50 protein-coding genes, 5 tRNA genes and 1 other RNA gene (2 of these 56 only partly in view) are annotated in these 55936 nt (G+C 72.7%); 27 read left to right on the forward strand and 29 right to left on the reverse strand.

All coding sequences use genetic code 11. The features are described 5' to 3' along the window. The 3 genes from ABZT12_RS03295 to ABZT12_RS03305 form a co-directional block, all read left to right on the forward strand. On the forward strand, window positions 1–264 hold the final stretch of the coding sequence (locus tag ABZT12_RS03295) for a lipid-transfer protein (protein WP_356376385.1). 903 nt of this gene lie to the left of the window's left edge; only the last 264 of its 1167 coding nucleotides appear in the window; the start codon falls outside the window, past its left edge; the stop codon is at window positions 262–264. Between the two features lie 147 nt (window positions 265–411). Next, window positions 412–990 (forward strand): SigE family RNA polymerase sigma factor, encoded by a 579-nt coding sequence (locus ABZT12_RS03300; RefSeq protein ID WP_356376388.1) that lies wholly within the window; start codon window positions 412–414, stop codon window positions 988–990. Between the two features lie 110 nt (window positions 991–1100). Beyond that, window positions 1101–2756 (forward strand): long-chain fatty acid--CoA ligase, encoded by a 1656-nt coding sequence (locus tag ABZT12_RS03305; protein ID WP_356376391.1) that lies wholly within the window; start codon window positions 1101–1103, stop codon window positions 2754–2756. Between the two features lie 83 nt (window positions 2757–2839). Here the strand turns inward: ABZT12_RS03305 and ABZT12_RS03310 are convergent, their stop codons facing one another. Continuing rightward, entirely contained in the window at window positions 2840–4045 is a 1206-nt protein-coding gene (locus ABZT12_RS03310) for an MFS transporter (protein ID WP_356376394.1), read from the reverse strand. Between the two features lie 252 nt (window positions 4046–4297). Between ABZT12_RS03310 and ABZT12_RS03315 the strand changes: the two genes are divergently transcribed. After that, window positions 4298–4876 carry a TetR family transcriptional regulator gene (locus ABZT12_RS03315; protein WP_356376397.1) on the forward strand — a complete coding sequence of 193 codons (579 nt, stop codon included), beginning with the start codon at window positions 4298–4300 and terminating at the stop codon, window positions 4874–4876. A 13-nt stretch (window positions 4877–4889) separates the two neighbouring features. Here ABZT12_RS03315 and ABZT12_RS03320 read toward each other — a convergent pair whose 3' ends face one another. Beyond that, the gene (locus ABZT12_RS03320; RefSeq protein ID WP_356376400.1) at window positions 4890–9491 is read right to left on the reverse strand and encodes a PAS domain-containing protein; all 4602 of its coding nucleotides are present in this window, start codon (window positions 9489–9491) and stop codon (window positions 4890–4892) included. A gap of 440 nt (window positions 9492–9931) precedes the next feature. Here ABZT12_RS03320 and ABZT12_RS03325 point away from each other — a divergent pair. Both ABZT12_RS03325 and ABZT12_RS03330 read left to right on the forward strand, forming a co-directional pair. Continuing rightward, window positions 9932–10022, forward strand: a tRNA-Ser gene (locus ABZT12_RS03325). Between the two features lie 184 nt (window positions 10023–10206). Next, window positions 10207–10279, forward strand: a tRNA-Arg gene (locus ABZT12_RS03330). Between the two features lie 99 nt (window positions 10280–10378). Here the strand turns inward: ABZT12_RS03330 and ABZT12_RS03335 are convergent. Continuing rightward, a complete protein-coding gene (locus tag ABZT12_RS03335; RefSeq protein ID WP_356376404.1) occupies window positions 10379–10573 on the reverse strand; it encodes a DUF1918 domain-containing protein in 195 nt (64 codons plus the stop codon). Between the two features lie 209 nt (window positions 10574–10782). On the opposite strand from ABZT12_RS03335, the gene ABZT12_RS03340 reads away from it, so the two are divergent. Then, the gene (locus tag ABZT12_RS03340; protein ID WP_356376407.1) at window positions 10783–11058 is read left to right on the forward strand and encodes a hypothetical protein; all 276 of its coding nucleotides are present in this window, start codon (window positions 10783–10785) and stop codon (window positions 11056–11058) included. Between the two features lie 47 nt (window positions 11059–11105). Here ABZT12_RS03340 and ABZT12_RS03345 read toward each other — a convergent pair whose 3' ends face one another. Continuing rightward, window positions 11106–11630 (reverse strand): hypothetical protein, encoded by a 525-nt coding sequence (locus ABZT12_RS03345; protein WP_356376410.1) that lies wholly within the window; start codon window positions 11628–11630, stop codon window positions 11106–11108. A 214-nt stretch (window positions 11631–11844) separates the two neighbouring features. Between ABZT12_RS03345 and ABZT12_RS03350 the strand changes: the two genes are divergently transcribed. From ABZT12_RS03350 to ABZT12_RS03375, 6 genes are all read left to right on the forward strand, one after another. Beyond that, window positions 11845–12747, forward strand: a complete 903-nt coding sequence (locus ABZT12_RS03350) for a DUF2797 domain-containing protein (protein WP_356376413.1) — start codon at window positions 11845–11847, stop codon at window positions 12745–12747. Window positions 12748–12831: 84 nt separating this feature from the next. Then, on the forward strand, window positions 12832–13743 hold the full coding sequence (locus ABZT12_RS03355) for an amidohydrolase family protein (RefSeq protein WP_356376416.1): 912 nt from the start codon (window positions 12832–12834) through the stop codon (window positions 13741–13743). 211 nt (window positions 13744–13954) lie between these two features. Continuing rightward, window positions 13955–14695, forward strand: a complete 741-nt coding sequence (locus ABZT12_RS03360) for a response regulator transcription factor (RefSeq protein WP_356376419.1) — start codon at window positions 13955–13957, stop codon at window positions 14693–14695. Next, window positions 14692–16335 (forward strand): HAMP domain-containing sensor histidine kinase, encoded by a 1644-nt coding sequence (locus ABZT12_RS03365; protein ID WP_356376422.1) that lies wholly within the window; start codon window positions 14692–14694, stop codon window positions 16333–16335. The genes ABZT12_RS03360 and ABZT12_RS03365 overlap by 4 nt, the downstream gene beginning before the upstream one ends. A gap of 14 nt (window positions 16336–16349) precedes the next feature. After that, complete coding sequence (locus tag ABZT12_RS03370; RefSeq protein WP_356376425.1) at window positions 16350–17879, forward strand: bifunctional glycosyltransferase family 2/GtrA family protein; 1530 nt, start codon at window positions 16350–16352, stop codon at window positions 17877–17879. Then, window positions 17876–20092, forward strand: coding sequence for a glycosyltransferase family 39 protein (locus tag ABZT12_RS03375; protein WP_356376428.1), 2217 nt, complete (start codon window positions 17876–17878; stop codon window positions 20090–20092). Before ABZT12_RS03370 ends, ABZT12_RS03375 begins: the two co-directional genes overlap by 4 nt. Window positions 20093–20214: 122 nt before the next feature. Here the strand turns inward: ABZT12_RS03375 and ABZT12_RS03380 are convergent, their stop codons facing one another. From ABZT12_RS03380 to ABZT12_RS03395, 4 genes are all read right to left on the reverse strand, one after another. Continuing rightward, window positions 20215–20685 carry a PPOX class F420-dependent oxidoreductase gene (locus tag ABZT12_RS03380; RefSeq protein ID WP_356376431.1) on the reverse strand — a complete coding sequence of 157 codons (471 nt, stop codon included), beginning with the start codon at window positions 20683–20685 and terminating at the stop codon, window positions 20215–20217. 82 nt (window positions 20686–20767) lie between these two features. Beyond that, complete coding sequence (locus tag ABZT12_RS03385) at window positions 20768–21589, reverse strand: YceI family protein (RefSeq protein WP_356376434.1); 822 nt, start codon at window positions 21587–21589, stop codon at window positions 20768–20770. A gap of 116 nt (window positions 21590–21705) precedes the next feature. Beyond that, a complete protein-coding gene (locus tag ABZT12_RS03390; protein WP_356376437.1) occupies window positions 21706–24228 on the reverse strand; it encodes an MFS transporter in 2523 nt (840 codons plus the stop codon). Between the two features lie 21 nt (window positions 24229–24249). Next, the gene (locus ABZT12_RS03395) at window positions 24250–24747 is read right to left on the reverse strand and encodes a MarR family transcriptional regulator (RefSeq protein WP_356376440.1); all 498 of its coding nucleotides are present in this window, start codon (window positions 24745–24747) and stop codon (window positions 24250–24252) included. 189 nt (window positions 24748–24936) lie between these two features. Here ABZT12_RS03395 and ABZT12_RS03400 point away from each other — a divergent pair, with 189 nt between their 5' ends. Next, window positions 24937–25134 carry a hypothetical protein gene (locus ABZT12_RS03400; protein WP_356376443.1) on the forward strand — a complete coding sequence of 66 codons (198 nt, stop codon included), beginning with the start codon at window positions 24937–24939 and terminating at the stop codon, window positions 25132–25134. Window positions 25135–25191: 57 nt separating this feature from the next. Here ABZT12_RS03400 and ABZT12_RS03405 read toward each other — a convergent pair whose 3' ends face one another. The 10 genes from ABZT12_RS03405 to ABZT12_RS03450 all read right to left on the reverse strand — a co-directional run bounded on the left by ABZT12_RS03405 (window position 25192) and on the right by ABZT12_RS03450 (window position 30992). Then, window positions 25192–25653: a GNAT family N-acetyltransferase gene (locus tag ABZT12_RS03405; RefSeq protein WP_356376446.1), complete on the reverse strand. Its 462-nt coding sequence runs from the start codon at window positions 25651–25653 to the stop codon at window positions 25192–25194. A gap of 48 nt (window positions 25654–25701) precedes the next feature. Further along, complete coding sequence (locus ABZT12_RS03410; protein ID WP_356376449.1) at window positions 25702–26469, reverse strand: hypothetical protein; 768 nt, start codon at window positions 26467–26469, stop codon at window positions 25702–25704. Between the two features lie 50 nt (window positions 26470–26519). After that, entirely contained in the window at window positions 26520–27401 is an 882-nt protein-coding gene (locus ABZT12_RS03415) for an RNA polymerase sigma factor SigF (RefSeq protein ID WP_356376452.1), read from the reverse strand. A gap of 290 nt (window positions 27402–27691) precedes the next feature. Then, on the reverse strand, window positions 27692–28540 hold the full coding sequence (locus ABZT12_RS03420) for an RNA polymerase sigma factor SigF (RefSeq protein WP_356376455.1): 849 nt from the start codon (window positions 28538–28540) through the stop codon (window positions 27692–27694). Between the two features lie 192 nt (window positions 28541–28732). Beyond that, a complete protein-coding gene (locus ABZT12_RS03425) occupies window positions 28733–29026 on the reverse strand; it encodes a Dabb family protein (RefSeq protein ID WP_356376458.1) in 294 nt (97 codons plus the stop codon). Between the two features lie 15 nt (window positions 29027–29041). Beyond that, a complete protein-coding gene (locus ABZT12_RS03430) occupies window positions 29042–29218 on the reverse strand; it encodes a hypothetical protein (RefSeq protein WP_356376461.1) in 177 nt (58 codons plus the stop codon). Between the two features lie 170 nt (window positions 29219–29388). After that, window positions 29389–29473 (reverse strand) — tRNA-Ser (locus ABZT12_RS03435). A 45-nt stretch (window positions 29474–29518) separates the two neighbouring features. After that, entirely contained in the window at window positions 29519–29950 is a 432-nt protein-coding gene (gene tadA / locus ABZT12_RS03440) for a tRNA adenosine(34) deaminase TadA (RefSeq protein WP_356376464.1), read from the reverse strand. A gap of 53 nt (window positions 29951–30003) precedes the next feature. Continuing rightward, on the reverse strand, window positions 30004–30564 hold the full coding sequence (locus ABZT12_RS03445; protein ID WP_356376725.1) for a hypothetical protein: 561 nt from the start codon (window positions 30562–30564) through the stop codon (window positions 30004–30006). Between the two features lie 242 nt (window positions 30565–30806). Beyond that, window positions 30807–30992, reverse strand: a complete 186-nt coding sequence (locus ABZT12_RS03450) for a hypothetical protein (protein WP_356376467.1) — start codon at window positions 30990–30992, stop codon at window positions 30807–30809. A gap of 103 nt (window positions 30993–31095) precedes the next feature. On the opposite strand from ABZT12_RS03450, the gene upp reads away from it, so the two are divergent. Beyond that, window positions 31096–31731, forward strand: a complete 636-nt coding sequence (upp, locus tag ABZT12_RS03455; RefSeq protein WP_356376470.1) for a uracil phosphoribosyltransferase — start codon at window positions 31096–31098, stop codon at window positions 31729–31731. Between the two features lie 51 nt (window positions 31732–31782). Here upp and ABZT12_RS03460 read toward each other — a convergent pair whose 3' ends face one another. The 4 genes from ABZT12_RS03460 to ABZT12_RS03475 form a co-directional block, all read right to left on the reverse strand. Continuing rightward, entirely contained in the window at window positions 31783–32409 is a 627-nt protein-coding gene (locus ABZT12_RS03460; protein WP_356376728.1) for a LytR C-terminal domain-containing protein, read from the reverse strand. Between the two features lie 160 nt (window positions 32410–32569). Then, window positions 32570–32866 (reverse strand): type II toxin-antitoxin system VapB family antitoxin, encoded by a 297-nt coding sequence (locus ABZT12_RS03465; protein ID WP_003955420.1) that lies wholly within the window; start codon window positions 32864–32866, stop codon window positions 32570–32572. 320 nt (window positions 32867–33186) lie between these two features. Next, window positions 33187–33846: an HdeD family acid-resistance protein gene (locus ABZT12_RS03470; protein ID WP_356376472.1), complete on the reverse strand. Its 660-nt coding sequence runs from the start codon at window positions 33844–33846 to the stop codon at window positions 33187–33189. Between the two features lie 61 nt (window positions 33847–33907). Continuing rightward, the gene (locus tag ABZT12_RS03475; protein WP_356376475.1) at window positions 33908–34537 is read right to left on the reverse strand and encodes an HhH-GPD-type base excision DNA repair protein; all 630 of its coding nucleotides are present in this window, start codon (window positions 34535–34537) and stop codon (window positions 33908–33910) included. A 240-nt stretch (window positions 34538–34777) separates the two neighbouring features. On the opposite strand from ABZT12_RS03475, the gene ABZT12_RS03480 reads away from it, so the two are divergent. The 3 genes from ABZT12_RS03480 (at window position 34778) to ABZT12_RS03490 (ending at window position 39744) form a co-directional block, all read left to right on the forward strand. Next, window positions 34778–36943 (forward strand): penicillin acylase family protein, encoded by a 2166-nt coding sequence (locus ABZT12_RS03480; protein WP_356376478.1) that lies wholly within the window; start codon window positions 34778–34780, stop codon window positions 36941–36943. Next, window positions 36936–37553, forward strand: coding sequence for a GNAT family N-acetyltransferase (locus ABZT12_RS03485; RefSeq protein WP_356376481.1), 618 nt, complete (start codon window positions 36936–36938; stop codon window positions 37551–37553). Before ABZT12_RS03480 ends, ABZT12_RS03485 begins: the two co-directional genes overlap by 8 nt. A gap of 289 nt (window positions 37554–37842) precedes the next feature. Beyond that, a complete protein-coding gene (locus tag ABZT12_RS03490; protein ID WP_356376731.1) occupies window positions 37843–39744 on the forward strand; it encodes a copper resistance CopC family protein in 1902 nt (633 codons plus the stop codon). A gap of 55 nt (window positions 39745–39799) precedes the next feature. Here the strand turns inward: ABZT12_RS03490 and ABZT12_RS03495 are convergent, their stop codons facing one another. Then, window positions 39800–40525: an SDR family oxidoreductase gene (locus ABZT12_RS03495; protein WP_356376483.1), complete on the reverse strand. Its 726-nt coding sequence runs from the start codon at window positions 40523–40525 to the stop codon at window positions 39800–39802. A 104-nt stretch (window positions 40526–40629) separates the two neighbouring features. Between ABZT12_RS03495 and ABZT12_RS03500 the strand changes: the two genes are divergently transcribed. Then, window positions 40630–41469, forward strand: a complete 840-nt coding sequence (locus ABZT12_RS03500) for a LysR family transcriptional regulator (protein WP_356376486.1) — start codon at window positions 40630–40632, stop codon at window positions 41467–41469. Window positions 41470–42108: 639 nt separating this feature from the next. On the opposite strand, the gene ABZT12_RS03505 is transcribed toward ABZT12_RS03500, so the two are convergent. Continuing rightward, the gene (locus ABZT12_RS03505) at window positions 42109–42330 is read right to left on the reverse strand and encodes a hypothetical protein (RefSeq protein ID WP_356376490.1); all 222 of its coding nucleotides are present in this window, start codon (window positions 42328–42330) and stop codon (window positions 42109–42111) included. Window positions 42331–42867: 537 nt separating this feature from the next. Here ABZT12_RS03505 and ABZT12_RS03510 point away from each other — a divergent pair. Then, window positions 42868–43149 (forward strand): type II toxin-antitoxin system Phd/YefM family antitoxin, encoded by a 282-nt coding sequence (locus tag ABZT12_RS03510; RefSeq protein ID WP_356376493.1) that lies wholly within the window; start codon window positions 42868–42870, stop codon window positions 43147–43149. Between the two features lie 4 nt (window positions 43150–43153). Continuing rightward, window positions 43154–43435, forward strand: a complete 282-nt coding sequence (locus ABZT12_RS03515) for a type II toxin-antitoxin system RelE/ParE family toxin (protein WP_356376734.1) — start codon at window positions 43154–43156, stop codon at window positions 43433–43435. 178 nt (window positions 43436–43613) lie between these two features. On the opposite strand, the gene ABZT12_RS03520 is transcribed toward ABZT12_RS03515, so the two are convergent. Then, window positions 43614–43701 (reverse strand) — tRNA-Ser (locus ABZT12_RS03520). A gap of 72 nt (window positions 43702–43773) precedes the next feature. Here ABZT12_RS03520 and ffs point away from each other — a divergent pair. From ffs to ABZT12_RS03550, 6 genes are all read left to right on the forward strand, one after another. Continuing rightward, an RNA gene (gene ffs / locus ABZT12_RS03525) (signal recognition particle sRNA small type) lies at window positions 43774–43868 on the forward strand. Window positions 43869–43916: 48 nt separating this feature from the next. Further along, window positions 43917–46175 (forward strand): DNA polymerase III subunit gamma and tau, encoded by a 2259-nt coding sequence (locus ABZT12_RS03530; protein WP_356376496.1) that lies wholly within the window; start codon window positions 43917–43919, stop codon window positions 46173–46175. A 263-nt stretch (window positions 46176–46438) separates the two neighbouring features. Next, window positions 46439–47692 (forward strand): phosphoribosylamine--glycine ligase, encoded by a 1254-nt coding sequence (purD, locus tag ABZT12_RS03535; protein ID WP_356376499.1) that lies wholly within the window; start codon window positions 46439–46441, stop codon window positions 47690–47692. Window positions 47693–48052: 360 nt separating this feature from the next. Further along, window positions 48053–50044 (forward strand): hypothetical protein, encoded by a 1992-nt coding sequence (locus ABZT12_RS03540; protein ID WP_356376737.1) that lies wholly within the window; start codon window positions 48053–48055, stop codon window positions 50042–50044. Window positions 50045–50708: 664 nt separating this feature from the next. Beyond that, entirely contained in the window at window positions 50709–52250 is a 1542-nt protein-coding gene (locus ABZT12_RS03545; protein WP_356376502.1) for a N,N-dimethylformamidase beta subunit family domain-containing protein, read from the forward strand. 131 nt (window positions 52251–52381) lie between these two features. Continuing rightward, complete coding sequence (locus ABZT12_RS03550; protein ID WP_356376505.1) at window positions 52382–53281, forward strand: phosphoribosylaminoimidazolesuccinocarboxamide synthase; 900 nt, start codon at window positions 52382–52384, stop codon at window positions 53279–53281. Window positions 53282–53386: 105 nt separating this feature from the next. Here ABZT12_RS03550 and ABZT12_RS03555 read toward each other — a convergent pair. The 4 genes from ABZT12_RS03555 to ABZT12_RS03570 all read right to left on the reverse strand — a co-directional run. Continuing rightward, a tRNA-Gly gene (locus tag ABZT12_RS03555) sits at window positions 53387–53459 on the reverse strand. Between the two features lie 22 nt (window positions 53460–53481). Then, the gene (locus tag ABZT12_RS03560; protein WP_356376508.1) at window positions 53482–54099 is read right to left on the reverse strand and encodes a response regulator transcription factor; all 618 of its coding nucleotides are present in this window, start codon (window positions 54097–54099) and stop codon (window positions 53482–53484) included. Beyond that, window positions 54096–55322: a histidine kinase gene (locus ABZT12_RS03565; protein ID WP_356376511.1), complete on the reverse strand. Its 1227-nt coding sequence runs from the start codon at window positions 55320–55322 to the stop codon at window positions 54096–54098. The genes ABZT12_RS03560 and ABZT12_RS03565 overlap by 4 nt, the downstream gene beginning before the upstream one ends. A 20-nt stretch (window positions 55323–55342) precedes the next feature. After that, window positions 55343–55936: the 3' portion of an ABC transporter permease gene (locus ABZT12_RS03570; RefSeq protein ID WP_356376514.1), read on the reverse strand. It continues 195 nt past the right edge of the window; the window shows 594 of its 789 coding nt (coding positions 196–789); the start codon falls outside the window, past its right edge; its stop codon occupies window positions 55343–55345.

The following is a 55936-nucleotide window of genomic DNA, read 5'->3' on the forward strand; positions in this document are numbered from 1 at the left end:
CCGTTCGTGCTGATGCAGCTGGAGGAGTTCGGTTTCTGCGGGCGGGGGGAGGCGGCCGACTGGGTCGCCGCGGGGCGGCTGCCGCTGAACACGCACGGCGGGCAGCTGGGGGAGGCGTATCTGCACGGCATGAACGGGATCGCGGAGGGGGTGCGGCAGGTGCGCGGCACCGCCGTGAACCAGCGACCGGGGGCCGGGCGGGTCCTGGTGACCGCGGGCACCGGGGTGCCGACGTCCGGGCTGGTCCTCGCCGCGGCCGGCTGACCCCCAGGGGCGAACCCGTAGTACGTTCCCCCGGTCTCCTCCACCTTCAGGAGGTGGCGGAGACCCCACCCCTACAACCTGAGACGGACCCGGCTTCGGGACCTGCGGCCGATCCGCGCGAGCGGGGGTCACTCATAGCGTGGAGCCATGACCACAGCCGTCTGCACCAGCGCTTCGGACGCCGCCGCGCGGCCAGCCGCACGGACCGCCACCCGGGTACCGCGGCCGCTCGCGTACCCGTCGTTCTCGTCGTACGTCAGGGCCCGGCAGCCGCTGCTGCTGCGCGCCGCGCGGTCGCTGACCGCGAACCCGTGCGACGCGGAGGACCTGCTGCAGACCGCCCTCGCCAAGACGTACGTCGCCTGGGAGCGGATCGAGGACCACCGCGCGCTGGACGGTTATGTGCGCCGGGCGCTGCTGAACACGCGCACCTCGCAGTGGCGCAAGCGCAAGGTCGACGAGTTCGCCTGCGAGGAGCTGCCGGAGCCGGAGCCGGGCGGCGCGGCCGACCCGGCGGAGCAGCAGGTGCTGCACGACGCGATGTGGCGGGCGATCCTGAAACTGCCCGCGCGGCAGCGGGCGATGGTCGTCCTGCGGTACTACGAGGACCTCAGCGAGGCGCAGACGGCCGAGGTGCTCGGGGTGTCGGTGGGCACGGTGAAGTCGGCGGTCTCGCGCGCGCTGGGCAAACTCCGTGAGGACCCGGAGCTCGACCTGGTCCGCTGACATCCGGGCGCCGTGATCGATCACCCGGTCCTAGTGACATACCGAGTGGTATGTGCGCAGAATCGTCCCACTCGTCGCGATGTGGCGACGGCGCCCCCGGGAGGACCGCTGTGTACGGCACCATGCAAGATGTACCGCTTCTGATCAGCCGGATTCTGGAGCACGGACGCGCGGTCCACGGATCGTCGCACGTGATCACCTGGACCGGCGAGGCGGAACCCCAGCGCCGTACCTTCGCCGAGACCGGTGACCGCGCCGCCCAGCTCGCGAGCGCCCTCCGCGACGACCTCGGAGTGACCGAGAGCAGCGTCGTGGCCACCCTGATGTGGAACAACGCCGAGCATGTCGAGGCGTACTTCGCGGTGCCCGCGATGGGCGCGGTGCTGCACACCCTCAACCTCCGGCTGCCGGCCGAGCAGTTGGTGTGGATCGTCAACCACGCGGCCGACCGGGTCGTCGTCGTCAACGGTTCGCTGCTCCCGCTGCTCGCCCCGCTGCTGCCCCAACTGCCCACGGTGGAGCACGTCGTGGTGTCCGGGCCCGGCGACCGTTCGCTGCTCGACGGTGCCCACGCGCGCGTGCACGAGTACGAGGAGCTGCTCGCCGGCCGTCCGACCGCGTACGACTGGCCGGAGTTCGACGAGCGCCGGGCCGCCGCCATGTGTTACACCTCCGGCACGACGGGCGACCCCAAGGGCGTGGTCTACAGCCACCGTTCGATCTACCTGCACTCCATGCAGGTCAACATGGCCCAGTCGATGGGGCTGACCGACCAGGACGTGTCCCTGGTGGTGGTCCCGCAGTTCCACGTCAACGCGTGGGGGCTGCCGCACGCCACGTTCATGACCGGCGTGAACATGCTGATGCCGGACCGTTTCCTCCAGCCCGCCCCGCTCGCCGAGATGATCGAGCGGGAGAAGCCGACGCACGCCGCCGCCGTCCCCACCATCTGGCAGGGCCTCCTCGCCGAACTGCACGCCCGCCCCCGCGACGTCTCCTCCCTCACCCAGGTCACCATCGGCGGCTCGGCCTGTCCCCCGTCCCTCATGGAGGCCTTCGACCGGCTGGGCATGCGGGTCTGCCACGCCTGGGGCATGACGGAGACCTCCCCGCTCGGCACGATCGCCCGTCCGCCGGCCCACGCGGTCGGCACCGAACGGGAGTGGGAGTACCGGCTGACCCAGGGCCGTTTCCCGGCCTCCGTCCAGGCCCGCCTCACCGGCCCCGGCGGCGAGCGCCTGCCCTGGGACGGCGAGTCGGCGGGCGAACTGGAGGTGCGCGGCCCGTGGATCGCGGGCGCCTACTACAACGGCCGGGACGCCGAACCCCTGCGCCCCGCCGACAAGTTCAGCGAGGACGGCTGGCTGAAGACGGGCGACGTCGGCACCATCTCCCCCGACGGCTACCTCACCCTCACCGACCGGGCCAAGGACGTCATCAAGTCCGGCGGCGAGTGGATCTCCTCGGTGGACCTGGAGAACGCCCTGATGTCCCACCCGGACGTCACCGAGGCCGCCGTGGTCGCCGTACCGGACGAGAAGTGGGGCGAGCGTCCGCTGGCCACCGTCGTCCTGCGGGAGGGTTCCACCGCCGACTTCGAGTCCCTGCGGACCTTCCTCGCCGACGAGGTGCGGATCGCCAGGTGGCAGCTCCCGGAGCGCTGGACGATCATCGAGTCGGTGCCGAAGACCAGCGTCGGCAAGTTCGACAAGAAGGTCCTACGACGCCGGTACGCCGACGGCGACCTGGACGTCACCCGCCTCTGACCCAGCGGCGCCGTCGTCGCCGTAGGACGGCCGTCGTCTCTTTCGGGCGGCGGCCGCCGGGACCCTCGTGGCGTCGGCTCACGTCACCGTCGCGCGGCGGTCGTGGACCACCCGAGCACCAGCCACACACCCGCCACCGCGCACACCCCGCTCCAGCCCCAGTGGGTGTACGCCGTGCCGGCGAGGGCCGAGGCGAGGGCGCCGCCGGCGAAACCGGCCACCACGTAGGCGGTGTTGGCGGTCGCCGGGGCGGAGGTGGTGGTCAGGGCGAGGGTCTGGTTGGCGACGTGCGAGGCGACCAGCGCCGCGTGGATCGCGACCGCCGCCACGCACAGCGCCCAGAGCACCTGTCCGCCCAGCCAGAAGAGGGGCACGGAGACGGCGGCGAGCAGATACGCGGACCCTACGACCCGGCCCGCGCCGAACCGGTCGACCAGACCGCCCGCGAGCGGGGCCACCGCGCTGGCCGTCAGCCCGAAGAGCCCGAACAGGCCTGCCGTCGCGGTGGAGAAACCGTACGTCGAGCCGGTCGTGCCGGTCAGGAGCAGGGCGAGCGAGGTCCACAGGGCGCTCCACGCGCCGAACATCCCGGCCTGCCGCAGGCACGCGCGCCATAGGTCGGGCGAGGAGCGGACGAGGCCGGGCAGGGCGGTGAGGCCGGCGAAGAGCGGGCCGGTGCGGCGGCGGGTCTCGGCCGGCAGGGCGAGCGCGGTGGCCAGACCGAGGAGCAGGGTCAGCCCGGCCGAGCCGGCGAACACCGCGCGCCAGCCGAAGGCCTGTCCGACCAGGCCGCCCAGCACCCGCGCGGCCACTATCCCGGTGAAGAGCCCGGCGATGACGGCCGCGACATGGCGGGCGCGGTGGTGGGCGGGGGCGCGTTCGGCGACGAGCGGAACGAGGAGCTGGGGGACGACGGTCGCGGCGGCGGCGACGAAGACCGCGCCCGCGAGCGCGGCGGTGCCGGGCGCGGCGGCGGCGCCGATGAGCGCGACCGCGGTCGCCACGGAGAGGGCGGCGACCAGGCGGCGCCGGTCGACCCGGTCGCCGAGCGGGGCGAAGAAGAGCAGCCCGGTCGCGTAGCCGAACTGCGCCACCGAGGCGATCCAGGCCACGGCCGAGGGGGTCGAGCCGAAGTCGTGGGCGATGAGGGGGAGCAGCGGGGCCGCGAGGTAGATGTTGGCGGCCGTCACGGCGGTGCAGACGGCGATGAGGACCAGGAAGAGCTTGCCGGCGGCCGTGGGGCCGGCCGCTCCGCGGGCCGATGTCTGGGCGATGGTTGCCGAGGACATGATCGGTGGGACTCCTTCGGTCCTGCGTGACTGCGGGACTGCGAACTTTCGGGCGGGCGGCGGGCGGCGGGCTGCGGGCGTGGCTCCGGGTGGGTGCGCCTCGGGGCCGGAGTGGCGTCGGACCGGCTCGCCCCCCTCAACTAACCGGTTGGTTGGAAGTGAGAACAGTCTGCCCCGCCGCCGAATTCCCTGTCAACCAAACAGTTGGTTACTTAGCCGCTACCCTGGTCCCAAGCGAGCGAAGGAGCCGTCATGGCAGTCAGGGACCCCGAGGCCACCAGGGCCCGGATCTTCGAGGCGGCGGTCGCCGAGTTCGCCCGTCACGGCATCGCGGGCGCCCGCATCGACCGTATCGCCACCGAGGCCAAGGCCAACAAACAGCTCATCTACGCCTACTTCGGCAACAAGGCGGAGCTGTTCTCCCAGGTCCTCGGCGCCTGCATGCTCAACCTCGCCGTCGCCCTGCCCGTCGACCCGGACGACATCGAGGGCTGGATCGACCGGCTCATGGACTACCACGCGACCCACCCCGAACTGCTGCGCCTCCTCTTCTGGGAGGGCATGGAGTACGGCAGCACCGAACTGCCCGACGAGACCGAGCGCCAGCAGCACTACGCCCTCAAGGTCGCCGCCCTCCAGGACGGCCAGGACCGGGGTGTCGTCAGCGACGCGATCCCGGCCCGCGATCTGCTCTTCCTGCTCGTCGCGATGGCCAACTGGGGCGTCGTCGTACCCCAGATGCGCCGCGTCCTGGTCGGCGCCGATGACACCGACCACGACCGGCTGCGCGAGTCGATCAAGGAGGCGGCGCGCCGGCTGATCGCCAAGTAGCCGTGTCCGACGGTCAGTTGGTGCCGATCCGGGCCAGCAGATCGACGATCCGCGACTGCACCTCGTCACTGGTCGACCGCTCCGCGAGGAACAGCACCGTCTCGCCCGACGCCAGCCTCGGCAGGTCCGCGTCGTCGACGGCGGCCGTGTAGACGACGAGCGGGGTGCGGTTGAGCTGTCCGTTGGTCCGCAGCCAGTCGACGATCCCGGCCTGGCGCGGATGCACCTGCATCAGATCCATCACGACCAGGTTGGGCCGCAGCTGCCCGGCCAGCGTCACCGCGTCGGCGTCGCTCGCGGCCCGCGCCACCTGCATCCCGCGCCGCTCCAGCGTCGCGGTCAGCGCCAGCGCGATCTCCGCGTGCTCCTCGATCAGCAGCACCCGCGGCGGATGCTGCTCACTGTCCCGGGGCGCGAGCGCCTTCAGCAGGACGGCGGGATCGGCGCCGTAGGCCGCCTCGCGCGTCGCCTGTCCGAGCCCGGCCGTGACGAGCACCGGCACCTCGGCGGCCACGGCGGCCTGCCGCAGCGACTGCAACGCCGTCCGCGTGATCGGTCCGGTCAGCGGGTCCACGAACAGGGCGGCCGGGAACGCGGCGATCTGCGCGTCGACCTCCTCGCGCGAGTGCACGATGACCGGCCGGTACCCGCGGTCGCTCAGCGCCTGTGTCGTCGTCACGTCCGGCGCGGGCCAGACGAGCAGCCGCCGCGGGTTGTCGAGCGGCTCGGGAGGCAGTTCGTCGTCCCGCTGCTGCGGCCGGGGCGTGTTCGCGATCTCCACGGCCCCGCCCGGACCGTCGAGCGGCTCGGGCCCCTCGGCCGCGTTCTCGTCCGGCGCCCCTATGGCGTACGACCGCCCGGCACCGTCGGTCGCCTGCGCGAGCCGGGACTGACCGGCGAGCGAGGGCTGGGCCGGCAGGTCGGCCTGCGGCTGCGGACGGCGCCCCTGCTCGGGTGCGGACGCGGCCGGGTCGGTCCGGGTCCCCAGCTTCCGCCGGCGCCCCGAGCCGCCCGGCTGATGCGGGGGAGGCGTCGCCGTCGGCTGCTGCACCTGCGCGGCCTGCCGAGTGAACGGCACCCCCTGCCCCAACGTCCGCACGCTGATCGCCCGCCCCTGCGTCGAGTTGGGGTCCACGGCCCCGCCCGCCTCGGGGGGCAACGGCTGGGCGGCCCGGGGCTGCGGTGCCCCGTGCTCGGCGGGAAGGGGGGCGCCCGAAGCCGCCGGGGCGACGGATCCGGTGGCCGGAACGGGGCTCGGAGACGGGGCGGCCTGCGCGGGGAGCTGCCCGGGGGCACCCTGACCCGGAGCGCCCTGCGGCGCGATCGGCCGCCCCGGACCACCTTGGACGGGAAGACCCTGCGCGGGCACCGGCCGCCCGGGGACAGGCTGCTCGGGGGCACCCTGACCCGGAACGCCCTGCGGCGCGATCGGCTGCCCCGGGGCGCCCTGTGCGGGGAGACCTTGAGCGGGGAGACCTTGAGCGGGGAGACCTTGAGCGGGGACGGGAGCCTGCCCGGACCCGCCGTGCCCCGGCACGCCCTGCCCAGGGGCACCCTGCGCGGTGAAGTTCTGCGCGGAGTTCGGTACGGCGGCGGGCCGCGCCCCTCCGGGGGCCTGACCCCCGACCGCCTGGCCGAGGGCGGGCTGCCCGGGCGCCACCTGTCCCTGACCCAACTGCCCTTGCGGAGCCCGCCCTTGAGGCGCCTGCCCCTGGGATGTCTGCGCCGCGGCGGGCTGTCCGGGCCCCGTCCGGCCCACCGGGAACTGGCCTACGACGGGCCGGCCCACGGCGGGCTGCCCTGCGACGGGTTGTCCCGGCCCGGCCGGCCCGGCCGCCCGGTTCACGGCCGCCAGCCCCAACTCCGCTTGCTGCGAGGCGAGTTGTCCGACCTGCCCGGACTGCACCGGCCGGCCCGTCGGGGCCACGTGACCCAGGACACCGGGCGGCACCTGACCCTCCGGTCCCTGGGCACCCGGAGCCGCCTGGCCCTGCACGCCCTGCCGGGCCACGCCCCGCTCAGCCACGGCCTGGGCGGGAACTGCCTCCGCCGGGAACCCGTCCGCCTGGAACTCCTCCGCCGAAGTCCCCTGCGCGGGAACCGCGCCGCCCTCCGCTCGCTGGGCCACCGCCCGGCGGCGACGGCCCGTGGGAGCGTCCGAGGGGTGCGGCTGGGGCGGGGTGTGGTCGTCGGACTGGTCGTGGGGCACGGCGTCGTGCCGCCCCTCGTCCCGCACGCCCCCCGGCGGAACGTCGCCCAGGACCTGCGCCTGACCGTGACCGCCCGTCTCGTCCGGCCCGCGGTCCGCCTCGGCGGGCGGCAGCGCGAAGACCGTACGGGCACCCGCGTCCTGTGCGGCCGCCCGCTCCGCCGCCGCGGCCAGCGCCCGCCGTCGCCGCCCGGTCGGCTCACCGTCCGCGCCGAGAACCTCGTCCGTGCCGGTGTCGGCACCACCGCCCGCGGGCAGCGCGGCCGGCAGAGCCTGCGGCTCGTCCCCGTCGCGCCCCGCCCTTCGGCCGCCCGGCACACCCTGCGGCGGTACGGTCCCGCCAAGCCCGGTACCGGCCGCGGCCGTACCGGCCTGCTCCCCCGCCATGACGACGGCACCCTCGGACACCCCGCCGGCCCCGACGTCACCCGCGCCCACGGGGGCGATCTCGGCCGACCGTCCGCGCCGCCGCCCGGTGCCGCCGGAACCGTCGTCGGAGCCCGCGTCGTCCGCTGCCGCTGCCGCCGACTCCTCCGCCGTACGCCTCCTGCGCCGGCCGGTGGGTCCACCGGCGGCCTCCGAGTCGTCGGCGCCGTCGGCCGCCCCCTCGCTGTCCAGGAACGCGTCCACCGACGAACGCCGGGCCCGGCGCCGGCCGCCGCCACCGTGGTCCGGCTCGGCCAGCGCGATCTCGGCGCCGCCACCGTTCCCCGCGGCCTCGGCGACGGGCGCGGCCACGGCTCCCGCCCCGCCCCCGATGGGGACTTCGAGGACGTAGGCGTTGCCGCTCATCCCCGGTACGTCATGCGTTTGCAGCACACCGCCGTGCGCGCGGACGATCCCGCGCACGATCGGCTCGTGGACGGGGTCGCCGCCGGCGTACGGCCCGCGCACCTCGATCCGTACCACCGCGCCGCGCTGCGCCGCCGCCACGACCACGGTGTTGTCCAGGTAACCGCCCGCCGACACCGGCGAGTTGCCGGTCGCGTCGACGCCCGCGACATCCGCGACGAGATGCGCGAGCGCGGTCGCGAGCAGCCGCGGGTCGACCTCGGCCTCGATGGGCGGGGCGTGCACGGCGAACTGCACCCGCCCGGGCCCGATCAGTTCCACGGCCCCGTCGACCCCGGCGGCGACGACGGCGTCCAGCATCACCTTCGTACGGACGATGTCCTCCGTGCCGGCGTCGATCCGCTGGTAGTCGAGGACGTTGTCGATGAGCTGGGTGATGCGCGAGTACCCCGCCGAAAGGTGGTGCAGCACCTGGTTGGCCTCGGGCCACAGCTGCCCGGCGTCGTCGGCGGCGAGGGTGGCCAGTTCACGGCGCAGCTCGTCCAGGGGGCCGCGCAGCGAACGCCCGAGCAGCGTCAGCAGCTGCTCGTGCCGGCCGGCGAGCGCCTCGTAGCGGTCCTTCTCCCGCTCGCCGAGCGCCGCGTACCGCTCCTCGCCGGCCGCGAGCTCCTCCTCGTGCAGCTCGCGCAGCTCCTCCACCTCGGTGACGTGCTTCTGGCGCAGGGCGGTCAGCTCGGAGGCGTGGTCCTCTTCGAGCCGCTCCAGTTCCTCCTGGTGCGCCCTGTCCGCCGCGTCCTTCTCCTCGGCGAGCGAGTCGTAGGGCCGCCGGTCGGTGAACGTCATCACCGCGCCGACCAGTTGGTCCCCGTCGCGCACGGGCGCGGTCGTCAGATCGACCGGCACCTGGGCACCGCTCTTGGCGTAGAGCACCTGCCCGCGCACCCGGTGCTTGCGCCCGGAGCGCAGGGTGTCGGCGAGCGGTGACTCCTCGTACGGGAACGGGCTGCCGTCGGCCCGCGAGTGCAGCACGAGCGTGTGCAGCTCCCGGCCGCCGAGGTCGCTGGCGCGGTAACCGAGGATCTGGGCGGCGGCCGGGTTGACCAGGACGACCCGCCCGTCGGTGTCCGTCCCCACGACACCCTCGGACGCGGCCCGCAGGATCATCTCGGTCTGCCGCTGCGACCGCGCCAGTTCGGCCTCGGTGTCCACGGTGCCCGAGAGATCCCGTACGACGATCATGAGCAGTTCGTCGGAGGTGTAGCCGTAACCGTCGTACGCCTGCTGCCCGTTCTCCAGGTTCGCGCTGGTGACCTCGACCGGGAACTCGCTGCCGTCGGTGCGGCGGGCCGTCATCCGGTTGGGCTTGGTGCGCCCGCGCGGATCCATGGAGTCGGGGCGCCGCATCGACCCCGGGATGAGCCGGGAGTCGAACTCCGGGAGCAGGTCGAGGAGTCCGCGCCCGACCAGGGCGGTGCCGGGGGCCTCGAAGGCCTCCAGGGCGATGGTGTTGGCGTTGACGACGGTCCCGTTGGCGTTGACCAGTACCAACGCGTCGGGGAGAGCGTCGAGTATCGCCGCGAGGCGAGCAGCGCCTCGGGATGGCCTGCTGCTCACGAGACGCTTCCTCCCTGTTACCGCACCTTGCCGACCGCGGAGGCCATCTTGCCAACCTGCCCGCGACGTGTCACGCGACGGAGTCTAAGCGCAGAGGTCCCGCTCGCGGCGCCGGATGAGAGGGAGGTCGCACGCCGATTTGATGCAGAACGTGTGACCGCCCGCTGACCGTGCGCTTTGGCGTCCCCACATCCGAGTGGACTTTCACGCGACCGGAGAATCCGCCATGAAACGCCTGTGAACGCCCGCCGACGCCACCGCCCGCGCCGCCCGGCCGCGAAGCCGCCCAGCCCAGCGCCCCCTCACCCCCGACATGGCGGCCCGGAACGACTTTGCTCTGCGACCCGCCCGCCTAGTACCGTGGGAGGCGATTGGTGACACCGCGCTCGTCTGTGTCATCATCTGCACGCACCATCCGCGCTCGCGTGGACGGCTGTGCTGGAGGCGTCGCCTAGTCCGGTCTATGGCGCCGCACTGCTAATGCGGTTTGGGACTTCAATCCCATCGAGGGTTCAAATCCCTCCGCCTCCGCGCTCGTCCCGAAGCCCCGGTCCACGCGACCGGGGTTTCGACGTCTCTCAGAGCCGTTTCCGCAGCTCACAAGGGATGCACCGAACGGATTTCACATGGCGGCGGCAGTCATGTAATGTTCTTCCTGTCGCCGCCGAGCGGCCCGGAAGGGCAGGAAGCGACGAAGCAGAACAACAACACACAGGCACTCGTAGCTTAACGGATAGAGCATCTGACTACGGATCAGAAGGTTGCAGGTTCGAATCCTGCCGAGTGCACAGCAGACCAGAGGCCCCGTGGAGTAATCCACGGGGCCTCTGGCTTTTGCGTTGACGGCAGTGGTTGACGGCAACCACCGGGATCGGAGAGCGGGCCGCCTACTCCTCGGGTGGGAAGTGACGGACGACGGTGTCCGGGCCTGGGCTCATCACCGTCTCATGCCCATCCTCGAAACGAACCCGAAAGGGAGGGTCCCCGTCAGCCCCGAGCACCTCGATGACCTCTGCGGTGCGATCCGGCTGCCCCGTGATCCGGCCGTGAACAAGAAGCCTGTCACCCACACTCGCCCGCACGTTGGCACCTTTCTATCGATCTGTTTTCCTCTGCCCTACCCCGCGAGTCGCTGGGTCTGAACGGCCGACGCCGCCAGTTCGCCCTAACCGGTGACAACATGATCAGGGCTTCCCTTGATGCGCCTCGCTCAAAGCCAGCGCTCGACCCGACGGTTCGGCGCCACCGGTACGTCCGGCTCCGTGCGGATACCGTCCGACGCGATGGGGCCGTGTGGGTCTTTCTCGGCCTGGCCGGCTTGCAGGCCGTCACTCTCGTCCCCATCATTGGCCGACTGCGCGGACTCGACTCCGCGGTGCGCTCCAAGGCGCGCCTCGACCTGTTGGACGCCGTCGGTAACCTGCTGTTCCTGGGCGGCCTGTTCCTGCAGCTTGAGGTGGCGGAGTCCTGGTTCTGGCTTGCCGTCGCCGGGATCGCGCTCATGGCCGCCGTCCACACCGTGAAGAGCGTCCGTCGGCTCCGTGTGCGTCGCCGCCGCATGGCCTGATCCGGTGGACGAGCCCTGGAGCGCCCGCCGTTCCCCTCGGCCCCGCCTCACGCCGCCGCGCCGTAGGCCGGGTTGGTCAGGGGCGGTCGGGTCGGGGTCTGGATGGTTGTCGGGGTGGTGGCGGGCGTGGCCGGGGTGGCCGGGGTGAAGACGAAGAGGCGCAGGATCAGGAAGCGGGCGATGCCGGCCAGGCCCGAGGCGCTGAGGTAGACGATCTGTTCCGTGAGCAGGCCGGGGGACGGCTGGACCAGGTGGAGGACGAGGATCGCGGCGGAGGTCGCCAGGTAGGCCGCCGTGGCCGAGCCCGCGGACTGCCAGTGCCGGCGCCATCCGGGGCGGCTCCCCGTGCCGAAGGTGAACAGGGCGTGCAGTTCGGTGCAGAGAACGGTCGACGCGATGGTGATCAGCGCGTTCGCCGCCGCCCAGGGCAGCACCGCCGCGAGGACGGGGACCGCCGCGCTGGAGAGGACCCCGATCCCGCCGCCGCACACGACGAACCTGACGAAGGAGGCGAACGGCCCCGGCACCGCCCCGACCGCCGTGCCCGGCTTCGAGGAGAGCTGCGACTTCATGGGGGTTCCCCTCAGGACGGCGGCCGTTGGGCCTCTGGGACCAACTCGGTTCGACTGGGTTCAACGATGGCGTCTCGCGCCCGTCGGCACGAGGACGTGGGCACCCGGATCGATGGTGGTGCCAGCTCCACCATCGGAGGCCCGCTGCCTCCAGGACGGGCGCATAACCGCAGGCGGGGGCCGTTGTCAGTGCCGTCCTCTACTGTTGTGAGCGATGGCACAGACGTGGAAGTGCGCGGGGCTGCGGTGGGCCGCGGAGGGTCCGGCGCTGCGATGGGACGGCGGGCGCCGGAGCCCGTTGCCGCGGGGGAAGCGGGTGGCCTTCGAGGTCGCGGAAGGGGGCGGGCGGACATGCGGGGGAGCGCGGGGGCATCCCTGCCCGGTGCGGGCGGCCGTGTCGGCGCGGAGCACGGGGGCGCGCTGCGAGGAGTGCGCGCGGCTGGACCGGGCCCACTCGGTGGCCGCCGACACCATCGCGGACGACCCGCGGCCGTACCACGTGTATCTGGCCTGGTTCGGGCCCGGCATGGTCAAGGTCGGCATCACCGCCGAAGAACGCGGCGCGGCCCGGCTGCTTGAGCAGGGCGCCGTCTGCTTCAGCTGGCTCGGCCTCGGCCCGCTGATGGCGGCCCGGCGTTCGGAGGAGCTGCTGCGGGCCGCCCTGCGGGTGCCCGACCGGATCCCCTACGGCGACAAACGCGCGGTGCGGTCCGCGCTGCCGGGGACGGAGACCGAGCGGACGGCCGAGCTCCGGGAGCTGCACGGGCGTGCCGTCGCCCTCCCCGAGTGGCCGGAGTCGCTGCGCCGTGAGCCGTGCCAACCCGTCGACCACAGTGGGGTGTTCGGGCTCACCGACCTGCCGGCCGCCGTCGGTGAGGTGAGGGAGCTGGTCGCGGGCGGCGCGGTGTGCGGTGAGCTGGTGGCCGCCGCCGGGCCGGATCTCCATCTGGCGACCGGCCGGGGGATCGTCGTGCTCGACACCCGGCTGATGACCGGGTGGGAGTTGATCCCCGCCGGGGGTGGCGGTGGCGACGGCGGCGGTCTTGGTGAAATCAGCCTGCCGGTAAGGGAGTTCAAGGGGGCAGGGGACGGGAGCGTGCAGGATGGGCTGTTCTGAGGTGTCGTGCCGGGGCGCCGTGTCGGGGGTGCCGTACCGGCAGGGTGGGAAAGGCCCGGCCCGGCGACGAGTTCGAGGGGTCGTATGACTGAGGCGGGAGCGGGAGAAGGGGCTGAGGCCGGGGGTGAGACGGAGGAGGTGCGGGGGTTCTGGCGGCGGCTCGGGCTGCCCGGGCTGGTGGACGTGCACACGCACTTCATGCCCGAGTCGGTGCTGCGGAAGGTCTGGGGTTATTTCGACGCGCTCGGTGCCTCGTCCGAGGGCCCTGCCTGGCCCATCACCTACCGGCGGGAGGAGGCGGAACGGCTGGCTCTGATACGGGAGTTCGGGGTGCGCGGCTTCACCGCCATGCTCTACCCGCACAAGCCCGCCATGGCGCGCTGGCTCAACGGCTGGGCCGTCGAGTTCGCCGGCCGGGTGCCCGACGCCCTGCACACCTCGACCTTCTTCCCGGAGCCGGGGGTCGAGCGCTACGTCCAAGAGGCCGTCGACGCCGGGACGCGGGTCTTCAAGGCGCATGTGCAGGTCGGGGCGTACGACCCCACCGACCCCCTGCTCGACCCGGTGTGGGGACTCCTCGCCGAGGCCGGGATCCCGGTCGTGATCCACTGCGGGTCGGGGCCCGCACCGGGCGCGTACACCGGGCCGGAGCCGATCGGACGGGTGCTCGCCCGGCATCCCCGACTGCCGCTCGTCATCGCCCACTTGGGGCTGCCGGAGTACGAGGAGTTCCTCGGCCTGGCGGAGCGGTACCCGCAGGTGCGGCTGGACACGACGATGGCGTTCACGGACTTCGGCGAACGGTTCGCGCCGTTTCCCCGGCGCGCGCTGCCCCGGCTGGCCGCTCTCGGCGACCGGGTCCTGCTCGGCAGCGACTTTCCCAACATCCCCTACCCGTACGTCCATCAGCTGCACGCCCTGGAGCGGCTGGCCCTCGGGGACGACTGGCTGCGCGCGGTCTGTCACGACAACGGGGCGCGGCTGTTCGGTCTCTGAGAGCGGCGGCCGGCCCTGCGGCGTCGCGCCGGGCCCCCGTGATCCGTCTTGCCGCAGGTGGCGAGGGGAGGGGGACGGGCCGGACCGGTGGGGCCGGCCGGTGCGCGGAAAGCGGTTCCCAGGTGTTGCCTGAGAGGTCCCTGTGCGTTTCTCAGGTAAATCACAGGTTCCCAAAAGCGTGCTCTCAGAGGACCCGGCCAAGGTGTCCACCATGACCACGACCTCGCCCCAGGGGCGCACCGAACTGCTGAGGCCGGACGGGAGCCCCGTCCGAGTGCTTGTGGTGGACGACGAGCTGTCGATCACCGAGCTGCTGTCCATGGCCCTGCGTTATGAGGGCTGGCAGATCCGCAGCGCGGGTGACGGGACCGGCGCGATACAGACCGCACGCGAGTTCCGGCCCGACGCCGTCGTCCTCGACATGATGCTGCCCGACATGGACGGGCTGACCGTACTGGGGCGGCTGCGCCGGGAGTTGCCGGATGTGCCGGTGCTCTTCCTGACGGCCAAGGACGCCGTGGAGGACCGTATCGCCGGGCTCACCGCGGGCGGCGACGACTACGTCACCAAGCCGTTCAGCCTCGAAGAGGTCGTGGCGCGGCTGCGCGGGCTGATCCGCCGGTCCGGCGCCGCCGACCGTCGCTCCGACTCCGTGCTGGTCGTCGGTGACCTCACCCTCGACGAGGACAGCCACGAAGTGTCGCGGGGCGGTGACGGAATCCACCTCACCGCGACCGAATTTGAACTTTTGCGCTTCCTCATGCGTAATCCCCGACGTGTACTCAGCAAAGCTCAGATCCTCGACCGCGTATGGTCGTACGACTTCGGAGGGCAGGCCAATGTGGTCGAGCTCTACATCTCGTACCTGCGCCGGAAGATCGATGCCGGTCGCGAACCCATGATCCACACGCGACGCGGGGCCGGGTATCTGATCAAGCCCGCCGTGTCATGAGCGACCGACGACGGCCGCGTAAGCAGAAGAAGCGAGCAGGCAAGCCGCGCACTCTGCGGACCCGGCTCGTCGTCGCCTCGGTGGCGCTGATCGCCGTGGTCTGCGCGGTGATCGCGACGGTGACGACCGTGGCGCTGCGGTCGCACCTGTACGAGCAGCTGGGCGAGAAGCTCGTCGAGGTCTCGGCGCGCGCTTCGGGCGGGCCACCCGGCGCGGAGAAGGACGCGGAGAAGGACGGCACCGGCTCCACCCCGCCGGGGGAGCAGCAGCAACAGGGCAAGACCGTCAGCCTGGACCAATTCGTCACCCGGGGGCCGCAGCCGGAGGGCACGATCGCGGCGAGCGTCCAGAACGGCCTGATCACCGACGCCAAGGTCGGCAGGAAGCAGACGGACAGCAGCAGCCAGGTCACCTCGATGACGCCCCAGACGCTCACCACGGCGCAGAAGAAGGCGCTCAACGAGGTCTCCCAGGTGCACACCCCGCACACCGCGGAGCTTCCCGGGCTGGGCGCCTACCTCGTCACGTACGTCACCGGCCCCAATGGGGACTACTACGTCGCCATCCCGACCAACGAGATCGACGACATCATCACCACCCTCATCCTCGTCGAGGTCAGCGTCACCGCCGCCGGTCTCGTCGCGGCGGGCATCGCCGGCTACGTCCTCGTGGGCATCGCCACCCGCCCCCTCCGCAAGGTCGCCGCGACCGCCACCCGGGTCTCCGAACTGCCGCTGCACACCGGCGAGGTGACCCTCAACGAGCGGGTCCCGGAGTCCGAGACCGATCCGCACACGGAGGTCGGCCAGGTCGGCGCCGCGCTCAACCGGATGCTCGACCATGTGCACGGCGCGCTGCACGCACGGCAGCAGAGCGAGATGCGGGTACGGCAGTTCGTCGCGGACGCCAGCCATGAGCTGCGTACGCCGCTCGCCTCGATCCGGGGGTACGCCGAACTGACCCGGCGCGGCCGGGAGCAGACCGGCCCGGACACCAAGCACGCGCTCGGCCGGATCGAGTCCGAGGCCGGCCGGATGACCCTGCTCGTCGAGGATCTGCTGCTGCTCGCCCGGCTCGACGCGGGCCGGCCGTTGCAGTTCGACCAGACCGACCTCGTCCCGCTCGTCGTGGACACCATCAGCGACTCGCGCGCGGCCGGCATGGACCACAACTGGCGGCTGGACCTGCCCGACGAGCCGGCCCTCGTGTCGGCGGACGCGGCCCGGCTCCAGCAGGTGCTGGTCAACCTGCTCGGCAACGCGCGCAAGCACACCCCGCCGGGTACGACGATCACCGCGCGGGTGCAGCGGCGCGGCCCGTGGATGTGCGTGGACGTCGAGGACAACGGCCAGGGCATCCAGCCGGACCTGCTCCCGCACGTCTTCGAACGGTTCGCGCGCGGCGACTCGGCGCGCTCCCGGGCCACCGGATCGACCGGTCTCGGCCTCGCCATCGTGCAGGCCGTGGCGACCGCGCACGGCGGCGCGGTGACCGTCGACAGCGTTCCCGGACGCACGGTGTTCACCGTCCATCTGCCCGCGCTGGCCCCGGCCGTTCCGCATCCGGCGCCCGAAACGAACTGGCAATCGCACTCACAGGCACAGCACAGTGCCACCACATGGGCGCAACAGGGCGTCTGAGGAGAGTCATTGCCATGCGAACCGACACTTCTCCCGGCACGCTGCCGGCGCGGGAGCACCTCCCGGCCGGAGACGCCGGTACGCCTGTCCTGGACGTAGTGATCCCCGTCTACAACGAGGAGAAGGACCTCCAGCCGTGTGTGCTGAGACTGCACGACCATCTCAAGCGCACGTTCCCGTACGCGTTCCGCATCACCGTCGCGGACAACGCGTCGACGGACACCACCCCCCAGGTGGCGGCCGGGCTGGCGGCGGAGCTGCCGGAGGTCACCTCCTTCCGGCTGGAGCAGAAGGGCCGCGGCCGGGCGCTGCGGACCGTCTGGTCCGCCTCGGACGCCCCGATCCTCGCCTACATGGACGTCGACCTCTCCACCGACCTCAACGCGCTGCTGCCCCTGGTGGCACCGCTGATCTCGGGCCACTCCGACCTGGCGATAGGCTCTCGGCTGGCCCGCTCGTCGCGGGTGGTGCGCGGTGCCAAGCGCGAGTTCATCAGCAGGACCTACAACCTCATCCTGCGCGGCTCGCTGCAGGCCCGTTTCTCGGACGCCCAGTGCGGGTTCAAGGCGATCCGGCGGGACGTGGCGCAGGCGCTGCTGCCGCTCGTCGAGGACACCGGGTGGTTCTTCGACACCGAGATGCTGGTGCTCGCCGAGCGCGCCGGGCTGCGCATCCACGAAGTGCCGGTCGACTGGGTCGACGACCCGGACTCGACGGTCCACATCGTGAAGACGGCGACCGACGACCTGAAGGGGGTGTGGCGGGTGGGCAAGGCTCTGGCCTCCGGTTCGCTGTCGCTGGACCGGCTCACCCGTCCGTTCGGCGACGACCCGCGTGACCGCGACATCCAGGACGTGCCCAAGGGGCTGGCCCGCCAGCTCGTCGGGTTCTGTGTCGTGGGCGGTCTGTCGACCCTCTTCTACCTGGTGCTCTACAGCCTCTTCCGGCAGTTCTCCGGGGCGCAGATCGCCAACGCGCTCGCCCTGCTGGTCTCCGCGGTCGCCAACACGGCCGCCAACCGCCGGCTGACCTTCGGGGTCCGCGGCCGGGGCGGTGCCGTCCGCCACCAGGCGCAGGGCCTCGTCGTCTTCGGTATCGGCCTCGCCCTGACCAGCGGCTCGCTCGCCGCGCTCAACGCGGCCAGCAGCGACCCGGCGCACTCCACCGAGCTGGCGGTCCTGATCGCCGCCAACCTCGCCGCGACCGTCCTGCGCTTCCTGCTCTTCCGCGCCTGGGTCTTCCCGGACCGCGACGACTCCGGCGCGGCGTCGACCGTCGTGGCCTCGAACACCCCGGCCGGTCCGGCCCCGGCCGCCGGTCCGACGGCACCCCAGGCTCCGCGGGCGCCGCACTCCGGTCCGTACGCCCCGCTGTCCCAGCGCCCGCCGGCCCATCCGACGCCGTACGACACGACGAACCTGAACACGGGCCCGACCACCACCCGGTTCCGCGCCGGTGAAGCCGCGGACGGGACCTGGCGCGACGCGACGACGCGGTCGCGGACACTGCGTCCCCACGACACCGACCCAGGGGAACCACGATGACCACCGACACCGACCAGAGCCCCCACCCGGGGGACGCGACCCCCTCCTCGTGGGGTCCGGCCGCGGAAGCGGGACTTCCGGCCGAGCCGCAGGAGTCGGCCGCGGTCGCGGGACCCGGGTCGGGTGAGCCGCTGCTGCCGTTCCTGCCGTTCCTGACGAGGCTGTGGCGCGGCAGGCCCGAGGACCCGCGCTGGGTGCGCCCCTCGTTCTGGGCCATGCTCTTGGTGACGTGCCTGTTCTACCTGTTCAACCTGGACTCCTCCGGGTACGCCAACTCCTTCTACTCCGCGGCCGTCCAGGCCGGCAGCAAGAGCTGGAAGGCGTTCCTGTTCGGCTCGCTCGACGCGAGCAACGCGATCACCGTCGACAAGCCCGCGGCCGCCCTGTGGCCGATGGAGCTGTCGGTCCGGATCTTCGGCCTCAACTCGTGGGCGATCCTGGTCCCCGAGGTCCTCATGGGCGTCGGCGCGGTCGCGGTGGTCTACGCGGCCGTACGGCGCCGGTTCGGCCCCGGGGCCGGACTGATCGCGGGCGGGGTGCTGGCGCTCACCCCGGTCGCGGCGCTGATGTTCCGGTTCAACAACCCGGACGCGATGCTGGCCCTGCTGATGGCGGTCGCCTGCTACCTCGTCATCCGCGCGGTCGAGGACGGCCGTACCAAGTGGCTGGTGTGGGCCGGGGTCGCGATCGGCTTCGCGTTCCTCGCCAAGACCCTTCAGGCCTTCCTGATCCTGCCGCCGCTGGCGATCGTGTACGCGGTGTGCGCGCCGGTCGGTGTGAAGAAGCGGTTCGGTCAACTCGGCCTGGCGACGGCCGCGATGGTGGCGGCCGGCGGCTGGTGGGTGGCGATCGTCCAGCTGTGGCCGGCCTCCTCCCGCCCGTACATCGGCGGCTCGCAGAACAACAGCTTCCTCGAACTCACCTTCGGCTACAACGGGTTCGGCCGTCTCAGCGGCGACGAGACCGGCAGTGTGGGCGGCGGCGGTGGCGGCACCGGCACCGGGATGTGGGGTGCCACCGGCTGGGACCGCATGTTCAACTCCGAGAACGGCGGCCAGATCTCCTGGCTGCTGCCGGCCGCGCTGATCCTGCTCGTCGCCGGTCTCGTGGCGACCCGCAGGTCCGCCCGGACGTCGGTGACGCGGGCGTCGTTCCTGGTCTGGGGCGGTTCGCTGCTGATGACCCTGGTCGTCTTCAGCTACATGGCGGGCATCTTCCACCAGTACTACACGGTGGCCCTCGCGCCCTACCTGGCGGCCGTCGTCGGCATGGGCTCGGGCCTGCTGTGGGAGAAGCGCGGCGAACTCTGGGCGTCGGTCACCCTCGCCGCCGCGGTCGTGGCGGGCGGCGCGTGGGGCTACGTCCTGCTCAACCGCACCCCCGACTACCTGCCCTGGGTGAAGTGGCTGGCCCTGCTCGGCTCGCTGGTGGCCGCGCTCGGCCTCGTCTTCGCGGGCCGGATCAGCCGTCAACTCGCCCTCGGCGCGGCGGCCCTGGGCATCGTGGCCACACTGGCCGGCCCGACCGCGTACACCATGAGCACCCTCAACGCCGGTCACGTCGGCTCGATCGTGACGGCCGGTCCGCCCAACGTCGGCATGATGGGCGGCGGCGGTCCCGGCGGCGGTGGCCGCGGCGGCTTCGGCGGTGGTACGCCGGGCCAGAACCGGCAGGGCGGCGGCACCACGCAGAACCAGGGCGGCGGCTTCCCGGGCGGCGGCACCGGCGGCTTCCCCGGCGGCGGCACGCCCGGCCAGACCCCGCAGGGCGGCGGCACCACCCAGAACCAGGGCGGCGGCTTCGGCGGCCGGATGGGCGAGGGCGGCATGGGCGGAGGCGCCATGGGCGGTCTGCTCAACGGCGCGACCGTCACCTCCGAGGCGAAGAAGCTGCTGTCGAAGGACGCCGGCACGTACACCTGGGTCGCCGCGTCCATCGGTTCGCAGAACGCCGCGAGCTACCAACTCGCCACCGGCGACCCGGTGATGGCGATCGGCGGCTTCAACGGCACGGACCCGTCACCGACGTTGGCCCAGTTCGAGAAGTACGTGGCGGCGGGGAAGATCCACTACTTCATCGGCGGCGGCACCGGCATGGGCGGCAGCAGCACCGGCTCCTCCGCGCAGATCACCTCGTGGGTCGAGAAGAACTACCAGAAGGTGACGGTCGGTTCGGCCACCTTCTACGACCTGACGCAGAAGACGAGCGGCTGACCCGGGCGGCTGACCCGAGCCGCTGACCCGTTCCGCACGCGAGAGGCGGTGGCCCCACGGCCACCGCCTCTCGCCGCCGTCGAGGCGACGGCCCGCGAAGGGGCCGAAGTCCCGTCTCCCCGCTACTCGCCGGCGAGGCGCGCCGGGAAGCCTCCGGTGGCCACCGGCCCCCACCGCTCGGGCGTCACCCGGACGATGGACTTGCCCTGCTTGCGCATCGCCTCGCGGTACTCGTCCCAGTCCGGGTGCTCGCCGGAAATGTTCCGGAAGTACTCCACGAGCGGCTCCACGGAGTCCGGGGAGTCGATGACCTCGGCGGAGCCGTCGATCTGGACCCACGGCCCGTTCCACTCGTCGCTCAGCACGATCAGGCTGACCCGCGGGTCGCGCCGGGCGTTGCGGGTCTTGGCGCGCTCCGGGTAGGTGGAGACCACGATCCGCCCCGAGTCGTCGACCCCGCAGGTCAGCGGCGACCCCTGCGGGCCGCCGTCCGCGCGCCGGGTCAGCAGGATCGCGCGGTGCCGGGGCCGGACGAAGTCCAGCAGCTCGTCCAGGGAGACGGCGGTGTTGCTCGCGATGTTCTTCGGTGCCATACGGGCCACCCTAGGCGCACCTCGGTCCGCCCACGATGACCCGGGTGACCTGGGACGACCCCGGCGGAGCACGGCCGCGCCCTCACTGCGGTGGCAGCGCCTCGCCCTGGACCGCCTGGATGTCCAGCTCGACCTTCAAGGTCGTGCCGATGGCCGCGATGCCCGCCTGGACCACCTGGTTGTAGTTGATCGCGAAGTCCTCGCGGTGCAGCTCCGCGGTGGCCCGGAACGCGGCCCGGGTGCCGCCCCAGGGGTCGGCGCCGGTGCCGAGGTAGGCGAGGTCGAGGTCGACCGGCCGTACCACTCCGCGCAGGGTCAGCTCGCCGTGGACCGTCCAGCGGTCGGAGCCGGCCGGGGTGAGTCCGGTGGAGCAGTAGGTGATCTCGGGGTGGCGCTCGACGTCCAGGAAGTCGGCGGAGCGCAGATGTGTGTCGCGCATGCCGTTGCCGGTGTCGATGGATCCGGCCCGGATGACCGCCTCCACCCGGGACTTGGCGACCTCGTCCGGGGCGATCTCGATCCGGGCGGCGAAGTCGGTGAACCGGCCGTGCACGCTGGAGATGCCCAGGTGCTGTGCCGCGGCGGCCACGCTGGAGTGTGCCGGGTCGACGGTCCAGGGGCCGGGCGGCGGCAGTTCGGTGCCGCCCTGCCGGGCCAGCGTCACCGTGCCGGCCTCGGCGCGTCCGCTCGCGGTGACGATCGCGGTGGCGGCGGCCGGCGCGTAGCCGACGGCCGTGACGATCACGGTGTACGCCCCCGGCGCCAGCGCGGTCGCGTCCCGTACGGCGCCCTCGGCGTCCGCCTCGGCCCGTACCACCTGGCTCCCGCTCATGTCGGTCACCGTGACGACCGCGTGCGACACGGCCCATCCGTCCCGCGTGCGGATCTTCGCGGTCAGTCCCATGTCCCTCAAACTCCTTGCCGTACGGGGCTGTTCACAGCCGTACGAATGCGGTCGGCCCGTGGAGCGCGCCCGTACTTCCCACGCGCTCCACGGGCCGAGATGGTGAACTGGTCGAACTACTCGCCGGGGTGGGCGAGTTCGATGTCGTGGTCGTCGGTGCCGCGGCCGAGGACCGTGAGCGCCGTCGCGACCGGCGGGTAGCCCGTCGCGATGACCGTGTACTCGCCGCGGTCGAGGTCGGTGAAGGCGTACGCGCCGTCGCTCCCGGTGGTGGCGGTGCCGACCACGTTGCCCGCCCCGTCGACCAGCGTGACGCGGGCGTCGGCGAGAGGGCCGTGCGGGGCGCGGACGCGGCCCTGGATCTGGGCGCCCGAGTCGAGGTCGATCTCGATCCGGGTGACGCCGGCGCCGCCGACCTCGACGGGCAGCGCGCGCGGCCGGTGACCGGCGGCGTTCACCGCGACGGTGATCGCGCCCGGCACCAACTCGGCGAAGGCGAAGTCGCCCTGCTCGCCGGTGGTCCCGGTGGCCAGCAGGTCACCGCGCACATCGGTCACGATGACCATCGCGTCCTTGACGGGCTCGCCCGACTCGGCGGCCCGCACCAGCCCGTTCAGCCCGCTGGTGCCGCTGAGCAGGATGTCGTACGCGACCGGCTCGCCGTGCACGACGACCGTGGACGCCTGCGGCTGGAAGCCGTCGGCGGAGGCGATCAGGACGTACGAGCCGACGCCCGGCGCGTCCACCGCGTAGGAGCCGTCGGGCTGGGCGACCGAGCGGCCCAGCTGGCGTCCCGCGAGGGAGATCAGGGTGACGGCGGCCTGCGCGACGGGCGCGCTCTCGGCGCCGCGGACGAAGCCGCGGACGGGGATCCCAGCGGACACGGGTGCGGTCTCCTCCCTGGCCGCCGTGGGTACGGCGGCGAACTGCCGGGTGCCTTCCTCGGAGGCGTTCCGGACGGTGGTCGGGGCGGACTCGGCCGGGACGGTCTCCCGGGCCGGCGCGGGCACCTCGGCGGCCCGCGCGTCCGGGGTCTCCTCCGTGGCCGCGGCCTGCGCCAGTCCGCCCTTCGTGCGCAGCGGGACCTCCTTGATGAAGAGGCTGACGAGGAAGGCGACGAACGCCAGGCAGCCGGCGATGAAGAAGACGTCGGCGATGCCGTGGCCGTAGGAGCTCTGCATCAGCATGCGCACCGGCGCGGGCAGCTTGGCGAGGTCCGGGATGCTCGCGGACGAGGAGCTCGAACCGGCCAGCGCGGCACGGTACTTGGGGTCGAGGGCGGCGATGCCGTCGGTGACGTAGTGCGTGATCCGGTGCGACATCACCGCGCCCAGCGCGGAGACGCCGACCGCGCCGCCGAGGGAGCGGAAGAAGGTCACGGTGGAGCTGGCCGCGCCGAGGTCGCTCGGGTCGACCTGGTTCTGCGTGCACAGCACCAGGTTCTGCATCATCATGCCGATGCCGAGACCCAGCAGGGCCATGAAAATGGCCATCTTCCAGTAGTCCGTGTCGTACCGGATGGTGCCCAGCAGGCACAGCCCGGCCGTCACCAGGACGCCACCACTGACCAGCCACGCCTTCCAGCGCCCGGTGCGGGTGATGAACTGGCCGGAGACGGTCGAGGAGACGAACAGGCCGCCGATCATCGGGATCGTCATGACGCCGGACATCGTCGGCGACTTGTCCCGGGCCAGTTGGAAGTACTGGCTGAAGAAGACCGTGCCGGTGAACATCGCGACGCCGACGAAGAGCGACGCGATGGAGGCCAGCGTGATGGTGCGGTTGCGGAACAGGCGCAGCGGGATGATCGGCTCGCTGGCCTTGGACTCGACCAGCACGAAGAGCAGGCCGAGCACGATCGAGCCGCCGATCATGACGCCCGACTGCCACGACACCCAGTCGTACTTGTCACCGGCGAAGGTGACCCAGAGCAGGAGCAGCGAGACGGCGGCGGCGATCAGGGTGGCGCCGCCCCAGTCGACCTTGACCTCGCGCTTGACGACGGGCAGGTGCAGGGTCTTCTGGAGCACGATCAGCGCGATGACGGCGAAGGGCACACCGACGTAGAAGCACCAGCGCCAGCCGAGCCAGCTGGTGTCGGTGATGACGCCGCCGAGCAGCGGGCCGCCGACGGTGGCCACGGCGAAGGTGGCGCCGAGGTAGCCGGAGTAGCGACCGCGCTCGCGCGGCGAGATCATCGCGGCCATGACGATCTGGGCCAGCGCGGAGAGACCGCCCACGCCGATGCCCTGGACGACACGGCAGGCGATCAGCATGCCGGGGTTCTGCGACAGACCCGCCGCGGCGGAGCCCAGAACGTAGATGATCAGAGCTATCTGGACGAGCGTCTTCTTGCTGTAGAGGTCGGCGAGCTTGCCCCACAGGGGGGTGGCGGCCGTCATCGACAGCAGGGCGGCGGTGACGACCCAGGTGTACGCGGACTGTCCGCCGCCGAGGTCGCTGATGATGTGCGGCAGGGCGTTGGTGACGATCGTGGACGACAGGATCGCCACGAACATGCCGAGCAGCAGACCGGAGATCGCCTCCATGATCTGCCGGTGCGTCATCGGCGCACCGTCGGGGGCTCCCCCGCCGTGCTTGGCGTGAGCCCGCACACCGGCTGGTGTGGTCGTTGCCATGGGCTTCCTTTTCTTCCGTGCTTATGCGGGTGTACGGGTGGTCTGTGTCTGTTCGAGGGGGAGGTGGGGGTCGGGTCGGGGCGGGGCGCTGCGGCAGTCGTCGAAGCTGGCCCGCAGCCGGGCCATCAACTGGATCAGCCGGCCGACCTCGTCGTCGTTCCAGTCGCTCAGCCGGTCGGCGAGCAGCTGGGCGGTCCGCCGGGAGAACTCGTCGACCTGCGCCCAGCCGCTCGGGGTGAGACGCAGGATGCGGGAGCGCCGGTCCGCCGGGTCGGGGGACCGCTCGATCCAGCCGCGCTCGGCGACGTGCGCGACATGGCGGCTGGTCACGGACATGTCCACGGCGAGCAGCTCCGCGAGCTTGCTCATGCGCATCGCGCCGTGCCGGCCGAGCAGGGTCAGTACGGCCGCGGAGCCGCTGGGGCAGTCGGACGGCAGGATCCGTCCCAGCTCCCTGCGTACGGCGCCGAAGGCACTGAACTGACGCATCAGCTCCTCGTACTGCGTCCGCCCGGCCATCCCACCTCCCATGTTCGTTGCTTAGGGCAACCATAGAATCTGTTGGTTGCTACAGGCAAATAAAAAGGGATGGTCGCACATAAAAAGTTGGCAAAGTCAAGCGCTGGTGAACGCGAACTTCCCGGTCGCGGAGGCTCCACGAGGCCCCGCACTTGGGTGTCCCCCGCGGATTCGCTAGTGTCTCGGCCCATGGCTAACACCCAGGGCCCCGAGGGCAATTACGACCCCGCAGGCAGCACCCAGATGTTCCGCGCCTTCGTCGACGAGACCCCGCCGGGCCGACAGCAGCAGGCGGCGGCCCCCACGGGCCCCCGCGTCGGCCTCATCATCGGCGTCATCGTCGCCGTGGCGGTCGTTGCGGCGGTGGCCTGGCTGGCACTCAAGTGACCGACTGACGCCCGGGGGCCGGTACGGGGCGGACCGCCGGGCGAACCGCCCGCCGGTTCAGCGGTCCGACGGCCGAGAGGTACGACCGGCCACGGGCAACCGGTACACCGTCGACTCCCGGGCCCGGAAGCCGAGCCGCTCGTAGAGCCGGTTCGCCGCCGTACGGTCCGGCCGCGAGGTCAGGTCGACGGTCCGGGCCCCGGCTTCCCGGGCGATCCGCACCGCCTCCGTGGTCAGCGACGCCGCGATCCCCCGCCCCCGGGCCGCGCCGTCGACGACCACGTCCTCGACGCGCCCGCGCAGCCCGGAGGGCACGGGGAAGAGGACGAGGGTCAGGGTGCCGGCGATCGTTCCGCCGGTCCGCGCGACCAGCACCGTGGTGGCCGGGCACGAGACCATCCGCTCGACCGCCGCCCGGTCCAACGGCTCGGCGGTCGAGGAGAGCTGCGGCAGCAACCGGCCCAAGGCGGCCACGAGTTCCTCGCTCGCCTCCCGGGCGACCTCCACCTGAACGTCCATGAGGCAGAGCCTGTCCAGCGGCAGCGGCCCGGTTCCTAGCTCCACTCCCTAGCTCCACGTGACCGAGACATCGCGGGTCTCGACGTGCATCCCCAACGGTACGCGCCACGCGTCCACGCACACCGTCCAGGTCTTCGTCCTGGTGGCCCCGGCCGCGATCGGCGCGGGAAGCGGTCGCGTGGACCTGACCGTGGCCCAGTCGATGCCGAGCGCGCCGATGATGTGCGTGCCGAGGGTGACCGTGCCCGAACCGGCCGCCGTACCACCGGTGTTGTGGATGGCGAGCGTCACGGCCTCGCACCAGCGCCGGTCCGTGGCCTCGCGTACGGGAGTGCCCCAGGTCAGGACGGCGGGGCCGACGGGGGCGGATGGAGATGGAGTTGGGGACGGCGTCGGTGTCGGCTGCGGAGTCCGGTCCGACGAACCAGAGCCCGTACGGCCGGACTTGGAGCCGCCGGAGGGTGCGGGGACCGGGGCGGCGGACGGGTCCGCTGCGGCGGACCGGGGGCCGCGCGAGGGCGTCCGCGACCGTCCTGTACCTCCGGGCGGTCCCGAACTGCCGTCCCGCGCGCGGGAGTCGCTGTCCCCTCCGGACGTCGGACCGTCCAGCGGTACCAGCGACACACTCCCCGTCGGCCGGATCGCCGTGGCGGACGGGGCGGGTGGTGCGCCCGCCGGGCCGATCGCGACGTAGCCGCCGCCCGGGTGGCCTCCGCAGGCGGCGAGGGCGAGGGTGCCGCCCAGACAGACGACGACGGCCGCCGACGCACCCGGCGGGGCGCCTCGGCGGCCAGTTGTCCACGTCGCACGGAGCATCGCGCCATGATGTCTGACGCTCCGTCACATAGGAAGGGGCGGTCGAAGGGTCAGTCGGAGATCAGGCCCTCGCGCAGCTGCGACAGCGTGCGGGTGAGGAGGCGCGAGACGTGCATCTGCGAGATGCCGACCTCCTCGCCGATCTGCGACTGGGTCATGTTGGCGAAGAAGCGCAACATGATGATCCGGCGCTCACGGGGCGGGAGTTTGGCCAGCAGCGGCTTCAGCGACTCGCGGTACTCCACCCCCTCAAGGGCCGTGTCCTCGTAGCCGAGGCGGTCCGCGAGGGAGCCCTCGCCGCCGTCGTCCTCGGGGGCCGGGGAGTCGAGCGAGGAGGCGGTGTACGCGTTGCCGACCGCGAGGCCGTCGACGACGTCCTCCTCCGACACGCCCAGTACCGCGGCGAGTTCGGGCACGGTCGGCGAGCGGTCCAGCTTCTGGGAGAGCTCGTCGCTGGCCTTGGTGAGGGCCAGCCGCAGCTCCTGGAGCCGGCGCGGCACGCGCACGGACCACGAGGTGTCGCGGAAGAACCGCTTGATCTCGCCGACGACCGTCGGCATCGCGAACGTCGGGAACTCCACCCCGCGTTCGCAGTCGAAGCGGTCGATCGCCTTGATCAGGCCGATGGTGCCGACCTGGACGATGTCCTCCATCGGCTCGTTGCGCGAGCGGAAGCGGGCCGCCGCGTAGCGCACGAGCGGGAGGTTCAACTCGATGAGCGTGTCCCGGACGTACCCGCGCTCGGGGCTGTTCTCGTCCAGTGCGGCGAGCCGCAGGAAGAGGGAACGGGACAGGGTGCGGGTGTCGATGGCTCCCGTCGTGGGGAGGGGCGGGGCCGGTACGGCCTCCAGGACCGTAACGGCGTCGAGCGCGGGCGCAGCCTCGCTCTTTGTGAGCGTGAGCACCTTGGAGCTGCCCTGGTCTGCGGACATGCCACCCCCTTTGGGTCGCGGGACGGTCGCGGCGGACGCTCCCGTCGGGGGAACGCAGCCTTCACCTGAATACCGGAGCCGGGGCTCCGGCAAACGCGCTTCCCGCAGAATGTCACATGTCGGCAACACGCTGTAGTGACATGTCGACATGGAAATGGTGAATCGCCCCTGGCCGCAAGGGGTCTGAGGGGTTTTCAGGACGCGACCGTCCGCAAGGGCCCTGATGGGCGATTCGTTCGTACCGGTGAAAGATCGCTCGCGCTTTCGGCCGGGGCTCGACCGAGGTGCGGCTACGCCTCGATCCGGTTGGCGGAGCGCAGGCGTTGGAAGCTGCGGGCCAGCAGGCGGGAGACGTGCATCTGCGAGACCCCGAGTTCCGCGCTGATCTGCGACTGGGTGAGGTTGCTGTAGTAGCGCAGCAGCAGGATGCGCTGCTCCCGCTCGGGGAGCTGGACCAGCAGGTGGCGCACGAGATCGCGGTGCTCCACGCCGTCCAGGGCCGGGTCCTCGTAGCCGAGCCGGTCCAGCAGGCCGGGCATGCCGTCGCCCTCCTGGGCCGCTTCGAGGGAGGTCGCGTGGTACGAGCGGCCCGCCTCGATGCAGGAGAGCACCTCGTCCTCGCCGATGCGCAGCCGTTCGGCGATCTCGGCGGTGGTCGGGGTGCGCCCGAAGGCGGTCGTCAGGTCCTCGGTCGCGCCGTTGACCTGCACCCACAGCTCGTGCAGCCGGCGCGGGACATGGACCGTACGGACGTTGTCGCGGAAGTAGCGCTTGATCTCGCCGATGACGGTGGGCATCGCGAACGTCGGGAACTGCACGCCGCGGTCCGGGTCGAAGCGGTCGATGGCGTTGATGAGCCCGATGGTGCCGACCTGGACGACGTCCTCCATCGGCTCGTTGCGGGAGCGGAAGCGGGCGGCCGCGTAGCGCACGAGCGGGAGGTTGGCCTCGATGAGCGCCCCGCGCACCCGGTTGTGCTCCGGCGTACCCGGCTGGAGTCCCTTGAGCCGGCCGAAGAGCACCTGGGTGAGGGCCCGGGTGTCGGCACCGCGGCTGCGTTGCGGAGCGGCTGCCGCCGGGGGCGGGGCGGGGGCTTCTCCCTGGGGCGGCGCGGTACTGGCCGACACGGTCAACGCCACACCTCTTCAGTAGGTCAACTCATCCGTCAAAAGCGGTCATAGCATCACAAGACATGTGCACTGTGTGCAAGTACCTGCCAATACCGCGTTACTCCGTGTTGAGGGGCAAGTTGAGGCAAGCGACCTCCCAAGACACGGAGAAGCCCCCGCCGTTCCGCTGGAGGGAACGGCGGGGGCCGCGGTGCGGGCGGTTCAGAACTCGTAGTCCGCGACCACCCACGTGGCGAACTCCCGCCACAGCGCGACGCCCGCCTGATGGGCCGGGTGCTCGATGTACCGCTTCAGGGCGTCCGGGTCCTCGACCGCCGAGTTGATCGCGAAGTCGTAGGCGATGGGGCGGTCGCTGATGTTCCAGCCCAGCTCCCAGAAGCGCAGCTCCTCGATCAGGTCGCCGAGCGGGCGGAAGGCCTCGACACCCGCCACGACGCGGGGATCGTCGCGTTCGACGCCCTCGTCGAGCTTGAAGAGGACCAGGTGGCGGATCATCTGTGCGCTCCTTGTTCAGTGCGCCCCGTCGGCCAGCCAGGTCATGAAGTCGCCGACGGACTTGGCGGCGTCCGATATGCCCTCGAAGGCTATCTGGACGTAGTCGGCCGCCTTGGCCGGGTCCGTGATGATCACGTACAGCGCGAAGACCACGAGCACATAGACGGCGATCTTCTTCGCGTTCACCGCCATCGCGGCCTCCCCTGTGACGTCCGTGCCCCGGTGGGCCCCCTGGTGACGGCCGCGAGTGTAACCGCCATGCCCTCCATGAGGTCCAACACCCCGCAGGTGAAAGGCAGTTGACCAACCTCACGACCCCGCACGCACGAAGGGCCCCGTCTCTCGACGGGGCCCTTCGGAAGCGGTAGCGGAGGGATTTGAACCCTCGGTGAGTTTCCCCACACTCGCTTTCGAGGCGAGCTCCTTCGGCCGCTCGGACACGCTACCGAGAGAGACCTTACAACACGGTGGGGGATGGTTCGAAATCGGTGATCAGCGGCTTCGGAAGAACTCCGTGAGCAGCTCGGCGCACTCCCCGGCGAGCACGCCGCCGATCACCTCGGGCCGGTGGTTGAGCCGCCGGTCGCGGACGACGTCCCAGAGCGAGCCGGCCGCGCCGGCCTTCTCGTCGCGGGCGCCGTAGACCACCCGGTCCACCCGGGACTGCACGATGGCGCCCGCGCACATCGTGCAGGGTTCCAGCGTCACGACGAGGGTGCAGCCGGTCAGCCGCCATGTGCCGAGCAGCGCCGCCGCCCGGCGGATCGCGACGACCTCGGCGTGCGCGGTCGGATCGCCGGTGGCCTCGCGCTCGTTGTGCCCCGCCGTCAGCACCGTCGTACCGTCCGGGGACAGTACGACGGCGCCGACGGGCACGTCGCCGCCCCGGACGGCGGTTCGGGCCTCGTCCAGGGCGCGCCGCATGACGGCCCGCCAGCGGTCGCGGACCGGGTCGGGGGACCCCTCGGTGCTCTCGGTCAGCGGACGGTCTCCAGAACCTCGGAGGCGCCCAGGGCCTCGGCGATGGCGTTCAGCGCGTCGTCCGCGTCCAGGACGCGCAGCTCCTTCTCGCCGACGCCCAGGTCGTCGAGGATCAGCGGGTCGCCCACCGGGCTGTGCGGCACCGCCTCGGCGGAGGTGCCGGGGCGGTCGTCATCGCTGTCGGGGTCGTTGTCGGGTTCGTTGTCGTCCGATTCACCGTCCTCGGTGCCGTCGAGGTCGAGGGCGTCCAGGTCGACGACGTCGTCGACACCCGGATCCCTTCCGAGCAGTTCGTCGGTGAGCAGGATCTCGCCGTACGAACTGCGGGCGGCGGCGGCGGCGTCCGAGACGTAGATGCGAGGGTCCTCCTCGCCGTCCACCCGGACGACGCCGAACCAAGCGTCTTCCTGCTCGATCAGCACGAGCACCGTGTCGTCCTCCGTCGAGGCTTCTCTGGCCAGTTCGGCCAGATCCGACAGGGTCTCCACGTTGTCGAGCTCTGTGTCGCTCGCTTCCCACCCGTCTTCGGTGCGCGCGAGCAGTGCGGCGAAGTACACCGTGACTCTCCCACTGGTCATAGGCGTGCCGGTTGGGGGTCCCCCCGGCGGAGGTCGCGGGCGGGGAGAGCTGTGCGCTCCGAGCCCCGCCCACTCGGAATCGTGGCAGAAACAAGACGTTCAGGGGACGTCTTCCGCTCCCTGTGTCCGCTCGTTTTGATCGTCCACCAGCGGGATCGTACGCGGCGATCGCGGTGCGCACGTACCGGGACGCCCCTGTGGGGGCTCCGGACCGGCCATGACTACCAGCGGAAGGTGCGCATGCGCATGGCGTGGCGGAGGCGGGCGACCTTGGCGCGGCGCGGCTGGACCCGGTCGCGCAGCTCACGGGCCTCGGCCAGTTCGCGCAGGAACCTGGCCCGGCGCCGCCTGCGTTCGGCGTCGGTCTCGTGCGGTGGCGGGCCCCCTGCGGGCTCCCGGTCGGGCATGGCGCACCTCCCCAGTCCGTCCCTCCCCCTTTCCCTCGGACAGCCGGTTTGATGCCGACGGCAGCGGGTTCCGGCGGACGCGGAGCCCATTAGTGTGGTGGACATGCGTCTCCTCGTCGTCGACCATCCCCTGGTCGCTCACAAGCTCACCACGCTGCGCGACCGGCGCACCGACTCCGCGACCTTCCGCCGCCTGGCCGACGAGCTGGTCACCCTGCTCGCCTACGAGGCCACGCGTGACGTGCGCACCGAACAGGTCGACATCACCACGCCGGTCGCCTCGACCACGGGCGTCAAGCTCTCCTACCCGCGCCCGCTGGTGGTGCCGATCCTGCGGGCCGGCCTCGGCATGCTGGACGGCATGGTCCGGCTGCTGCCGACGGCCGAGGTCGGCTTCATGGGCATGGTGCGCGACGAGGAGACGCTGGAGGCCTCCACGTACGCCACGCGCATGCCGGAGGACCTCTCCGGCCGGCAGGTCTACGTCCTCGACCCGATGCTCGCCACCGGCGGCACCCTGGTCGCGGCGATCCGGGAGCTGATCAAGCGCGGCGCGGACGACGTGACCGCCGTGGTCCTGCTGGCCGCCCCCGAGGGCGTGGAGGTCATGGAGCGCGACCTGGCGGGCACCCCGGTGACGGTCGTGACGGCGTCGGTCGACGAGCGCCTGAACGAGCACGGCTACATCGTGCCGGGCCTGGGCGACGCGGGCGACCGGATGTACGGCGCCGCCGAGTAGCCCACCCGGGCGCGATCGCCATAGCTCCCCGTAGAACCAGAGGCTGTGCCGCTACGGCGCCGCGCAGCCCTTCTTCGACGCGGCGGGCGCGGGCGAGGGCTTGGTCAGGGCGGCCAGGGCCTTGTCGGCGTCCGCCTTCGTCGTGAGGTGCGTGAAGCCGGTGCCGATGACGAGGTCGACGGCGCCGCCCTTGCGGCCGGGGTCGGTGCGGCGCTCGGCGCCGGTCAGCTGGGTGGCGAGCACGGGCAGCGAGGTGTCCAGGGCGGAGGCGGGGCCGAGCAGGAGGCCGGTGCCCTTGATCTTCTTGTCGAACTTCTTGGCCGCGTTGCCCACGTCGCCGATCTTGAAGCCGCGCTTCTTGAGTTCGTCGGCGGTGGACTTGGCGAGGCCGCCGCGGGGCGTGGCGTTGAAGACGTTCACGGTGATCGCGGCCGGGCGTACGGGGTCGGCCGCGGTGCTCGGGGCGGGGCTCACCCCGGACGCGCAGTCCGGCTTGGGGCCGGCCGCCGCGGGCTGTTCGCCACCGCCGGTGAAGACGTCGATGAGCTGCACCGTGCCCCACCCGCCCACGCCGAGGACGGCGACCGAGACGGCGACCAGGACGACGAGCCTGCCGCGCCGCCGCGGACGGCGCATGCGCGGGTACTTGTCCCCCGTGATCTTGTACTGGCCGCCCATGCCTGGGGGAGTCAGCATGCTCATGAGCGCAGCGTAGTGCGCCTGAGCGGCAATGCCTACTGGATGATCATCGGACATCGCCCGTCGCACCCGAAAGGGCGAACGGCCGGCCGGAACGCGGCGCTCCGCGGCTCGGGCAGGGGGGTGTGTCAGCCCGTTCTCAGCCCAGTTCCAGCACGCGCGCGTGCAGCACCTGACGCTGTTGCAGCGCGGCGCGCACCGCGCGGTGCAGGCCGTCCTCCAGGTACAGATCGCCCTGCCACTTCACGACGTGCGCGAAGAGGTCGCCGTAGAAGGTGGAGTCCTCGGCGAGGAGGGTCTCCAGGTCGAGCTGGCCCTTGGTCGTCACGAGCTGATCGAGGCGGACCGGGCGCGGTGCGACGTCCGCCCACTGCCGGGTGCTCTCCCGGCCGTGGTCGGGGTACGGCCGGCCGTTACCGATGCGCTTGAAGATCACACGGAAAGCCTACCGGTCATGACCTTCCGGGCGCAGCCATGGCGGCGGAGTACGACGCCGGAAAACCCGGAGTAAAGACGGGCAAAAAGGGAGTGGGGCCTGGTGGGAGCGACGGCGGGAGGATCGCCGCGGGCCACCCCTTCACAGGACCCGCACCCCACCCCGGCGCCCTCCCGCACGTCGCGCGGACGTCCCGGGCGGGAGGGGAGAGGCCGGCGGGGCCCGTACGAGCCGGCGCTCGCGCCGGGCGGCTCCCCAGCGGCCGTACCGCGGTCAGCGCGTCGGCCGCGGAAACCGCCCGCACGGAGTACGACGGCGGCTCACACCGTGGCCGGCACCCGCTGGGCGCGGCTCCGCATCCGCACGCCGGTGACGATCTCGACGACGCCGACCGCGACCAGCCAGATGCCGCCGACGAGGGTGAGCACGGCGACCGACCGGAAGGGCGAGTCGATCAGCACCACGCCGGCGACGAAGGTGACGATCCCGAGGAAGATCTGCCAGCCGCGGGCGGGCATGGTCCGGTCGTGGGCGGCGGCGAGGGTCTGGGTGATCCCGCGGATCACCCAGCCGATGCCGATCCACAGGGCCAGCAGCAGGATCGACTGCATCGGCCCGCGGAAGCAGAACAGGCCCAGCACGATCGAGAAGGCACCGCTGATGAACGCCAGCACGCGCAGCGAGGTCGCCCGGTGCGTGCCGAACGCGGCGACCAGCTGGAACACCCCGCTGATCACCAGGTAGAGGCCGAACAGGATGCCGGCGACGAAGAGCGACGCGTGCGGCCAGACCAGCACCAGGACGCCCAGGACCAGCGAGGCCACACCGGTGAGCAGGACCACCTGCCAGGCGGCTCGGGAGAGGGCGTGCAGGGGGCCTTCCAGCTCCTGCTCGTCGTACGGGGGCGGGGTGCGCGGGGCGCGGGCGGCGCGGTCGTCGGATCCCGCGCCCCGCGAGGGGCCGGTCGGTGCCTCGGTCATGGTCCATGCTCGGACCGGTTCGGGGCGGGCCGCCACCGGGGCGGGGCCACCTGGCTGACGGCTACTTCCCGGCGGCCTTCCCGACGCCCTTCGCTGTGCCCTTCCCCGCGGCCTTCCCCGCCTTGGCCGCCGCTTTCATCTCCTGCTTGTGCGCGCGGACCCTGGCCAGCGACTCCGGGCCGGTGATGTCGGCGACGGAACGGAAGGACTCCGGTTCGCCGTAGGCGCCGGCGGCCTCGCGCCAGCCCTCGGGGCGGACGCCGAGCCGTTTGCCGAGCAGGGCTAGGAAGATCTGCGCCTTCTGCCGGCCGAACCCGGGCAGCTCCTCCAGCCGACGCAGCAGCTCCTGCCCGGTGCCGACGCCCTCCCAGACCGCGCTCGCGTCACCGTCGTAGTGCTCGACGAGGTACTGGCACAGCTGCTGGATCCGCTTGGCCATCGAACCGGGGTAGCGGTGCACGGCCGGCCTCTCGGAGAGGAGGGCGGCGAAGGACTCCGGGTCGTGGGCCGCGATCTCGTGGGCGTCGAGGTCGTCGGCGCCCAGGCGGCGCGCGAGGGTGGCGGGTCCCTTGAAGGCCCACTCCATCGGGATCTGCTGGTCGAGCACCATGCCGACCAGCGCGGCGAGCGGGGAACGCCCGAGGAGTGCGTCGGCCTCGGGGTCCTGGGCGAGGTGCAGGGTGACGTCCATGACCTCGATCATGCCCCGGCGCGGGCCGGCCCTCCACGCGAGGACGGCCGGTCCGCCGGGCGCCGAAGCCGAGCCGCCCCACCGGCAGCCGCCCCGCCGACGGCCGCCGCACGGTGCCCCCGGGTTCCGCCGCCCGCGCCCCGCCACTCGCGCACCCCTCGTTCCATGCGGTCGGCACCGTTCCCGTACGCTTTCGACGACTACTAAGGTGAGCCTCACCTAATCGAAAGTGGGCGCAGAGTGCGGACCGAGATCTACCGCGATGCCTGGGGCATCCCGCATCTGCGCGCCGGCGACATCGGTGAACTCGCCCGCGCCCAGGGCCGCGTCACCGCCCGCGACCGCGCCTGGCAGCTGGAGGTCGAACGGCACCGCGCGCAGGGCACCTCCGCCTCCTTCCTCGGCGCCGACGCCCTGTCCTGGGACCTCTTCGCCCGCCGCGCCCGCCTCGACGACACCGCGCGGCGCTGCTTCACCGCCCTGGCGGAACGGGACCCGGAGACGGCGGCCTGGGTCGGGTCGTACGTCGACGGCGTCAACGAGACCCTGGCCAAGGCGTCCCGCACCGCCCCCGAGTTCGCCCGCACCGGCCTCGCGCCGGGCCGCTGGCAGCCCTGGACCCCGCTCGCCGTCTGGCTCGGCACCCACATCCTCTTCGCGGGGTTCCCCGCCAAGCTCTGGCGCGACGCGGCGCTGCGCCACCTCGGCCCGGAGGCCGTCGGACTCTTCGCCGCCGACGGGCCCGGCAGCGCCGGCAGCAACGGCTGGCTGGTGAGCGGCGAACGCACCACGACCGGCCGGGCCGTGCTCGCCGGCGACCCCCACCGCTTCATCGAGGACCCCGGCGTCTACCAGCAGATCCACCTCTCCTGCCCGGAGTTCGACGTCGTCGGCCTCGCCGTGCCCGGCGTCCCCGGCATCGCCCACTTCGGCCACACCGGCACGGTCGCCTGGTCCATCACCAACGCCATGGCCGACTACCAGGACCTCTACCGCGAACGCCTGCGCCGCACCGGCGCCGGCGTCGAGGCGCTCGGCCCCGACGGCGTCTGGCGGCGCGCCGCCCGGCACACCGAGACGGTCGAGGTGGCGGGCGAGGCCCCGGCCGAGACCGAGGTGATCGAGACGGACCGCGGACCCGTCGTCGTCGGCGGCCCCGAGGGACTCGACGACGGTGTCGCCGAAGCGGACAACCCCCTTGCCCTCAGCCTGCGTTACCCGCCTCGCGTCACCGGCGACCTGGGCTTCGGCGCGCTGCTCCCGCTGCTGCGGGCCCGCCGGGTCGCCGACGTCGACCGCGCCTTCGACGCCTGGGCCGAGCCCGTCAACGTCGTCCAGGCCGCCGACACCGAGGGCGGCGTGCTGCACCGGGTGGCCGGTACGGTCCCGCTCCGCTCCGCCGCCAACCGCCTCCGCCCGGTCCCGGCCTGGGAACCGGGCCACGAATGGCACGGCCGGCACGAACTGCCCCACGCCCAACTCACGGACGGTACGGCCGTGATGGCGAACCAGCGCGGCCTCGCGGCCCCGCTCGGCGTCGAGTTCGCGCCGCCCCACCGCGCCGACCGCATCACCGCGCTCCTCGCCCGCCGGGAGAAGTGGTCGGCTGCCGACATGCCCGCCATCCACATGGACACCCATCTCGGCTCGGCCGCACCCCTGTTGACCCATGTCGCCGCCCTCGACGGCCTCACCCCGGCCGCCAGCGCGCTGCGCGACCGGCTCCTCTCCTGGGACCGGCGCATGGACGCCGACAGCGCGGACGCCGCCCGCTACGCGGCGGTGCGCGGCGCGGTCGTACGGCGGCTCGCGGCCCACCCCGCCTTCGCCGCACTGGCCGAACTGCCCGCGTACCCCCAGGTCCTCCTGCCCTGGCTGGCCCTCCTCCCGCGCATCGCCTTCGCCCTCGAACACCTGCTGAGCGCGCGGGAGTTGTACGGCGTCGACCGGCCGGCCGCCGTCCGCGCGGCGCTGGAGGAGACGGCCGCCGCGCCCCCGGCCGCCTGGGGCGACACCCACCGCCTGGCCCCCTGGCGCGCGCTCCCCGCCCAGCCGTCCCCGGCCGGGGAACCACCTCCCTCCGGCGGCGACCACGACCCCGCCGCCGGGGAACCACGCCTCTCCGGCGACCACGACTGCGTGCTCTGCACCTCCGCCGTGCCCGGCCTCACCGACCGCAGCGCGCGCGGCCCGGCGGCCCGGTTCGTCTGGGACCTGGCCCGCCGCGAGGACAGCCTCTGGGTGGTGCCGTTCGGGGCGTCCGGGGTCCCCGGCTCCCCCCACCACCACGACCAACTCCCCTTGTGGAGCAGGGGAGAGCTGGTCCCGGTGAGCACCGACTTCGATCGCCTGCGCCGCGAAGAGGAAGAAGAGGAAGAAAAGGAAGAAGAGGAGAACGATGTCTGACCCGTACACCCCCGCCTCCACCCGCACCCCCGTCCACGAGCAGCGCGTGGACGGCTACGGCACCGTCCGCGTCCTGCCGCTGGACCCGGAGGCCGACGCCGACGTGATCCACGGCTGGGTGAGCGAGCAACGGGCCCTGTTCTGGGGCATGAACGGCCTGACCCGGGACCAAGTCACCGAGATCTACGCCCACATGGACACCCTCGCCACCCATCACGCCTACCTGGCCGTGCGGGACGGCGACCCGGTCGCCCTGCTCCAGACCTACGACCCGGCGGCCGACCGCGTCGGCGACTGCTACGACGTACGTCCCGGTGACGTCGGCATGCACCTCCTGCTCGCACCACCAGGCCCGGCCGGCGCCCGGTCCGGCTGGTCGTCCGCGCTGCTCGGTGTGTTCGTCTCCTACCTCCTGCTCGGCCTCGGCCGGAGCCGGATCGTCGTCGACCCCGATGTGCGCAACGAGAAGGCGATCGCCCGCTTCCGCCGCGAGGGTTTCGTCACCGGCCCGGCCGTCGTACTGCCGGAGGTGGACCTGCCCGACGTGTGGCTGCCCGAAAAGCACGCCCAACTGGCCTTCCTGGCACGGGAGATAGCTTCCCCGGAGTGAACCCGGAAGACCTCGTCGCCCCCTACGCCTGGCGACGTGGGGGACGCGCGTGCCCGCCCGGCCGCCCCGCCGACGGCCCGGACCAAGGGCCATGATCTGGTGGTGACCGGCGCGGTGCCGACGCGGTCCGCACGGTGGGCGGCGGGCGGTGAGCGGCGCCACCTCGTGAATGATGGGCGCGGTTCGTCCGTACCTGTCGAGAGGCCGGACAGTCCGAAGACGGAGAAGCGACGTGTGCCGACGACGGAACGAGCGGGACCACCCCCCACCCCGCACCCACCGACGGGTGCTGCTGCTGGGCTCCCTGCTGGTCCTCTTCCTCCTCGGCACGGCGGCCCCCGCCTCCGCGCACGCCGCGCTCGTGGGCACCACCCCGGCCGACGGAAGCGTGGTCACGTCGGCCCCGCGCTCCGTCACGCTGACCTTCTCCGAGTCCGTGGGCCTGCTCGACGACTCCTTCCGCGTCTTCGACCCCGCCAACCGGCGGGTGCGGACCGGACCGGCACGGCACGCACGGACCGGTGCCGACACGGCGAGCGTCACCCTCCCCGCCGACCTGGGCACCGGCACCTTCACGGTCGCCTGGCGCGTGGTCTCGGCGGACAGCCACCCGGTCGCGGGCGCGTTCACCTTCTCGATCGGCAAACCGTCCCCGACGACCGTCCCCCTCGCCACCTCCGCCACCGAGGACCCGCTCACCGGCGGCCTCTACGACATCGCCCGCTACCTCGCCTACGTCGCCGCCGCCCTCCTCATCGGCACGGTCACCTTCGTCACCCTCTGCCGCCCCGCCGACCCGACCGCCCTGCACAAGCCGGTCCTGACCGGCTGGTGGACGCTGCTCGCCGCCACGCTGGCCCTGCTCGTCCTCCGGGCCCCGTACGAGACGGGCACCGGCCCCGGCACGGCCTTCGCCCCCTCGTCCCTGACCCACACCCTGACCACCCGCCCCGGCCTGGCCCTGGCCGCCCGACTCGCCCTGCTGGCCCTCACGGGCCCGTATCTCCTACGGCTACGGGCCCGCCCGCGCCCCGGCCGCCCCACCCTCGCCGCGGGCGCCGCCCTCGCCGTCGGCCTGGCCCTGACCTGGGCCGCGGCCGAACACGCGTCGGCCGGCATCCAGGTACCCGTGGCGATGGCCTCGGCGGTCCTGCACCTGCTCGCGATGGCGGTCTGGCTGGGCGGCCTCACGGCCCTGCTCACCCTCCTCCACCGCGCCCCCGACCTCGACTCCGCCCCCGTGGCCCGTTTCTCCCGCCTCGCCTTCGCCTCGGTCACGGTCCTCGTCGTCACCGGCGCCTACCAGTCCTGGCGCGGCCTCGGCTCCTGGCACGCCCTGACGACTACGTCGTACGGCCGCGTCCTGCTCGTGAAACTGGCCGCGGTGCTGGTGCTGCTGGCGGTCGCGGGACGGTCACGCCGATGGACCGGCCGGATGGTGGCGGAGGCGGCGGGTGCGGGCGCGTGCGCGGAAACGGCAGCTCGGGTGCCGGTGCCGGTGCCGGTGACGGTGTTGACGGAGGCCGTGCCGGCGGCGGAGGCGGCTCGCCAGGACGGGCGCACGGAGCGGGTGCCCGAGGCCGTATCCGGGCGCGATGCCCAGTCGCAGTCGCAGTCGCAGTCGCAGTCGCAGGTGCAGTCGCAGTCCGGGCCCGAGTCCGAGTCCGAGTCCGGGGATACGGGCGCCGCGACGGACTCGGGCCGCTCGGCCCGGCGTCGGCTGCGCCGCTCGGTTCTGCTCGAAGTGGCGGTCGGGGTGGCCGTGTTGGTGATCACGACCCTGCTGACCAACACGCTGCCCGGCCGGGCAGCGGCGGAGGCGGCACCGGCCGCGGGCACGGGCGTACCGGCGGCCTCCGTCACGACGATCCCCTTCGACGTGGGCACCCCCGGCGTCCACGGCCGGGTACAGATCACCCTCGACCCCGGCCGCGTCGGCCGGAACACCGTCGAAGCCGTCGTCTACGGCGCCGACGGCGGCTTCGCCACCGTCCCCGAACTCCGCCTCTCCTTCACCCTCCCCGCCCAGAAGATCGGCCCCATCGACGCCAGGCTCGCCGACCGGGGCGGCTATTGGGCCGGCGACACCCTCAACCTCCCCATCCCCGGCACCTGGACCATGAAGGCGACGATCAGGGTGTCGGACCTGGACCAGGTGAGCGAGGAGAAGCGGGTGCGGATCCCCCGGTAGCGGGTGGGCAGCGGCACTCGGGGCGGGGTCACCGGTGCCGCCGCCTCCACCGGAGTCACCAGGGCACTTCCCCCTCGTCGTCGAAGAAGCCGCCGGTCGGGCCGTCGTCGGGCAGGGTGGCGAGCCGGAGCGCGATCGCGGCGCCCTGTTCCGGGGTGCGGACGCCGCGGAAACCGTTGAGGTCGGTCGCGCAGTATCCGGGGCAGCCGGCGTTGATCAGGATGTTCGTGTCGCGCAGTTCCTTGGCGTACTGGACGGTGACGGCGTTGAGGAAGGTCTTCGACGGGGCGTAGGCGACGGCGATCGGGCCGGTTTCGGCGCCGGGGGTGGACTGCTTGGTGAGTGAGCCCACGCTGCTGGACATGTTCACGATCCGCGGCGACGGCGAGCGGCGCAGCAGCGGCAGCATCGCGTTGGTGACGCGGATGACGCCGATCACGTTGGTCTCCACGGCCGTCCGCACCGTCGTGACGTCGACCGTGGTGGGCTGCTGTGCCGCGCTGCCGGTGATCCCGGCGTTGTTGACGAGCACGTCGAGACGGCCGGCGCGCTCCTCGACCAGCGCGACGGCGGCGGCCACGCTCGCGTCCTCCGTCACATCGAGCGGCACCACGAACGCGTCGACGTCGGCCGCCCGCAGTTTCGCCACGGCGGCCTCGCCGCGTTCCGCGTCCCTGGCACCGACCCCGACCCGCCACCCGAGGGCGCCCAGCCCGGCCGCGATCTCGTACCCGATTCCCTTGTTCGCGCCGGTCACCAGCGCGATCGTCTGTTCGTTCATGCGGCCCATCGTGTCCGCGCGCGACGCCCGGAGGCCAACACCGATCGGGTGGGGATCGATACCGCACGGGTATCGATCGCCGTTGAGGCCGCTAGCATGGAACCGTGGAGACACGGGAATTGCGGTACTTCGTCGCCGTCGCCGAGGAGCTCCATTTCGGCCGGGCGGCCCTGCGGCTCGGGATGGCGCAGCCCCCGCTGTCGCGGGCGATCCACCAGCTCGAACGGCGGCTCGGCGCCACGCTGCTGGAACGCACCAGCCGCACGGTCACCCTGACCCCCGCCGGGTCGGTACTGCTGCGCGAGGCCCGGGCGGCGCTGGACGCCGTAGAGGCCGCCGAGCGCCGCACCCGGCGGGCCGCGACCGGTCACACCGGCGTGGTCCTCGCCACCAAGGCCGGCGCGTCCGGCGAACTGCTCGCCAAACTCCTCGACGCCTACGCCGCCGAACCCGACGCGGTCGCCGTCGACCTGTTCCTGTGCGGGATCGGCGAGCAGGAACGCGCGCTGCGCGACGGCCGGGCCGACGTGGCGCTGCTGCACCTGCCCTTCGACTCCACCGCCGGCTTCGACACCGAGGAGCTCCGGACCGAGAACCAGGTCGTACTGCTGCCCGCCGGGCACCCCCTCACCGGCCGGCCCCACGTGCGGACGGCCGACGTCACCGGCCTGCCCGACCTGCCGATGCCGCGCTGGCCCGGCCGCGACGGCACCTACCCGGACGGCCCCGGCCCGCAGGCCCGCGACCACGCCCAACTGGGCCAGCTGATCGCCCTCGGCCGCGCCTGCTGGATCGCGCCGGAGTCGAGCACGGCCCAGCTCTCCGGCGACATCGCCGCCGTACCGGTCCTGGACGCCCCACCGGTCACGACGGTCATCGCCTGGCCACCCCACAGCCGCTCGCTGGCCGTCGCAGGACTGGTACGCAGCGCGACACGCCTCTGAGGGCAGGCGGGGGCGGCTCGTCATCCGCGGTCGGCGTGCCCATGGCATCCGAGACCGCGTCCGAGACCGCGTCCGAGACCGAGATCGCGTCCGAAACGCCGCGGAGCGACGCCGTCGCGCGAGCGGTGAGGACCCACGCCGTGAGCAGGGCCGCGCAACTCCCTCTGCGGGCAGCACTGTTGCAAGCGCGGAGAGTCAACTGGCGGCGTACGGGGGCGAATCGCGCCGCGGTACGCCAACGTCAGTCGCTGTCGGCCGACTTATGGCCGTTCGGGTCCGGTGTCCGGAATGGGCAGCCTGGATGAGACCACGTCCTCACCCAGGACCCGTCGGTCGTCGAGCTTGCCGGCCATGCCACGGGCACGCGGCAAGCTGCCCGCACCACCCTCAGGCGGCCCTGGACCCCGCGGCACGCGGGCCCGGGGTGGGCTCCTGCGCGTCGTCGTCGAACTCGAAGTCCTGGTCTTCTCCGAAGTCCGGGGCCTGGAAGGGTTTCGTCGTCGGAGGCGGCGATACTGCGGTGGAACGGCTGGTCAGCCCTTCCGGAGCGGAGAACAGCGACGTCGAGTCGATGAGAGGTCTGCCTTTCGTTACATGTCCCTGACGGAACCTGGCCTGCCCTGACCGGGCACGGCGGTCCTACAGCTTGGTCATCTTCGCGTACGGGCTCAGGACCCGCATCTGCACCGAGCCGAAATCCACCAGCGCCGCGATGCCGTCCTCGATGCTGACGACGCGGCCGAGGCCGTACACGTCATGCGTGACTTGCTCGCCCAGGGCGAAGTGCTTGGAAGCCGGTGTGGCCGGGGCTTTGAAGGGGCTGGTAGGCAGATGACGCTTCGGTGCCGCAGGCTTAGTCATAGCTCAGTATGAGCCTACGTGTATCCCGCTCGCTGTGGCCGTCGGCACAAATTCGGACGGTAACAGCCGCATCACGCGCCTGACCTGGTGGTTCGTTCCCGGGGGCGGCTCACATCCGGCACAATTTTGCCGTGCACCCCAGTCGGGAGACCCCGTGGGCGCCGGATTCGGGCGGTTCGGTCGGCCCGGCTGCCCGCCCGCCGCACGCACACAACAACTGGTTCCGTTGCGTGAGACCGCCACGAGCGGTACGGGTCGTCGGTGATCGCGGACCGGTGCTTCTCCAGCGCGGCAAAGTGTGCGGCACCAGCAGGAGACTCCGAGTTCGCACACGATCCGTAAGGAACGCACGAGAGGTGAGGGATGGCTCAACACCGCTCGCGCTGGGGCCAGCGCGGGCGTACCGGCCCCGTCTCTGCAACGCAGAGGTGCGCGGGCTCATCTCGTGACCGAGAGGCGGATGGGAACGCCGCGGAGATCGATGTCGCCGTGGCCTCCCGGCATACCGCTTTCATGTACATCTGATACATTCATGACATGAGTGAGCCGGTGATTGAATCCATGGCGGATGTCCGCAGTCATCTCGCTGACGTCATCGATCGCGCTCGCCGGGAGGAAACCCCGACGATCATCACTCGGCGAGGCAAACCGGAAGCCGTCGTGATCGACATCCAGGAGTATCAGCGATTGCGTGAGATCGCGGAGGGTGTCGAGGAGGCGTGGCTCAACCACCTGGCCGACGACGCCGAGTCCGAGGGTGCGGAGGGGTCGGTCTCGCTCGAAGAGATGGCCGCCCTGCTCCGTGTTCATCAGGGCTGACCCGATGGGGTACGTCACACGCTTCACGCCGCACGCTCAGCGGAACATGCTCAAGATCCCGCGCCCGGACGCCCTCCGCATCCTGTATCGCCTCACCGAACTTCAGAAGGCGCTGGATGCCGCCGATACCGCGTCGTTCGATATCAAAGCCCTCCAGGGGCACCACACCCGCTGGCGGCTCAGGGTCGGCGACTACCGCGTCGTCTATACCGTCGAGGACGGCCAGCTGATCGTGTGGGTCCTGGCCGTCGGCAACCGCCGCGACATCTACCGGCACGTTCCGTAGATCATCCGCAGTGCGGATCGATGTCGGCTGCCCGCTGGGAGTCGCGGGGGCATGGGCCTGCCTGTTTGCCGAAATGGCCCGAATGTCGCCTGTAAGCGCGCCCAGAACTGCAACCGCCCACGACGAAGGGCCCCGCCGCGAACGGTGGGGCCCTTCGACATCGTGCCCGGTGAGGCACTGGCGGAGGATAGGGGATTCGAACCCCTGAGGAGTTGCCCCCAACACGCTTTCCAAGCGTGCGCCCTAGGCCACTAGGCGAATCCTCCGCGGCAAACAATACAAGACGCGGAGGAGTGCTCGCGAACTCGTTCCCCCCGCTCGGATCATGTAGCCTGTGCGGAGCCCCTCACGCGGCGCTATCTGACTGAACTCCCCCAGGGCCGGAAGGCAGCAAGGGTAGGTCGGCTCTGGCGGGTGCGTGGGGGGCGTCTGCGTTCGCGGGCGGGGCTGGTTGTCAGTGGGCGCCTATAACCTCGTATGTGTGTCGTCTCTCGCGCTGTACCGCCGCTATCGCCCGGAGTCGTTCGCCGAGGTCATCGGGCAGGAGCATGTAACCGACCCGTTGCAGCAGGCGCTGCGGAACAACCGGGTCAATCACGCGTACCTGTTCAGCGGGCCGCGGGGCTGCGGGAAGACCACGAGCGCGCGGATCCTGGCCCGCTGTCTGAACTGCGAGCAGGGACCTACCCCGACCCCGTGCGGCACGTGCCAGTCGTGCCAGGACCTGGCGCGCAACGGACCGGGTTCGATCGACGTCATCGAGATCGACGCCGCTTCGCACGGTGGCGTGGACGACGCCCGTGAGCTGCGGGAGAAGGCGTTCTTCGGCCCCGCCTCCAGCCGTTACAAGATCTACATCATCGACGAGGCCCACATGGTCACGTCGGCCGGTTTCAACGCGCTGCTGAAGGTCGTCGAGGAGCCCCCGGAGCACCTCAAGTTCATCTTCGCCACCACCGAGCCCGAGAAGGTCATCGGGACGATCCGGTCGCGTACCCATCACTACCCCTTCCGGCTCGTGCCGCCCGGGACGCTGCGCGAGTACCTGGGCGAGGTGTGCGGGCAGGAGGGCATCCCCGTGGAAGAGGGGGTGCTGCCCCTCGTCGTGCGGGCCGGTGCCGGATCCGTGCGTGACTCCATGTCCGTCATGGACCAGCTGCTCGCCGGCGCGCGCACCGAGGGGGTGACGTACGCCATGGCGACCTCCCTCCTCGGGTACACCGACGGTTCGCTGCTCGACTCCGTGGTCGAGGCCTTCGCCACGGGTGACGGGGCCGCCGCCTTCGAGGTCGTCGACCGCATCATCGAGGGCGGCAACGACCCCCGCCGTTTCGTCGCCGACCTGCTGGAGCGCCTCCGCGACCTGGTGATCCTCGCCGCGGTCCCCGACGCCCTCGACAAGGGGCTGATCGACGCCCCCGCCGACGTACTGGAGCGCATGCAGGCCCAGGCCGGCACCTTCGGCGCGGCCGAACTGAGCCGCGCCGCCGACCTCGTCAACTCGGGCCTCACCGAGATGCGCGGCGCCACCTCGCCCCGCCTCCAGCTCGAACTCATCTGCGCCCGCGTGATGCTCCCCGCCGCCTACGGCGACGAGCGCGCCGTCATGGCCCGCCTCGACCGTCTGGAGCGGGGTGTCAACTTCTCCGGCGGCGGCAGCGCGCCCGCCATGGCCTACGTTCCCGGGCCCGACGTCCATGGGGGCGGCATGGCCGCGCCTGCCGCCCCGCCGGTGCTGCCCGGGGGCGGGGTCGCGGCGGCGCGGGCCGCCGCGCGCGGGGGCGGCGCCCCCGGCCCCGTGGGGGCAGGGGTGCCCGCCGATCAGGTCGCGGCCCCCGCTCCCGCCTCCCACGGCGATGCCGAGCCGCAGCCTGCCCCCGCCCAAGCCGCCCCGCCCGCCCCTTCCGCTCCGGCCCCGGCTGCCGCCCCTGCCCCCGCGCCTGGTGCCTGGCCGACCGCCACCGCCGCGGGCAGCGGGCGCCGCGCCGGCGGCTGGCCCACCGCGGGCTCCCCGGGCGGCGCACCCCAGCCCCCCTCCACGCCGAGCGCCCCGGCTGTCCGGAGCGCCCCGGCCGCCGCACCCGCTTCCCCGCCGCCCGCCGGTGGCATCGATCCCCGCACGCTCTGGCCGAACGTCCTCGAAGCGGTCAAGAACCGCCGCCGCTTCACCTGGATCCTGCTCAGCCAGAACGCCCAGGTGACCGGGTTCGACGGCACCACGCTGCAACTCGGCTTCGCGAGCGCCGGAGCGCGCGACAACTTCACGAGCAGCGGCAGCGAGGACGTGCTGCGCCAGGCTCTGGCCGAGCACTTCAACGTCCAGTGGAAGGTAGAGGCGGTCGTCGATCCCTCGGGCGGCTCGGCCCCCGCGGCGCCGATGGGCGGTGCCTCCGCGTACGGCGGAGGGGGCGTCGGCTACGGCAGCGGAGCTCCCGCCGCCGCGCCCCGCCCGGCGTCCTTCCCGCCAGCGTCCCCGCCCCCCGCCCCCTCCCAAGGCCAAGGTCAAGGTCCGGGCCAGGGCCAAAGTCGAGGTCAGGGGCAGGGCCACTCTCCTGCCTCGACCTCCTCCGCGCCGCCCGAAGCGCCCCGCCCCGCCGCCGTCGAGCCGCCCCCGGTCTCCCCGGAGGACGACACCCCGGAGGACGACGACCCCGACCTCGACGAGTCGGCCCTCTCCGGCCACGACCTCATCGTCCGAGAGCTCGGCGCGACCGTGATGGAGGAGTTCAACAACGACTGAAGGGCTGAACGAGTCAACGGGTGGCCGCACGCCCAACCTGACGGGGCACACGACGGAACCGGACCCGACAACCGTGCGGGACGGGAGCTGACCGCAACAGGCCGGACCGGACCCGGAAGCGAAAGAACCGGTATCGATATCGGCAGCGATATCGGCAGCGCGATTGCCATCGCGATCGCCATCGGAGGAACCCACAACCTCCCGGCCCCCGTCCTTCGGAAGCCCGCACAAAGAACCCCGTCGCCGCCGGTTAGGCTGAGCCCGTGAAGGTCCTTGTCATCGGCGGCGGAGCCCGCGAACACGCCCTGTGCCGTTCCCTGTCCCTCGACCCCGCCGTGACCGCGCTCTACTGCGCCCCCGGCAACGCCGGCATCGCCGAGGTCGCCGAGCTGCGCCCGGTCGACGCCCTCGACGGCGCCGCCGTCTCCGCGCTGGCCATGGAGCTCGGTGCCGAGCTGGTCGTGGTCGGACCGGAGGCGCCGCTGGTCGCCGGAGTCGCCGACGCCGTACGCGCAGCGGGTGTTCCGGTCTTCGGCCCCTCGCAGGAGGCCGCACAGCTGGAGGGCTCCAAGGCCTTCGCCAAGGAGGTGATGGCGGCCGCCGCCGTCCCGACCGCCCGCTCCTACGTCTGTACGACGCCGGAAGAGGTGGACGGAGCCCTCGACGCCTTCGGCGCGCCGTACGTGGTGAAGGACGACGGGCTCGCCGCGGGCAAGGGCGTCGTCGTCACCGGCGATCTGGCGGCCGCGGCGGCGCACGCCAACGCCTGTGAGCGGGTCGTCATCGAGGAGTTCCTCGACGGTCCCGAGGTGTCGCTCTTCGCGATCACCGACGGCGTGACGGTCGTACCGCTCCAGCCCGCCCAGGACTTCAAGCGCGCGCTCGACGGTGACGAGGGCCCGAACACCGGCGGCATGGGCGCCTACTCCCCGCTGCCGTGGGCCGATCCGAAGCTGGTCGACGAGGTCATGGAGACGGTCCTCCAGCCGACGGTCGACGAGATGCGGCGGCGCGGTACCCCGTTCTCGGGGCTGCTCTACGCCGGTCTCGCGATCACGGGCCGCGGCGTACGGGTCATCGAGTTCAACGCGCGCTTCGGTGACCCGGAGACCCAGGTGGTCCTGGCCCGGCTGCGTACCCCGCTGGCCGGTGTGCTGCTCGCCGCGGCGACCGGCACCCTCGACGATCTGCCGCCGCTGCGCTGGAGTGAGGACGCGGCCGTCACCGTCGTCGTCGCCTCGCACAACTACCCCGGCACCCCGCGCACCGGCGACCCGATCACCGGCCTCGACGAGATCGCGGCCCAGGACGCCCCGCACGCGTACGTCCTGCACGCCGGGACCCGGCAGGACGGCGGCGACGTCGTCAGCGCGGGCGGCCGGGTCCTCTCCGTCACGGCGACCGGCGCGGATCTCACCCGGGCCCGCGACCGGGCGTACGCGGCCCTCTCCCGGATCGCCCTCGACGGTTCGCAGCACCGTACGGACATCGCGGCGAAGGCCGCGGCGGAGGCGTAACCCCCGACCGCCCGATCCCCGAGTCCGTGTTCCTGGACGCCGGTCCTCGACCGGCCGCGGACCGGGGTTCAGCCTCGATATCTCGCGGAGTCGATGAACCCGCCGGGCCCCGGATCCGTCTCTGGATTCGGGGCCTGATCGTTGCCCTCCGTCATCCACCTTTCCCCAGAGCCATTCCATCGAGTGAGCGATGGCCCATCCGGCTGACGGGGGCCGAGGCCCCAACTATGGTGCGGCGCAAGCGTTCCGGCACTTGGCCCACCGGCATTGCGATGTCAGTGGCGGGTGCCACAGTGGGGGAGTGAGCAACACCAGCGGAACGGGACAGCGCGGAGGGGGTGGAGTCCGGTCGTGACCGGTATGGGTGTGGAGGCGGGCGCACAGGCAGCGCGTTCCCGGGCCTTGGCCGTGCTGCGGATCCGCAGCCGGGCGCTGGCCGTCGCCCTGCTGCCGGCGGCGCTCGCCGTCATCCTGCTGGCGGGCGGCGCCACCGGCCACCTCATGGGCCGGGGCTGGGATCTCGCCCGCTGGATCGTGGGCTGCGTCGCGGTCGTCGTGCTGCTCGCCGCCGGCGGTGTCGCCCTGGTCGTCGCGCGGGCCCGGCCCGCCGTCAGCCCCACGGTCCCGATCGCCGAGCGTTCGGCCCCCGACCTGTACCGCATGGTGCGCGACCTGGCCGACCGCCTCGATGTGCCCGCCCCGTCCGCGATAGCGCTCACCCCGGACTGCGACAGCTGGCTGGAGGACCGCACCCACCCCTCCCACGGCTCGCCACCACCGGTGAAGCGCGACGAGCTGGCGGGCGGCCGCGGGGCGCCGCCGGGCCGTTCGAGGCGGGCCACCGCCGCGCCGGTCCTGGTGATCGGCTCCCCGTTCCTTTGGTGGATGCGGGTCGGTGAACTGCGCGCGGTCCTCGCCCCCGTCGTCGCCGGTACGGGACCCTCGGCGCACCCGGACATAGCCGCGGCCCGCCGTTTCGTACGAGGCCTGGACGCGGCGCTGGCCGTTGCCTCGGCGCCCCGGGGACGCGTGCCCCGCGCGGTGCTCGCCGGCGTCGGCTGGGTCGCCCGTGTGCTGCTGCGCGGCTGCCGGATCCACGCGGCCGAGATGGAGCGGGGGGTGGCGGCGGCCGCCGCCGAGCGCGCCCAGGCCGTGGACTACGGGCTGCGGATCGTCGCCCAGGAGCAGGTGGGCCTGGCCTACGCGGGCTGGGACCGGCTGCTCACCCGGGTCGCGCTGCCCGCCTGGCGGATGGGCCGCTGGCCGTCCCGGCTGGACGCCGGTGTCGTCGCGGCCCTCACCGAGCTGTCCCGGCGCGACCGGCTGGCCGAGGGCTTCGCCTCCCGGCTCGGCGAGCGCCCCGCCTGCGACCTGCTCGAAGAGCCCGGCACGGTGGACGAGGCGGCCTCACTCCTGGCCGCCCGCCTCTTCCATGGCGGCCCCGCCGAGTCCGGTCCCGACTGGGCGCCGGTCGACTGGCAGGAGTACCCGGACGAGGTCGTCGACCGCAAGTGGCGCGCCGACGCGGCCCGGCTGCACCGCGTCCTGGACACGCTCGGCGTCACCCGTTCCCCCGACCCCGCCACCCATGGCACCGACGGCCCCACCCTCTCCCGCGTCCTGGCCCATCTGACGGACGGATCGCACCCGCACGACACGGGAGCCGCGGTCGGCGCGGACCCGGCCGGTTCGCCCACGAGGCCACTCCCGGGCGGGACAGACCACGGCGACCGGCCCTCAGCCGGGGCAGTCCCCGCCGACCCGGCGCCGGCCGGTCCGTCCACGGCCGCGCTCCCCGACACCGCAGGCCCCGGCGCGGCCCCCGCCCCCGCTCCCGTGACCCACGTCGGCCATGCGATCCCCGGGGGCCATGCGATCCCCAGGGCCCATGAGCCCCCCGCCCCCTACGAGGCGATGGGCAGGGACGACGAGGATCCGGCCGGCGGCGGCTCGCCCCGCAGTGCCGCGCTCGCGGCGGGGCTGACGGCGGAGCTGGCGCGGGAGGAGGCGGCCGTCCCGGCCGGCGCCTCGGCACCGTCCGGACAGGGGCCCGCCGCCGCGTTCTGGGACGACGGCTCGCTGCCCCTCTTCCCGCTCCAACCGCCCCGCACAGGGCGGGAGTTGCTCGCCGACCACGTCACGGCGATGGTGTGCTGCGCCGCGGTGGACACAGCGGGTGCGACCCCCGGTCTCGACTGGCTCGACGGGCCGTCGTTGATGGTCAACGGCGAGCGGGCGGCCGATCTCGCCCCGCGAGTCCTCAGCCTGGTGGAGGCGGGTGACCCGGCCCCCCTGCGGGCCTGGCTGGTGGCCCTGGGCATACGCGCGGAGAAACCGGTACGCCTCGTCTGACGCCCGGTCCGACCACTGCCCCACCCTCCGGGACACCACACGCCACCGCGCGGCCCTCGCGCCCCGGCGCCGCTGCCCCCAGCCCCGGCGTCCCAGCCCCGACTGCCGCAGTCTCCGCCGCCTCCCCCTCGAGCCCCGCGCCCCGCCCCTCGGCGCTGCACTCAACCCGGTCTGCCACAACTCCCGTCGCAGCCAGCGGTGTTGGCGCCCCACCTCCAGCTGCCGCACTCCCCGCCGCTGCCCGCACCCCGTCTGCCTCGCGTCGCCGCAGCCCTCGGCGTTGGCTCTTACCCCGCTCTACCAACAACTCCCGCCGAGTCCACCGGAGTTGACGCCACACCCCGGTCTGCCGCGCTCCCCGCCGCAGCCCGCAGCCCGCAGCCCGCAGCCCCTGGAGTTGGCGCCCCACCTCCGGCTGCCGCAGCCCGCAGCCCGCAGTCCGCAGCCCGCACGCCCGGCTGCCCCAGCCCTCCGCGTCGGGCGCCCCGCCCCGACCCCACGCCGTAACGAAACTTCGACTTCCACTTTCGTCCAACCGCGACGAGCGGTGACGACGCGCGTGCGTAATGTGATGTGCTGGGACCGATCCCGTACCTGGTAAGGGCTTGCGACACACGACAGGTGAACGAGAGGCCACCGCGGGAGACGAGGGAGGGGCGCGACCATGAGGTCTGAGCAGATCCGCCGCTGGGAGTCGGGTGCGCTGGCGCACGCCGTGACAGACCCCTTCGGGCAGGGCCCGGTCCCCTGGCTGCGGGGCAGCGAGACGTACTTCGACGACACCGGCCAGGTCGTCCCCTGGTACGTGGACCCGGCACCGGCCCACACCGACGCCCGGGACGCCGTCGGCCGGGACGCGATCGAGCGGGACGGCACCGGCCGGCACACCTCCCGCGTCCCTGGCCCCCGCGCCGCCGGCGCACCCCGTTCCGCCGACGACGTGCGGCGGCAGATCAAGGGCTTCACCTCCGCCGGTGCCGTCGCCCCCGGCGAGGCCCTCGACTTCCACATCACCGTCGACCCGCCCCAGGAGTTCGCCGTCGACGTCTACCGCATCGGCCACTACGGCGGAGACGGCGCCGCGAAGATCACCACCAGCCCCCGCCTCTCAGGCATCGTCCAGCCGCCGCCGCTCACCGCCGACCGCACGGTCTCCTGCCACCACTGGTGGCTGTCCTGGCGGTTGCAGATCCCGAGCTACTGGAACATCGGCGCGTACGTCGCGGTCCTCACCACCGCCGACGGCTACCGCTCCCACATCCCCTTCACGGTCCGCGACGACCAGCCCGCCGACCTGCTCCTGCTGCTGCCCGACATCACCTGGCAGGCGTACAACCTCTACCCGGAGGACGGCCGTACCGGCGCGAGTCTCTACCACGCCTGGGACGAGACCGGCCGGCTGCTCGGTGAGTCCGACGCCGCGACGACGGTCTCCTTCGACCGGCCGTACGCGGGCGCGGGCCTCCCCCTCCATGTCGGCCACGCCTACGACTTCATCCGCTGGGCCGAGCGCTACGGCTACGACCTCGCCTACGCCGACGCCCGCGACCTGCACTCCGGGCGGGTGGACCCGACGCGCTACCGGGGCCTGGTCTTCCCCGGCCACGACGAGTACTGGTCGACCCCGATGCGCCGTACCGTGGAACGCGCCCGGGACCACGGCACCTCCCTCGTCTTCCTCTCCGCCAACACCATGTACTGGCAGGTCGAGTTGGCGCCCTCGCCGTCCGGCGTCCCCGACCGGCTGCTCACCTGCCGCAAGCGCCGGGGCCCCGGCCGCCCGGTGCTGTGGCGTGAAGTCGACCGCCCCGAGCAGCAGTTGGTCGGTATCCAGTACGCGGGCCGGGTGCCCGAGCCGCACCCCCTGATCGTCCGCAACGCCGACCACTGGCTCTGGGAGGCGGCCGGCGCCCGGGACGGCGACGAGATCGGGGGACTGGTCGCCGGCGAGGCCGACCGCTACTTCCCGCGCACCCCGCTCCCCGCGCACGAGAACCGCATTCTCCTCGCCCACTCCCCGTACACCGACGGCGAGGGCGCGCTCCGCCACCAGGAGACGTCCCTGTACCGCGCCCCGTCCGGCGCCCTGGTCTTCGCGTCCGGCACCTTCGCCTGGTCACCGGCGCTGGACCGGCCGGGCCACGTGGACGCCCGCATCCAGCGCACCACCGCCAACCTCCTGGACCGCATCTGCAAACGGGACTGACCCCGCGGCCCGCCCCCCTGTCCGCGGGCGCCCGCCCGTACGGGACAATCGAGCCAGTCGGCCCGCCCGTCTCCCCCACCCGCTGCCTGGGCCCCGCGGGCGTCCTCCTCACCCAGACCACGGGAGAAAACGTGTCCGGATTCGCAGAAAAGCCCGAGCCGCTCCAGGTTCCGGGCCTGGTGCACCTGCACACCGGCAAGGTGCGCGAGCTGTACCAGAACGAGGCGGGCGACCTCGTGATGGTCGCCAGCGACCGCATCTCCGCCTACGACTGGGTGCTGCCCACCGAGATCCCGGACAAGGGCCGTGTGCTCACCCGGCTCTCCCTGTGGTGGTTCGACCAGCTCGCCGACCTGATCCCCCACCACGTGCTGAGCACCGACGTCCCGCCCGGCGCCCCGGCCGACTGGGAGGGCCGCACCCTGGTCTGCAAGTCGCTGCGGATGATCCCCGTCGAGTGCGTGGCCCGCGGCTACCTGACCGGTTCGGGCCTGGCGGAGTACCAGGAGTCCCGCACGGTCTGCGGCCTCGCCCTCCCCGAGGGACTGACCGACGGCTCGGAGCTGCCGGCCCCGATCTTCACCCCGGCCACCAAGGCCGCCGTGGGCGAGCACGACGAGAACGTGTCGTACGAGGAGGTCGCCCGCCAGGTCGGCGCCGACACCGCCGCCCAGCTGCGCCAGGCGACCCTCGCCGTCTACGGCCGTGCCCGGGACGTCGCCCGCGAGCGGGGCATCATCCTCGCGGACACCAAGTTCGAGTTCGGTTACGAGGGCGAGACGCTCATCGCCGCCGACGAGGTCCTCACCCCCGACTCCTCGCGCTTCTGGCCGGCCGAGGAGTGGCAGCCGGGCCGCGCGCAGCCGTCGTACGACAAGCAGTTCGTGCGCGACTGGCTGACCTCGGCCGAGTCGGGCTGGGACCGGAAGGGCGAGCAGCCGCCGCCCCCGCTCCCGCAGCAGGTCGTGGACGCGACCCGGGCCAAGTACATCGAGGCGTACGAGCGCCTCACGGGCCTGAAGTGGTCGTAGGGGACGTAGGCGGTGCGAGGGGCGCGGAGCCGCGGAAGGAGTAGCGGGCCGGGCGTACGCGGAAGCCCCCCGGGCTGATGGGCTCGGGGGGCTTCCGTCGCGGTGAGCGGACGACCAGGTTCGAACTGGCGACCTCAACCTTGGCAAGGTTGCGCTCTACCAACTGAGCTACGTCCGCGTGCGCCGTGGCGCGACAGCCACTATACCCAACCCCGCTGCCGCGCGAGCCGCACGGCAGCGTGACGGTTCTCCGCCCCCAGCTTGGAGACGGCGGCGGAGAGATAGTTCCGTACGGTCCCCTGCGAGAGCGCGGCCCGTGCGGCGATCTCCGCGACCGGGGCCCCGTCGGCGGCCAGCTCCAGCACCTCGGCCTCACGGGCGGTCAGCGGCGAGTCCCCGGCGGAGATCGCGTCGGCGGCCAACTCCGGGTCGACATAACGGTTTCCCGCGTGCACCGTGCGGATGATCTCGGCGAGCCGCAGCGCGCTCACCGTCTTCGGGACGAACCCCCGCACACCGGCGGCGAGGGCCCGCTTGAGATGTCCCGGCCGGCCGTGCCCGGTGACGATCAGCACGCGGCAGTCCGGCACCTCGGTCCGCAGCGATGTGGCGACCTTCACACCGTCCGCGCCGGGCATCTCCAGGTCCAGTACGGCGACGTCGGGCCGGTGCGCCCGCGCCATGGCCAGTGCCTCGGGACCGGTCGCCGCCTCCGCGACCACCAGCAGGTCGTCCTCCAGCCCGAGGAGCGCGGCGAGCGCGCCCCGGATGAGGTGTTCGTCGTCGGCGAGCAGCAGCCGTACGACGTCGCCGCTCACGCGGGGACCCCCGTCAGGGCGGGCAGCGGCACCGTGGCCGTCACCAGGAACCGGTCCTCGCCCACGCTGCCCGCCTCCAGTTCGCCGCCCACCGCGGTGAGCCGTTCCCGCAGTCCCCTCAGCCCCGATCCTCCCCCGCTCCCGGACGGGACCCGCGCCCCGTCGTTCTCGACGGTGAGCACGACCCGCCCGCCGGCCACCCGTATGCCGACGGCGCACCGTCCGGCGTCCCCGTGCCGCAGCACGTTCGTCGTCGCCTCCCGTACCACCCAGCCGAGCGCCGACTGCACCTCGGCGGGCAGCCCGGCCGCCTCGCCGGTCACCTCGCACGTGATGCCGGCGGCGGTCAACACGCCCTTGGCTCCGGCCAGTTCGACGTCGAGAGCGGCCTCGCGGTACCCGCGTACGACATCGCGCACCTCCCGTTGCGACTCCCGCGCGATCCGCTGCACCTCGATCATCTGCTCCACGGCCTCGGCCCGTCCGCGCCGCGCCAGCCGCACGGCCAGCTCGCTCTTGAGCGCGATGACCGACAGGTTGCGGCCCATCACGTCGTGCAGATCGCGTCCGAAGCGCAGCCGTTCCTCGGCGACGGCGAGGCGGGCGCGGGTCTCGCGGGCCTCGTCGAGTTCGTAGACGGCGTCGAGGAGCCAGACGGAGAAGACGGAGGTGAGGGCGAGACCGCCGGCCGCGCAGAGGACGGCGAGCGCGGTGCCGAACGCGGCGGGCGCCGCCACCCCCAGCGGAAGCTGCGCGGCCAGGGCCCCGGCGACGGCGCCCGCCACCACCGCGAGGACGTGCGACGGCCCGCGGAGCCCGAGCGTCAGCGTGCCGGCGCCGAAGCCCAGCACTCCCACGAAGACGGTGCTCGTGGCGGCCCCCAGCTGCTCGCCCCCGCCGCCCCGCTCGCGCAGCACGAGCGCGCCGACGGCGACCAGCACGGTGACCGCGCCCAGGACCCACATCAGCCGCACCGGCCGGGGCCGCCGGTCCCGGGTCCAGTCGAGCGCCCGGGAAGCGGTGGCGGAGCAGAGCAGGGCGTGCGCGGCCACGAAGGCCGTCAGCCGGCTCGCCGTCCCCGTCCCGGCCTGACCGAACGCCGGCAGTCCGAGCGTCGTGACCTCGATCAGGGCGAAGGAGTGGAAGGACCACCGGGTGTACGTCTCGACCTTGCCGGGCGTGCTCTTCCGCCCCCACCAGCCGCCCGACGTCGTTGTCCGCATCGTGCTGTGCTCCCCGTACGTCAGCGCCGCGGTTCCCAGCGGAACCACCGCCGTACAGCAAACACCGCGACGACGGTCCAGGCCACCGCCGTGACGACGGCGGCGAGTGCGCCGGCCGCGGACAGGGTGCCGTCCCAGCCGCCGCTGATCAGTCTGACGGCGGGGGAGAGCGGGAGCAGTTCGCAGACGGCTGCGACCCGGTCGGGCAGCAGCCGCGTCGGAACGGTGATGCCGGAGCCCAGCATGGACAGGAACAGGAAAGGCAGCGCGGTGACCTGTCCGCTCTCCGCGGTCCTGGTGAACGACGCGGTGAGGGCCGCCAGCGCGGCACAGAGGACGAGGCCCAACAGCAGCCCTGCCAGGACGAGTTGGGGTGCGGCCGGCGCTCCGGCGTCGAGCAGCAGGGCGCAGGCCACGGCCAGCAGCAGGGACTGGGCGAAGCCGACGCCGAGGGCCGGGAGCGCGGTGCCGGCGAGGATCTCGGGGTCGGTGGCCTCTCCGGTGCGCAGCCGTTTGAGCACCAGTTCCTCGCGGCGCGCGACGAACGCGCCGACCAGGGCCGAGTACACGGCGAAGAGCAGGGAGAAGCCGACCGCGGAGGTGAGCAGTACCGT

This window comes from Streptomyces sp. NPDC005423, from assembly GCF_040606415.1.
Lineage (GTDB): Bacteria > Actinomycetota > Actinomycetes > Streptomycetales > Streptomycetaceae > Streptomyces.

Excerpts from the sequence above, each read along its gene's own strand:
- ABZT12_RS03300 (WP_356376388.1), top strand. The coding sequence starts at position 412 with ATGACCACAGCCGTCTGCACCAGCGCTTCGGACGCCGCCGCGCGGCCA.
- ABZT12_RS03310 (WP_356376394.1), bottom strand. The coding sequence starts at position 4,045 with ATGTCCTCGGCAACCATCGCCCAGACATCGGCCCGCGGAGCGGCCGGC.
- ABZT12_RS03315 (WP_356376397.1), top strand. The coding sequence starts at position 4,298 with ATGGCAGTCAGGGACCCCGAGGCCACCAGGGCCCGGATCTTCGAGGCG.
- ABZT12_RS03345 (WP_356376410.1), bottom strand. The coding sequence starts at position 11,630 with ATGAAGTCGCAGCTCTCCTCGAAGCCGGGCACGGCGGTCGGGGCGGTG.
- ABZT12_RS03350 (WP_356376413.1), top strand. The coding sequence starts at position 11,845 with ATGGCACAGACGTGGAAGTGCGCGGGGCTGCGGTGGGCCGCGGAGGGT.
- ABZT12_RS03355 (WP_356376416.1), top strand. The coding sequence starts at position 12,832 with ATGACTGAGGCGGGAGCGGGAGAAGGGGCTGAGGCCGGGGGTGAGACG.
- ABZT12_RS03360 (WP_356376419.1), top strand. The coding sequence starts at position 13,955 with ATGACCACGACCTCGCCCCAGGGGCGCACCGAACTGCTGAGGCCGGAC.
- ABZT12_RS03365 (WP_356376422.1), top strand. The coding sequence starts at position 14,692 with ATGAGCGACCGACGACGGCCGCGTAAGCAGAAGAAGCGAGCAGGCAAG.
- ABZT12_RS03370 (WP_356376425.1), top strand. The coding sequence starts at position 16,350 with ATGCGAACCGACACTTCTCCCGGCACGCTGCCGGCGCGGGAGCACCTC.
- ABZT12_RS03375 (WP_356376428.1), top strand. The coding sequence starts at position 17,876 with ATGACCACCGACACCGACCAGAGCCCCCACCCGGGGGACGCGACCCCC.
- ABZT12_RS03380 (WP_356376431.1), bottom strand. The coding sequence starts at position 20,685 with ATGGCACCGAAGAACATCGCGAGCAACACCGCCGTCTCCCTGGACGAG.
- ABZT12_RS03385 (WP_356376434.1), bottom strand. The coding sequence starts at position 21,589 with ATGGGACTGACCGCGAAGATCCGCACGCGGGACGGATGGGCCGTGTCG.
- ABZT12_RS03390 (WP_356376437.1), bottom strand. The coding sequence starts at position 24,228 with ATGGCAACGACCACACCAGCCGGTGTGCGGGCTCACGCCAAGCACGGC.
- ABZT12_RS03395 (WP_356376440.1), bottom strand. The coding sequence starts at position 24,747 with ATGGCCGGGCGGACGCAGTACGAGGAGCTGATGCGTCAGTTCAGTGCC.
- ABZT12_RS03400 (WP_356376443.1), top strand. The coding sequence starts at position 24,937 with ATGGCTAACACCCAGGGCCCCGAGGGCAATTACGACCCCGCAGGCAGC.
- ABZT12_RS03405 (WP_356376446.1), bottom strand. The coding sequence starts at position 25,653 with ATGGACGTTCAGGTGGAGGTCGCCCGGGAGGCGAGCGAGGAACTCGTG.
- ABZT12_RS03410 (WP_356376449.1), bottom strand. The coding sequence starts at position 26,469 with ATGCTCCGTGCGACGTGGACAACTGGCCGCCGAGGCGCCCCGCCGGGT.
- ABZT12_RS03415 (WP_356376452.1), bottom strand. The coding sequence starts at position 27,401 with ATGTCCGCAGACCAGGGCAGCTCCAAGGTGCTCACGCTCACAAAGAGC.
- ABZT12_RS03425 (WP_356376458.1), bottom strand. The coding sequence starts at position 29,026 with ATGATCCGCCACCTGGTCCTCTTCAAGCTCGACGAGGGCGTCGAACGC.
- ABZT12_RS03430 (WP_356376461.1), bottom strand. The coding sequence starts at position 29,218 with ATGGCGGTGAACGCGAAGAAGATCGCCGTCTATGTGCTCGTGGTCTTC.
- tadA (WP_356376464.1), bottom strand. The coding sequence starts at position 29,950 with ATGCGGCGCGCCCTGGACGAGGCCCGAACCGCCGTCCGGGGCGGCGAC.
- ABZT12_RS03450 (WP_356376467.1), bottom strand. The coding sequence starts at position 30,992 with ATGCCCGACCGGGAGCCCGCAGGGGGCCCGCCACCGCACGAGACCGAC.
- upp (WP_356376470.1), top strand. The coding sequence starts at position 31,096 with ATGCGTCTCCTCGTCGTCGACCATCCCCTGGTCGCTCACAAGCTCACC.
- ABZT12_RS03460 (WP_356376728.1), bottom strand. The coding sequence starts at position 32,409 with ATGGGCGGCCAGTACAAGATCACGGGGGACAAGTACCCGCGCATGCGC.
- ABZT12_RS03470 (WP_356376472.1), bottom strand. The coding sequence starts at position 33,846 with ATGACCGAGGCACCGACCGGCCCCTCGCGGGGCGCGGGATCCGACGAC.
- ABZT12_RS03475 (WP_356376475.1), bottom strand. The coding sequence starts at position 34,537 with ATGGACGTCACCCTGCACCTCGCCCAGGACCCCGAGGCCGACGCACTC.
- ABZT12_RS03485 (WP_356376481.1), top strand. The coding sequence starts at position 36,936 with ATGTCTGACCCGTACACCCCCGCCTCCACCCGCACCCCCGTCCACGAG.
- ABZT12_RS03495 (WP_356376483.1), bottom strand. The coding sequence starts at position 40,525 with ATGAACGAACAGACGATCGCGCTGGTGACCGGCGCGAACAAGGGAATC.
- ABZT12_RS03505 (WP_356376490.1), bottom strand. The coding sequence starts at position 42,330 with ATGACTAAGCCTGCGGCACCGAAGCGTCATCTGCCTACCAGCCCCTTC.
- ABZT12_RS03510 (WP_356376493.1), top strand. The coding sequence starts at position 42,868 with ATGAGTGAGCCGGTGATTGAATCCATGGCGGATGTCCGCAGTCATCTC.
- ABZT12_RS03515 (WP_356376734.1), top strand. The coding sequence starts at position 43,154 with ATGGGGTACGTCACACGCTTCACGCCGCACGCTCAGCGGAACATGCTC.
- ABZT12_RS03540 (WP_356376737.1), top strand. The coding sequence starts at position 48,053 with ATGGGTGTGGAGGCGGGCGCACAGGCAGCGCGTTCCCGGGCCTTGGCC.
- ABZT12_RS03545 (WP_356376502.1), top strand. The coding sequence starts at position 50,709 with ATGAGGTCTGAGCAGATCCGCCGCTGGGAGTCGGGTGCGCTGGCGCAC.
- ABZT12_RS03565 (WP_356376511.1), bottom strand. The coding sequence starts at position 55,322 with ATGCGGACAACGACGTCGGGCGGCTGGTGGGGGCGGAAGAGCACGCCC.